Raw genomic sequence first — 54,506 nt, 5'->3', positions numbered from 1 at the left:
GCCGTCGGTGATGCCGCGCAGATCCACGCCGACCACCAGGTGATCGATCTGGACCTGCGGCTGCCACTGCTCGAGCATTTCGGCCATGGATGCGCTCGAGTTGTCCGGGCCGCCGGCGTTCACCAGCAACAGGCGCGTGTAGGGCGCCGGATGCAGCGGCCTGGAGATGCCGATGGTGATGTCACCCTGGCTCGGGTCGGCCCAGTCGACCGGCACCGTGACCAGGGCGCACTGGATCGTGCTGCCGTCGGTGAACAGCGATGGCGGACAGCCGCCCCAGTTCACCGGCTGCTGGTAGTACTTCGCGTAGGCCGGATCGCCGCTGTGGTCGTCGACACCATGGGCGCAGGCCAGCCCCGAGCACGCCACGCAACCGATCAATACCACCAGCTTGCGCGCAGAAAACGTAAAGAGCTTCATCCTGGTGTCTCCTTGGGTCAGTAGTGCATGCCACCGCGTCCCGCCAGGGGCCGCCCGAAAGCCGGCGCACCGGCGCCGCCCGGAGCGTCGGCCGGTATGGGTGGAATGATCGATGGCGATTCCCGTTGCCGGGCTGCCGGAGCGGGCATTCGTGGTGGCAGGGTGCGGGGGATGGGCATCCCATCCGCCGTGGCATGATGATTCTTCAGGACGATCCGGACGGTAAATGACCGGTCGCCGGCTTTTTCGATGTAACCACTTCGATCCGCCGCGGGGGGCAGGGGATGGCGAACAGGCGGCAAAACGACGAACCGATGTATGCCCGCATCGCCGAGTCGATCCGGCGGGATATCGACGGCGGTCGCTTCAAGGTGCGCGCGCGCCTGCCCGGAAGCCGCTCGATGGCCGTCGCGCTGGGGGTCTCCCGTACGGTCGTACTGATGGCGTATGACCAGCTGGAAAGCGAGGGGTACCTGGATTCGCAATCGGGCAGCGGCACCTACGTGAGTGCACGCCCCGCCCGTGCGTCCGCGTGCGCGACGCTCGTGGAGGAACCGGTCGAGGCGCCGGAGGCCCCTCGGCTGTCGCGCCTGGCCCGGCGAGCGGTGCTGCCAGCGGTGCCGGAGGCGGAGCCCCCTGCGGCTGAAGGGGAAGTGATCGATCTTGCGCAGCCTCGCGTGAAGTCCGACCGGCGCAGCCTCAAGGCTTGGATGCAGAACCTGACCGCGCTGTTGCGCCGTCGCGATGCACCCGACTTCCCCGAGCTGCAGGGTGCCCTTGACCTGCGCAAGGCCGTGGCAGGCTATCTCGGGGTCGAGCGTGCGATCGCGGTCGATCCGGACGACATCCTGATCGTCAGCGGCGCCCAGCAGGCCCGCGACCTCATCGCCCGCGTCCTGCTCGACGAAGGCGACGGCGCCGGCGTGGAAGAACCCTGCCACTGGAGCGTGCGCCATACCTACGAGGCGATGGGGGCGCGCCTCGTGCCTTGCCAGGTGGGTCCGCACGGCATGGACATCGACCGCCATGCAGCGGCACTGGACGGTGTGCGGCTGGTCAGCGTGGCCCCATCGTTCCAGTTCCCGACCGGCGTGGTCATGCCGGAGGAGCGGCGCCGGGCCCTCCTGCAATGGGCCTATGCCCACGACGCATGCCTGGTGGAGGACGATTTCGATTGCGAGCATCGCTTCGGCGTACGTGCGTTGCCCTCGTTGTGGTCGCTGGACCGCCACGGACGGGTGATCCACGTGAGCAGCTTTGCGCGCTCGATGTTCCCCGCGCTGCAGCTTGGCTACATGCTGGTGCCGCGCGCGCTGCGCGAGCGGTTCCTGGCGGTCAAGTGGCTGGCCGATCGCGGCAGCATATCGATGCAGCAGCACGTGCTTGCCGCATGCATCAGCAGCGGCCAGTACCTGCGCGACCTGCGGCGTATTGCACACCGCCTGGCGCCCCGCCACCGGGCCCTGCACGACACGCTGCAGGCGCGTCTGGGCGACGCCATGGAGGTGACTGGCTCGGTGGCGGGCGGATCTCTCTTCGTGCGCCTGCCGCGGTTGCCGCTCAGCGCCACCGGGACATTGCTGGCCGAGGCGCTGGCGCGCGGCGTGCGGATCCGTTCGGCCGAGCGCTTCCACCGGGTGCCACCCGATCACGTCACCCTGGTGCTCAGCTACGCCGGCTTATCCGAGACGAGCCTCAAGCGGGCGGGTGCCCGGCTTGCAGAAGCCTGTCTGGCAGTGGCCAATGCTTGAGCCTGCCGCGTTGCGCCGTTGATTCAGCCCGGCTCCTGGTAGAGGCCGAACTCGTTGCCCGCCGGATCGGCGAACACCGCAAAGGCACCCGCGCCGGACGCGATCTCCGTGCGCGGCGTCAGCACCCTGCCGCCTGCCGCCTCGATGTGCCGGAGCGACTGCGCGATGTCGTCCACCATGATGTATATGCGGGTGCGCCCGCCTGGCGCACGGTCGGATTCCTTGACCCACGTTCCGCTCACGCTGCCTGCGTCGTCGAAGGCCAGGTTTCCGTCCCCGCGCTGCCGGACTTCCCAGCCGAAGATGCTGGAGTAGAAGGTGGCTGAGTCTTCAACGCGGTTCGCGGGGATTTCCAGGTAACAGACTTTTCCGTGCGGCATGGTTGACCTCCGGCTTTCATGACGGGTGCTGCCCGGCGGGACCCAGGTTAGTCCACTACGGTGAACGCTGGGACTCTCGCCGCAGATCGGCCAGCTCGGCCTGGAGCGGCGCCCCATCCTGCGCTTGCTGGGGGCAGGCCACGCGGTCGAGGCGCGGTTGTTCACACCTGCGGTTTGCGGCGGGCCTTCTTCCTGCCGGGAGTCGTGCCGGATGCGGCCACGGAGCCCGCGCTACCCAGCTGCTCCAGCCACGCAAGGTCATCGACATACGCCAGGAAAGAGCGCAGGTATGGCGGCGACGAGTCCTGCATCAGCGCAATCGCGCGGCTGGCCAGGGCGATGGAATTGAGCGGGCCGACGTCGGTTGTCGTGTGGGCGATGGATTGCTGCAACTGGCTGTCGGCGCGGAGGGTGGACCACAGCTGGCGGAAACCGGCGAGCGCGGCAACGTCCGGGTAGGCGCTGCGCCCGGGAGGCATTTCACGGGCGAGTTGGGCGAGCAGGCCGCGCAGCGGGTTCGGCTCGGGCCGGGTGGCATCGGCTTCGTCCTGCGCATCGGCATTGCGTGCCCGCAGTTCGGCCAGTCGGGTATCCAGCGTGCGTCGCGCTTCGCCTTCGAGGTTGGCGGCGCGCTGTTCCAGGGCTGCGATCAGTTGCGCGCGGATGGCCGAGCTGGCGTTAGCGCGCATGGCCGGAGGCGGTGTCTTGCGGCGTGGCGTCGGCGGCGGAGGAACGCGGGATCGGCGCGATCTCCACACGGCGGTTCTTCGCGCGCCCGGCTTCGTCGGCGTTGGCGCTGACCGGCTGCTGCGCGCCGAAGGCGGCGGCGAAGACGGCGTCGGCGGGTACGCCGTCGGCGATCAGCGCGCGGGTGACGGTAAGGGCGCGCTGGGCGGACAGTTCCCAGTTGTCGGCGAACTGGCGATGGTCGCCGTGCACGGGCTGGTCGTCGGTGAAGCCGCTGACCATCAGCAGCTCGTCGCGCGACTGCAGGTACTGCGCCAGCGGCGCGGCGAGGCTGCGGATGAGCTGGCGGCCCTCGGGCTGCAACTGGTCCGAATTGAGCGCGAACAGCAGGTTGCCGCGGATGCCGATGCGGCCATTGACCAGGGTCACGCGGCCCTGCGCCAGCGGCGTGGCGAGCGCCTGTTCCAGCGTGGCGCGGCGTTGCTGCTCGGCCAGGCGCTGCTGCTGGGCCACTTCCAGCTTGTGCGAAAGCTGCAGCTGCACACCGATGACGCCGACCAGGATCAGCACGAATACGCCGAGCAGCACCGACATCAGGTCGCCGAAGGCCCAGATCGGCGCGGTCGACTCGCCCTCGAACTCGACCTCGCCGCTCATGCCTTGGTTGCCTTCGACGGCTTGCCGCGGCCGGCGAGTTGCTGCATGTCGGCGATGATCTGCTGCTGCGAGAGCACGCTGAGCTCGACCACTTCCTTCGCCTGCGCCACGTAGTAGGCAAGCTGCTCGTCGCTGCGCGAGAGCGAGGCATCGAGCGCGCCGGCGATCTGCTGCAGGCGTTCCATCAGCGCATCGTTGGCCTGGCCGAACTGCGCGACGCCGGCGCCGAAGGCTTCGCCCAGGCTGGCGACTTCGATGGCACTGGCAGTGACCTGCGCTGCGGCGGTGTCGAGCCTGCCGGTCTCGGTTTCGATCTGCGCGGCAAAGCGGCTGCCGACGCGGTCAAGCAGTTCGGCCGAGGTACTGACCAGGGCGTCGACCGCGCTGCGTTGCTCGGTCGAGGCATGGTTGACGGCGTCGAGCAGGGTCTCCAGCGTGCCCAGCAGGCGGCTGCGCTCCTCCAGCATGGCGGTGTCGCGCACCATGCTGTCGGACAGCTTCTGGCGCAGTTCGCCGACGACCTCGGCGGCCACGCGCGGCGCTTCGGACGCGGCCTCTACCAACCGGGCGATCTCGGCGAGGGTCTGGCCGGCGGCGGCTTCGGTTCGCGTCGCGATGGCGCCAGCGGTCTGCTCCAGCGTGACGCAGATGGCCTGCTGGCGATTCGCGGTAGCTTCGCCTGCTGCTTTCCACTGCGTACCCAGTTCGGTGGTCATGGCGTCGAGCTTCTGCGCCCAGGCGGCCAGGCGTTCCTCGTCGCGTGCCTCGAGCGCCGACTGCAGTTCCGCGTGCGAGCGGTCGACCGCCTTGACCAGCGCGGCCGCGTGCGATTCGAAGGTCGCGCTGGCAGCGGCCAGCGCCTGGCGGTTGCGGTCGGCGAGTTCGGCGTGGGTGGCGTCCTGTTTCGACAGTGCGCTTTGCCAGGCATCGGCGGCACGAGCGGCGCTCGCGTCCAGGCGCGTCGCGACGCCGTCGAGCAGCGCGGACGAGCGCTGCTCGAAGGTGTCGGCGAAGCGGGCCAGGACGCCGCCCAGCGCCTGCGCGTGGGCTTCGTTGGCCTGCCGGTGCTGGGCGAGCGCGTCGCTCCAGATACCGGTGACGGTGCGTGCGGTGGTGTCGAAACCGGCAGAAAGGCCGTCGAGCTGCCGCTGCACGGCTTCGCCCACGCTGGCCTGGATGGCGCTGCTTTCACGGGCGAGGCTGGCCAGGGTGGTTTCGACCACTGGCTGCAGCACGCTGGCGGCAGTGCGCGCGCTGTCGGCCACGCTGGCCTGAAGCGACTGCTCGATCGAGTGGGCGAGGCGCATGTACGCCTCTTCGGTGTGGCGGTGGAAGGCCTCCCGGTCGGCCAACTGGCGTTCGTGGGCGGCGGCGCTTTGCTGCTCCAGCGCCGCGCCCATCGCCTGCAGCCGGTCGACCAGGGCGGGCATCGCCGCGGCCTGCTGTTGCAGCAGGCGAAAGGACTCCTCGCGCTGGTGCGCCTGCGAGTGGACGCGCAGGGTGGTGGCGATGGCCGCGTCCAGCGCGTGCACTGCCTGCAGCCTTTCGCGGCGGACCAGCGCGGAAAGCAGCCCGAGCATTGCCGAGCTGGCGACGCCGGCGATGGAGGTGCCGAAGGCGAAGGCCAGGCCGTTGACCGGCGCGGCCAGCGAGCCGCGGATCGCCTGCAGGTCGCTGGCGCTGCCCAGTGCGGTGCCAGTGCCGCGCAGCGTGGCCATCATGCCGAGCAGGGTGCCGAGCATGCCCAGCAGCACCAGCAGGCCGACCAGGTAGGGCGTCATCGCCGGTGCCGGCAGCGCGGCGCGCTCGCCCTCGACGCGCAGGCGCACGGCGTGGCGCAGGCCCGGATGCAGGCGTTCGAGCCAGCGGCCGAGCCCGTCCGGCGGTTCGCTGAGCCCGTCCACCGCCTGGCGCAGCGTGGCGGTGGCCTGCCGGTAGCCGAACAGCTCGAACGCACCGGCGAGGTAGCACGCGCCGATAAGCAGGGCGACGGCCATGCCGAGCGGATTGGAGCCGGCGTAGCCGACGACGATCCAGCCGATGGCGACCAGGCCCAGGGCGAACACGGAAAGAAGAAGCAGACGTTTGAACATGGACAGCCGCATCAGGAGGTGTGAAGCGCCGCGAGCAGCGCATCGACCGGTTGGAAACGAAGATCCAGCTCCGCCAGCAACACGCTTTGCATGTCGCGGCGGAAGCCATCGAGCCAGGCGGAGGAGGCGTGCCCGGCCACGCGCAGGCGTTCGAAGCGCCGGCCCAGCAGCTCGGGCACCTTGGCGAGCAACAGGTGCTCGCGCGGGGTCAGGGCCGCTTCGAGCACCGCGTCGACCCCGGCCAGTCGCGCCATGGCGGGCGAAGCCTGGGCGAGCGCGTCGCGCAGCTTGCCGCGCAACCGACCGAGGTGGGCCTGCATGGCCCGCTGGCGGGCGAGGCAGGCCTGGCGGAAGGCGGCGTAGTCCGGCTCGCTATCGGCCGGCGCACCGGGATCGAGCAGGGGATCGTCCTTGATCGCGGTCGCCAGCGCCTCGCGAACCCGCGCGCATTCGGCGCCCAGCTCATCCGCTGCGGGCGCTGCGGACTCTGCCGCCGTGGCCTTGCCGTCCAGCGCGTCGGCAAGCGACAGCGCCTGCTTCCAGTCCAGCCACTGGCCCAGCCGGTCAGGCAGCGGCTGCCCGGGGGCGGCCACGTCGGCCTCTGCCAGGCGCGCCAGCAGACGGATGAACGTGGGGCCGCGAACGGCCGGGGGGAGTGCTGCCTGCGCCATCTTTCCGGAGCAAAACCGCAAGTTTAGCGCGACTGGGAGCGCGGTCAGGCGCTGGCCGCTGATGAGTTCGCATGACGTCGGCCGGATTCGGGTATTCCACTGCTGCCGCTTCAGGAAGCACCTGCCTCCTGCCGGCCCGGACCTGCCGTCCGCCGCGTATTCCATCTGCCTTGTAGCACTCATGCTCGCGGCGATCGGCGATCGGCGATCGCCGAATTCGGCCGGTTCCCGGGTGAGGCGGTCCGCGGGAATCACCGCCATCAACATCCCCGTTGCGCTGGTCGGCGCGGCGCTTCTCGTTCCCTCCGGCGCGCGCATCCTATGGATCGGCCAGTACGCTGGGGTAGCTCTCGCACGCTGCGCAGCCTTCCGGCCGCATCTCCCCGACGATCGGCCTCCCGCCGCCCGCACGCTTGACTGCCGCAAGGTTGGCAGGGCGACCGGTCATTTCACGCGTCTTCAACGCCGTGCCTGCAAGGGTCCGCGCGCTGGCGGAGACAGGATGTCGGGATGGCCTCGATGAATGCCTACCGGCGCGATATCGACGGCATGCGCGCAGTCGCCGTTCTGAGCGTGCTGGCATACCACTACGGTCTCTCGGCCCCCGGCGGTTTCGTCGGCGTGGACGTCTTCTTCGTCATTTCCGGGTACCTGATCGGCAGCCTGCTCTACAGGCAGGCAACCGGGGGTACGTTTACCTATCTGGCGTTCTATACCCGGCGCGCGCGGCGCATCCTGCCGGCGCTGCTGGCAGTGCTGGCGCTGACCTATGCGGCGATGCTGCTGGTCGCCACGCCCTCGGACCTGCGCGACTACGGAAAGACGGCGCTGGCTACGCTGCTGTCGCTCTCCAACGTCCAGCTGTGGCGCGCGTTCAATTACTTCCACCCGACGGCAGAACTCAATCCGCTGTTGATGACCTGGTCGCTCGGCGTCGAAGAGCAGTTCTATCTGGTTGCGCCGGTAGTGATGTTGCTGCTGCCGCGCCTGGCGCTGCGCGGGCGTCTGATCGTGCTGTGCAGCCTGATCGCCGTTTCGCTGGCACTGGCGGTTTGGGCCGTCCGGCTCGACCCGGGCGCGGCGTTCTATCTGCTGCCGACGCGGGCGTGGGAACTGGCTGCCGGCGTGCTGGTCGGGGTGCTGGAAATCCATGGAATAGGCCGGTGCATTCGCGGCTGGGCAGGCGAGGCATTGGCGCTGGCTGGCCTGGTGCTGATCCTCGTGCCCGTCATGGCCTATGACAGGCAGACACCGTTTCCCGGATGGACGGCGCTACCGCCGGTGCTTGGGTGTGCATTGCTGTTGAGTACGCCGGCTTCGGCGTTGAACCGGCGCCTGCTGGCGCTGCCGCCGATGCGGGCGGTCGGCCTGGTGTCCTATTCGCTCTATCTTTGGCACTGGCCGCTGATCAGCATCGCGCGTCTGATGGTCGGCCAGGAGCAGCCATCGCTGCCGGTGCGCCTGGCGTTGCTGGCGCTGTCGGGCGTGTTGGCAGCCGCCAGCTACCGCTTCGTGGAAACGCCCTTCCGGCACGCGCGCACCCCGGCGCGCGTATCGCTGCCGCGTTATGCGGCGGCGCTGGCAGTGTCGATGTTGCTGGTCGGATCGGCCGTGGTGGCGCAGGGTTTCCCACAGCGCTGGCCACGGCAGTTCGTGGCCGAGGCACGGCAATTCAACTACCACCGCAATCCCTGCCTGGTTCTGCACCATGGCGCCGAGCCGGATACCTCCGCGCGCTGCTACCCCGTCGGCCCAAGGCTGATCGCATTGGTCGGCGACAGCCACGCCGCGGCGTTCGCCGCGGGGATGCGCGCGGTGGCGGCACGGGAAGGGATGGGGCTGGTCGTGCTGGCCAAGGCCTCGTGCCAGTTCCTGGTCGGCGTCGCGCCCCGGGAGACCATGCATCCGGAGCTGTTGCACGACTGTGCCACGTTCAACCGGCGCGTGATGGTTCTGCTGTTGAACGATCCGCGCGTGCGCGGCGTGATCATCGCCGGTGCCTGGCGCGCGGGGTCCATGCAACCGATCCATTACGTCGCGATGGACGGCTCATCAGGCACGCCCGACGAACTGTTTGCGCAAGGCCTGGCCAGGGCGGTGCGCACGCTCGAAGGCGCGGGCAAACAGGTCATGATCGCGCGCGACGTCCCCTTCCTGCGGATCGAGCCGCGTTCACGCATGGCCTCCTGCGCGAGCCGATGGCGCAACCTTTGGCCGGGAACGGCCGGCGCCGGCGACTGCGGTCGCATCGGTTCGGCCGACACGGTTTCGGACGCCCCCGTCCTTGCCTTGCTCGCAAGGGTGGCGCGGCAGACCGGTGCGTCGCTGGTGGATCCACGCGCTTCCTTCTGCGACCGGTCCGGCTGCCTTATCGCGATGGATGGCCATACCTACTACCGCGATCGACAGCATTTGAGCCCGCTCGGTTCGTCGCGCGCCGCCACGGCATTCGCGCCCTTGCTGCGATCCCTTGCATCGCACAGCAGGCCGCCTGGCGACGCCTCCGGCCTGACCGCATCGAGGCGGTAGCCAAGCCAGGCGACCTTCCGCGGGCGTTCACGACCGTGGCGGCAGTGCTGGATTTTTGTATGACAATCGGACACCCTCGGGAGTGCGCCGGGCAACGGCGCATGGCCAGGCAGAGGGAGTCATCGATGACGGATAGTGCACGGGCGCGCACGCGCGCCATGGCATGGGTCGCGCTGGCGGCCATCATGGCGGCCGCTGCGATGCCGGCCGTGGCGGCATCACCGGACGGGGCAACCACCTGGAGCGGCCTGCGTGCGCCGCTGGCGACATCCTGGACGGCGCAGGTGTCACCGGACAACGCGCTGCCGGAATACCCGCGTCCGCAGCTTGCGCGTCCCTCGTTGGCGCATCCGCGCTGGATGAACCTCAACGGCCTGTGGCAGTACCAGGCGACCGGCGGCGAGGCGAAGCCGGTCTTCGGCAAGGCTCTGGCCGGGCGCATCCTGGTGCCGTTCCCCACCGAATCGGTGCTGTCCGGGGTGCAGAAGCACGCCGACGACATGCTCTACCGCAGGCAGGTCGAGATCCCGGCCGGCTACACCGCTCACGGCGGCCACGTGCGATTGAACTTCGGCGCGGTGGACTACGAAGCGACGGTCTACGTCAACGGCACCAGGGTTGCGCACCACACCGGTGGCTACACGGCATTCGGCGCGGACATCACCCGGGCGCTGCGCAAGAATGGGCCGCAGGAGATCGTCGTGGCCGTGCACGCGCCGGTGGACGGCGCCGACGTGCCGGTCGGCAAGCAGCGCCTGAAGCCCGAGAGCATCTTCTACACCGCCGCATCCGGCATCTGGCAGACGGTATGGCTGGAGCCGGTGCCGGCCACGAGCCTGGCCGCGCTGACCCTGGTGCCGAAGGCGACGCTGGACGGCTTCACGGTCGAGCCGCGCACCGACGGCGATGCACGGGGTGCGACGCTGACCGTCACCGCCTACGCCGACGGCAAGGCGGTCGGCCATGCGAGCGGGCCGGCGGACAAACCGCTGAATCTCGCCATTGCACACCCGCGCACGTGGAGCCCGGACGATCCGTTCCTGTACACCGTGCGCGCGGAACTGCGCCGGGGCGACACCGTCGACCGCGTGGAGAGCTACGCGGGGCTGCGCACCATCGCGGTGAAGAAGGTCGGGGGCCGCAACCGCATCGTGCTCAACGGCAAGCCCACCTTCCTGTTGGCGACGCTGGACCAGGGCTACTGGCCCGATGGCATCTACACCGCGCCCACCGATGCGGCGCTGAAGTTCGACATCCAGAAGACGAAGGACCTGGGCTTCAACACCATCCGCAAGCACATCAAGGTCGAGCCGGCGCGCTGGTACTACTGGACCGATCGCCTCGGCCTGATGGTCTGGCAGGATGCGCCGGCACTGCCCAACGGCCACAACGACAAGCTGAGCGAAGCGGCCCGCGCCAATTTCCGCGCCGAGGTGGCGGCGATGGTCGAACAACTGCGCGGCGTGCCCTCGATCATCGGCTGGATCCCCTTCAACGAAGGCTGGGGCCAGTGGAGCCTGCAGGCCGCGCGCGACGTCGCCGCGCAGGTCAAGCGACTCGATCCCTCGCGCCTGGTCGACGAACGCAGCGGCTACAACTGCTGCGACACCAAGGGCGATCCGGGTGGCGGCGACGTCATCGACGTGCACGACTATCAGGGTCCGGGCACGCCGGAGCCAGACGCCACCCGCGCCGCGATCGACGGCGAGCACGGCGGCCTGACCCTTGGCATTCCCGGGCATGTGTGGCCGGGCACGCCGATCAATCCCTACGGCGCGGTGAAGGATCGTGTCGCGCTCACCGAAGGCTATGTCGCCAACACCGCGGTGTTGCGCGACAAGGGTGTGCCACGCGGGCTGTCCGGCAGCGTCTATACGCAGATCACCGACGTCGAGGGCGAGCACAACGGCCTGTTCACCTACGATCGCAAGATCGAGAAGGCGGACGAGCAGCGCGTGCGCGCGATCAACCGGGCGGTGATCGAGGCCGGTTCCAGGTAGCTCGGACGGGAACGGCGAGCGTCAGCGTGACGCCGTCGTTTTCTGTTCGTCGCGATGTCCTGCCACGCCCGCATCGGCACATGGCCGCGACGGGCGCTTCGCTGCGGCCGTCGCGTGCACGGCCTGAATCGATGCCGCTCGCATGGCGCCTCTCGTCGCGGACCGCATGCGACGGAATACGCGGGACGGACATGGACCAGGGCTCTCCCGGTGAACCCGCCGAGGATTCGTGGTGCGGCATCCGGAACGCTGCCCGACGCGGCAAGCGCGAGCGCGGCGCCGCGAGAGCAGCCGCGCTTCGGCACCATGCGTGCATCGTGGGTCCCGGTCGTCCTCTCCTTCTTTCGGCATCCGTCCTCGCGCCACCAAAACGGGCTCCGCCATACGGCGCCTTTGACGGGCCGTGCACGGGCCAAGCGCGGCAATCCGGCGCTTGGGAAAGCAACCGCGCCCGTCCAAGCGAGGAGACACCATGAGTCTGCGTGGCATCGCGCTGGAGACGCTCAAGCTGCCGACCTTTGCTCCCCTGGCCCGGCATCTCTACGATCGCTTCTTCGAACGCCAGCAAAGGGGCAACCACTACCGCGGCGTGTACGCCAGCCATGCCGAAGCGCTGCGTGCCGTTCCGGCCTGCCTGCGTCACAGCTATGACAACGAAGACGCGGCGGCGCAATACCGCGAGCGTACCTGGCGGCTCACGACGAGCGACTATCCGGTGCTGTACTGGGTGCTCCGGCTCCTGGATGGGGGACAGCGCCGGATCTTCGACCTTGGTGGCCACATCGGCGTGGCGTACTACGCCTTCCAGCGCTTTGGGCCATTCCCTGGCGACCTGCGCTGGAGCGTGAGCGACCTGCCCACGACGATGGCTGCCGGACGGGCCTGGGCCGCCACGCACGATGCATTCGGGCGCCTCGCGTTCGTGGACGACAAGGGCGAAGCCGATGGCCAGGACCTGTTGCTGGTGCTTGGCGCGCTGCAGTATTTCGATTTCGGGTTCGCCGCATGGCTGGCCACCCTGCGGGCGCCGCCGCCCCATCTGATCGTCAGCCTTGCCCCGATGCACCCGTCGCTCGATTTCCATACGCTGCAGAACATGGGTTTCGCCTGCGTGCCTTATCACATCCATGCCCGGCCGGTTTTCCTGCAATCCATGGCTGACCTGGGGTACCGCGCGGTCGATGCATGGTGCAGCGAGGAACGCGAATGCCGCATCCCGTTCGCCCACGACCACGACGTCGAAGGCTACAGCGGCTTCTACCTGCGACGGGATTCCGGGACTTTTCACGAGAGCGCAACTGCGAACGATAAGGCGGGATTCCCGGGGTGACGGCCGGAGCCCGGCCTGTCCATGACCATCGGCGGGCTACACAAACGGCTTGGCTGCGTGCAAAGTCACGCCACCTTTCCATGGCGCCTTTTATGACCCGTCTAGCTTTCCTCCGCGCCACGCTGCTGTCGGCGGCACTGGCCCTGGCCTCCACTGGCGCCATGGCGGCCGATGTGACGCCACCGAAGGACTTCCTCGCCTCGCACATCGACACCTCGGTCGACCCCGGCGTGGATTTCTTCCAGTACGCCAACGGTGCCTGGCTGAAGGCGCACCCGATCCCGGCCTCCGAGGCAGCGTGGGGCATCGGCAACGAGGTGGACGACGAACTGTATGCGCGGCTGCGCGGGATCAGCGAGGCGGCGGCGAAGCGCAAGGCCGCCCCCGGCAGCGACCAGCAGAAGATCGGCGATTTCTGGGTCACCGCCATGGACGTGGCGAAGGCCGATCGTCTGGGGCTGCAGCCGCTGCACTCCGGGCTGGCACGCATCGACGCGATCGCCTCGCCGGCGGGCGTGCTCGACACCGTCTTCGCGCTCAAGCCGATCCGCGTCGGTGCGCTGTTCCGCATCGGCGTCGCGCAGGACGACAAGGACAGCGCGACGATGGCGGTGCAGATCCACCAGGGCGGACTGGGCCTGCCCGAGCGCGACTTCTACTTCAACCCGGAAGCGGGCGTGGCGAAGATCCGCGCCGCCTACGTCGAACACATGGCGCGCACCTTCGTGCTGCTCGGGCGCGACCCGGCCGCGGCCAAGGCGGCGGCCACCCGGGTGATGGCCTTCGAGACGGCACTGGCGAAGGCTTCGCGCAAGCTCGAGGACCTGCGCGATCCGGAGAAGAACTACAACAGGATGGCGCCCGCGGTCTTCACCGCGAAGTACACGCCGTCGATCGACTGGAACGCGCGGCTGGCGGCCTGGGGCCTGCATCCCTCCTACGTGATCGTCGGCCAGCCGGAGTTCTTCGCGGCCGAGGACCGGCTGCTGCGCCAGACGCCGTTGCCGGTGCTCAGGGACTACCTGCGCTACCACCTGGTCGACACCTACGCACCCTTCCTGTCCACCGCGTTCGACCGGGAACACTTCGACTTCCACGGGCGCGTGATGTCCGGCCAGCAGGAACAGCGGCCGCGCTGGAAGCGCGTGATCGACGAGGAAAACGACGCGCTCGGCATGGTGCTCGGCCGCATCTTCGTCAAGGACTATTTCCCGGCCGCTTCCAAGCAGCGCTATGCGGCCATGGTCGAGGCGATCCGCAGCACCTTCCACGACCGCATCGGCCGGGTCGACTGGATGAGCCCCGCGACCCGGGCCAAGGCGCTGGCCAAGCTCGCGGCGGTCACGCCCAAGGTGGGCTATCCGGACAAATGGAAGGACTATTCGGCGCTGGTGATCGGGCGAGACTCGTACGCGGCCAACGGCATGGCGGCCAACCGCTGGTTGTTCCAGGACAACCTGTCCAAGTTCGGCAAGCCGGTCGACCGCACCGAATGGGACATGACCCCGCAGACCTACAACGCCTACTACAACCCCTCGAACAACGAGATCGTGCTGCCGGCGGCGATCTTCATGGTGCCCGGCGTGCCCGACGACCAGGTGGACGACGCGGTCGCCTACGGCTACGTCGCCGCCAGCACGATCGGCCACGAGATCACGCACGGCTTCGACGACCAGGGTCGCCAGTACGACGCGCAGGGCAACCTGTCCAGCTGGTGGACGCCGCAGGATGCCGCCTGCTTCAACACCGCCGCGCAGAAGATGGTCGAGCAGTTCGACGGCTACGAGCCGCTGCCGGGCCTGCACATCAACGGCAAGGCGAGCCTGGGCGAGAACATCGCCGACTACGGTGGCGTACTGCTGGGGCTGGAGGCGTTCGAGAAGACCGCGCAATACAGGAAGGGCGTCAAGATCGGCGGGTTGACGCCGACGCAACGCTACTTCCTCGGCTACGCACTGGGCTGGATGACCCAGCAGCGCCAGCAGCAGTTGCGCCAGCGCCTGCTGTCGGACGTGCATGCCCCGGCGAAGTGGCGCGTACTCGGTCCGATGTCGAACATCCCCGAGTTCTATCAGGCGTTCGGCGTGAAGCAGGGCCAGCCGATGTGGCGTGCGCCGGGCGATCGCGTCCGGATCTGGTAAGGCGGGCGGTAGCGAGTCGGGGTACCAAGGCACGCAATCGGAAGTTGCGCGCCTTTCCCTGCCAAAGCTTTCCGGACTAATGACCCTGGTGATCGTCCCTGTCGTGCCCTGACGGCGGATGGCCGTCGCCGTGATGCGCGTCGGCCCTATGGTCGGTTGGCGCATGGCCGGCGGGCGGGTGGCCGGCGGGGGCGCCGCGCGGCGTCATGGTCGGCGCCGTCGCGGGCGGTCGCTGCGGGTGGGGTTCCAGTGTGCGCGGCATCGGCTGTTCGGTCCGAAGGCGCCGGTCGCCTGGCGCATGGGACGGCGCGTGGCCCGGCGCCGGTCTGGCTTGCCGGTAAGGCTCAGGCGCGGCATGCCGGTCGTCGCGGTCGTGGCCGCCGCGCTCGTCCTCGTGGCGCTGGGGATGCGCCCAGGGGCGGTGGGATGGCGGCGGTGGCGCGTGATGCAGTGGCGGGCGGTGATACCAGCGCTCGCGTTCGCGGTAGAACGGCCGGCTGACGTAGTGGCGATCCCAGTAGGTGACGATCGAGAACGACACGATCGGGATGCCCAGGCGCTCGCCATAGGCAGGGACGAGCACCGGCTGGTCGTCGTACTCGTCCTGGATGAAATTGCCGGCCACCCAGCCGCGCTCGTCGTTGAACACCACGTCGCACCATTCCCAGCCATCCGTGCAACCCTCGATGCCGATGGGTGCGCCCGCCGGAATGATGTCGACCGCCGGATAGTCGATGTCCGGCCCGGCGCGCAGCGTGACGTCGCCGGTGACGTAGCCGTCCGCGGCCAGGGCCTGCGCTGAGATGCCCGCCAGAAGAGCGAGTGCGCCATACCAGGCTGATCGCTTCATGGTTTGTTCTCCTGTGGCAAGTTGGCCGCCCCTGGCTCGGCCAGGCCAGCCTGTTCCCGGTGAGAGGGCGGCGCAAGCGCGTGTGCCGCAGGGGTTTATGCACCATCCAGCGTGGTGGGGCAGGGGTGACGAAAACCCGAAGGCGGGGTCAACCAGGCACGCGGGTGCCCGTCGCACATCACTGGCGCCACAAGCGGGATGGCGAGGGCAGGCACCGGTACCGCACAGCCGGGCATCGCAGGCGCAGCCGGCATGCCTGCGCCAGTGAAACGACAGCATTCGGACGGCCGCGTGCCAGGCATGCAGACCATACTGCCCACTCCCTCACGGAGCCCTCCCATGTTCTTACGCCTTCCGCTTGGCCTTGCGGCGATCTTCGGCTTGATCCTGGGACCGACGGCGACCCGCGCGGCGCAGCCGCCCGGAAAATCCCATGGCATCTCCCGTCAGGAATGGAATGTGCCGCGGAAGCCTTTCCGCATCTACGGCAATACCTGGTACGTGGGTCCGTATGGGCTGTCTTCGCTGGTCGTCGACACAGGCAAGGGGCTGGCGCTCTTCGACGGCGGCCTGCCGGCATCCGCGCCGCTCATCGAGGCGAACATACGCGCGCTCGGGTTCCACGTGCGGGACGTCAAGTGGATCCTCAATTCGCACGCACACGCAGACCATGCCGGCGGTATCGCCGCCTTGCAGCGCGACAGCGGGGCGCAGGTGATCGCGAGCGCCGAGGGCGCGCGTGCGCTGGCGCTTGGCGGAGCCGACCCGGCCGATCCGCAGTACGGCCTGGCCCCTGCCTATCCGCCGGTCGCGCACGTCAGGCCAGTAGGTGACGGCGAAACCCTTCGGCTGGGCGACGTGGCGATCACCGCGCACTACACGCCCGGCCATACGCCCGGCAGCACGTCGTGGACCTGGATCTCGTGCAGTGCAGGGCGCTGCCTGCACATGGTCTATGCGGACAGCCTTACGGCCCTGGGATCGGCCAGCTTCCGCTACAGCGATCATCCGGAGCGCGTGGAGGCTTTCCGCCAGTCGATCGCGACCGTGGCTGCGCTGCCTTGCGACATCCTGCTGACCCCGCATCCCGACGCAAGCGGTTTCTGGGAAAAAGTCGCGCAGCGCAAAGCGGACGCGGGCGGCATGCCGCTGGTCGATGCCGATGGCTGCCGGGCCTATGCCACGGCAGCCACCATCAAGCTGGATGCCACCCTGGCCAGGGAGAAGGCGAAGACGGCCACGCAACCCTAGCTGGCTGGCCCTTCATCGATGACGACCGTTTGCAGGGGTTTATCGGAGGCCCGTGGCCCGGTCCTTTCCGGGAAAAAACGGCCGCCACACGGTCCGCCCGTTCCGGCCATCGATCGCCTCGATCGATGGCCGGAGCGATCTTGATCAACCGCTGGTGGCCTGGCTCGTGAACACCGCCAGTTGCGCAGCGAATGCGCGCTTGTAGGCGGGCCGCGCTTCGCCGCGGGCCAGATAGGCGGCGATGTTCGGATACTCGTTCACGATGCCGGATGCTTTCAGCCGGAGCAATACGCCGATCATCATCAGGTCGCCGGCGCTGAACGCGCCATCGAGCCATTCGGCGTCGCCGAGCCGGATCGAAAGGTCGCCCAGCCGTTGGCGGATGCGCTCCCTGATGAGCGGCAGGCGCTGCTCGGCCCAGGGCTTGTCGCCCTCCTGGAACTTGGCGGTCTGCAGTTCGAGGATCGGAGCCTCGACCGTGTTGAGCGCGGCAAACATCCATGCGATCGCCCGCGCCCGGCCGTTCTCGTCGTCCGGCAACAGGCCGGCATGATGCTGGGCCAGGTGGAGCACGATGGCGCCCGACTCGAACAGCACCAGGTCGCCTTCCTCATAGGTCGGAATCTGCCCGAACGGATGGAGCGCCCGGTGTGCGGGCTCCTTCATGGCCTTGAACGAAACTAGGCGAACCTCGTAGGGCTGGCCCACTTCCTCCAGCGCCCAGCGGACGCGCATGTCGCGCGCGAGTCCCTGGCCGCGATCGGGCGAGTGTTCAAAGGCGGTGATGGTGGGGATCATGGACAAGTCCTGCATGGGAGGGAAAACGGGCGCCAGGTCGCGCGGCGGGCTCGCGGTGCCGCCGCATGGCCGGCGGGCACGGAATCATCCGCGCTGGGCGGCCTCGATCGCGGCGACGTCGATCCTGGTCATGTCCATCATCGCGTCGAACACGCGCTTGGCCGCGGCGCGATCGGCGCCGGTGACGGCGTCCATCAGGACGCGTGGGGTGATCTGCCATGACAGTCCCCACCGGTCCTTGCACCAGCCGCAGGCGCTGGCCTGGCCGCCGCCGTCGATGATCGCGTTCCAGAGCCGGTCGGTTTCGGCCTGGTCGTCCGTCGCCACCTGGAACGAGAACGCCTCGGCATGCTGGACACCGGGGCCGCCGTTCAGGCCCAGGCAGGGGATGCCCATGACCGTGAACTCGACCATCAGGATGTCGCCCTGCTTGCCCGCGGGGTAGTCGCCGGGCGCACGGTGGACGGCGCCCACGGAACTGTCCGGGAAGGTCCTGGCGTAGAATGTCGCGGCGTCCAGGGCGGTGCCGTCGTACCAAAGGCAGACTGTGTTCTTGCTGGTCATGCGGGTTCTCCTGGCTGGGGTGGCGGGGCTGCTTTCATCCTTCGACGGATGGCAGGGGCGCAGATCGACAGGGCGTCGCCGCTGGAGCAGCGCGATCGGGGAGGCGATGAGAGCACACTCTGCTGCTAAGGGCGGGGAGGAGCGGACCGGCACGATCTGGGGGCGTCCAACAGGGTTTATTGCGCACGTAGCGGTACCTCGCGCAAGCATGTGCGGTCGAATCGCCCGGGCGTCTTCGACGCCACGACGGCCGCTCGGCGATCCGCAGGCGTGCCCCCGTCGAAGGATATCCGGCCCCGTCAGCGGCGGGCATGGGTTGCGGCCTATCCGAGCGGCCGCAGTGGGAGGCATTCAGCGCCGCTGTCGCTGATGCATACTCTCAGTACGCCGACGGGGCCCGGCCTCGCGCGGCAACACCCGCCCAACCAGGGGAAGGCAGCATGACCATCCGCCTCGATCACATCATCGTCCCGTCGCGCGACAGGAAGGCCGCGGCCAGGTTGCTCGCGGAGATCCTCGACGTGCCCTGGTCCGAGCAGGCGGGCGCAGGCCCGTTCTGCCCGGTCTACGTGAACGACGAACTCACGCTGGACATGGGCCAGTTCGGCGAACCGTTCGCCGCGCAGCATTACTGCTTCGAGGTCGACGAGGCCAGGTTCGATGCCATCCTTGCCCGTCTGCAGGCCAAGGGCATCGCCTACCGCAGCACGCCGCTCGGATCGGTCGACATGCAGATCAAGTCGCAGATGGGCGGCAGGGGCGTGTACTGGAGCGAGCCGGATGGGCATGTCTGGGAAATGCTGACCGTCAGCTACGCACGCCGGCCCGGGGACTGAGCCTGGCCGCGGAATCGATCGTTCGCGAAGAAAAAAAGGCCGGCGATGCCGGCCTTTTTTCAATCAGCCGGGTGCTACCGGATCGGCGCCATCAGATGCTGGTAGGGCGTGCCTGCCCACATCACGTAGGGCGCGTCGGTCTGCGGGTCGGCGAGCTTGGGGTACTGGTCGTAGAACGCCGTATCGGCGCCGACCACCATCAGATGCGGACCGGTCTTGATCCAGTGCTTGCCCTGCGGTGTTCTGGCGTAGGGATCGGTATTGCTCGCATCGGTGCCGCCTTCGAGCATGTACATCAATCCGACCTGGCCGGAAGGCGGTGTGGCATGGGTAGCCCAGGCGTGTATCCACGCCATGGCCGACTTGTCGGCACACATCGGGTCCTGGCCGGGCGTGGAGGGGGCGTCCGGAATGCAGGTGAAGCCGTTGGTGCCCTGGCGCAGGGTACGCATGCTGCCGTCCGGCTGCATGGCCATGATGGTCGCATGCCGGCCGACGGCGGCGGGGGCGGCGCGCATGGCGCTGGCGATGAGCTTGGCGTCGCTCGCCTTGTTGGGGTGGGCTGCGAGCGCCGTACCGGCGGCGAGCAGCGTGGTGGCAAAGACAAGCGGGGTGATCGAAGTGGGCATGATGGCCTCCCGCAGCGACTGGCGCAGTCACCCCGTCTTCCCGGCGGGAGCCTGCGCTCCGGCCGGTTATCGCAGGATCAAACGCAGGTTAGGGGAAAGCGTTTCCTGCGGGCCTGGAAAATGGCCGGCGCCTCGATCGACTCGCTGACAGGCAGCCGGCCGGCGCAGGTTGCCTCGCAATTTGCGCGCAGCATGGCCGGCGGCGGTAACGAAGTCGGCAGACAATCTGTATAGAGTGCGCTCGCCGGTCTGTCGAAAGCGGGTGCCCGCCAACGTCGGGACCATGGTTCCTCTTCACACCGGGAGGAGCCGGAACCTTCGCCCGATCGAGGAAATGAACATGGGTACCGTCAACCTGCACCGTGTCCTGCGCACGACCCCCGAGCGCCTCTACCGTGCGTTCGTCGATCCGGAAGCCCTGGCCAAGTGGCTGCCGCCGAACGGATTCACCGCCAAGGTCCACCACTTGGATGCGAGGGTGGGCGGCGGTTTCCGGATGTCGTTCACCAACTTCTCGTCGGGCAGGAGCCATGCCTTCGGCGGCAGCTACCTCGAACTGCAACCGGGCGAGCGGCTCCGCTACACCGATACCTTCGACGACCCCAACCTGCCCGGCGAGATGGTCACCACCGTCACGCTGGCGAAGGTCTCCTGCGGCACGGAGTTGACGGTGGTGCAGGAGGGCATCCCCGCCATGATCCCGACCGAGGCCTGCTACCTGGGCTGGCAGGAATCGCTGGTACTGCTGGCCAAGCTGGTCGAAGCGGAGATTCCCGACTGAGGAAGTGGCCCTCGCGCACCGTGGCGACCGATGCCATGCTGCGTCGATGACCCTCGCGAACGACATCCGTGCCAGGCTCGCCCGCTTGGACCGCGACAGCGCACTCGATGCGCCGGAACAATGGCGCGCGCGCGCCGAAGCGCTCGAATGGATCGAGAGCGCCTGGCCGCAACTGGCGGCAGGCGCCGTTGCGCCGGCGCTACGCTCGCGGCTGGAATGTGCCGATGGCAGGCTGCACCGGCGCCTTCGCGCGGTGGTCCGCGCTGGGCAAGGCCAGGTGCTCTTCGAGCGCTGGCGGCAGGAACGGGCCGCGACCGCGCGCGCCATCGAGGGCGAGGGCTACGACGCGCTGGACGAACTGGTCGCCGGCGTTTTGCAACTGGACGACCCCGGCACCGAGCTGCTGCCGCTCGCGCCCGAGATGGTGTTCTACCAGCCGACCCCGGCGCGGCACGTGCTGGACATGCTCGCACGCTCCGCGCTCGGTCCCCGGGACGTGCTGGTCGACCTGGGCTCCGGGCTGGGCCACGTGCCGATGCTGGCGGCGCTCTGTACCGGCGCACGTGCGGTCGGCGTGGAATGGCAGCCGGCCTATGTCGCTTGCGCACGGCGCGCAGCGCGCGCGCTCGGCCTGGACGGCGTGCATTTCGTCGCCGCAGACGCGCGCGATGCCGACCTGTCCGAGGGCACGCTGTTCTTCCTCTACACCCCGTTCGGAGGGAACCTGTTGCGTGGGGTGCTGGACGCATTGCACGCGCAGGCAATTCGGCGGCCGATCCGGCTGTGCACCTTTGGCCCGTGCAGCCGTATCGTTGCCGGCGAAACCTGGCTGCGCGCGGATGGACCGCTGGCGCCCGACCGGGCGGTGGTATTCGACGCAGTGGTCCCATGAAGTCGCGGAGGTTTCGATGAAGAGTCCACGTTGGGCAACGGCGTTCGCATTGCTGCTGGTGCTGCTCGCAGGGCCACCGCACGCGATGGCGGCGACCGATGACGCCGCCGCGATCCGCCAGGCCATGGCCGCGCAACAGGCGGCCTGGAATCGCGGCGAGGTAGGCACGTTCATGCAGACCTACAAGGATGCGCCGGACACCACCTTCGTCGGCAGCACGGTGCGCAAGGGCTACCGGGCGATCCTGGAAAGCTATCGCCGGCACTACGCCACCCGCGCGCAGATGGGGCGGCTGACCTTCTCGGACGTCGAGGTGCGGTTGTTGCCCGGCACGGACGGCAAGGTGCGCTATGCGGTGGTCACCGGGCGCTTCCACCTCGACCGAAGCGCGCACGGCGAGGCCGCGCAGGATGACGGCGTCTATTCACTGCTGTGGGAAAAGACCGCCGCGGGCTGGAAGATCATCCTGGATCACACCAGCTGAGCGTCCGCGCGTGAGGCGCCGTGGCGCGCCTCACGCGCGGCGATCGAGCCGGTACACGTCGGTCGCCAGCGCGCTCAGGCCGCGCGCGGCCAGCCCCGGCTGCTCGGCCAGGATGTCCCGATGCTCCAGTGTCGCGATGCGCCAGCCGGATGCGAACAACCGCTCGACCTCGGCCCGCGGCACCGTGAACGGCGGGCCCTCCATGTCGCCGGCAGGATAGTCGAGCGTGATCAGCAGGCCGCGGCACGCCGCCGGCAGGCGCGCGTAGACGGATCGGACGTATTGCCTGCGCATCGCTGGCGGCAGCGCGATCAGCGCGGCGCGGTCGTAGATGCCCATGCAACCGGCGAGGGTGGCGTCGTCGAGGTCGAACACGTTGCCCTGGATCATTTCGATGTCGCCTGCCACGTAGTGCTCGCCACAGGCCGACACGTGGCGCCTGGGTTCGAGCCCGTGCTCGTCGAAGAACGCCTGCACCGCCAGTGGCGACAGCTCCACGCCGAGCACGCGCAGCCCCTGTGCGGCGAGCCAGGCCATGTCCAGCGTCTTGCCGGCCAATGGCACCAGTACACGGGTGCCGCGGGGCAGGCGCAGTGCCGGCCAGTGCTTCTCCAGCAGCGGCATGACCTCCGCACGATGGAAGCCGGTGCGGCCTTCGCGCCAGCATTCGAGCCAGTAGCTTGCGTCCATGGTGCGGGTCCTCTGGCGGCAGCAACCGGTGCGGCTGCCCAGCTTGCGGTACGCCGAGCGATCAGGCTGGGCCATGGAAGGTACCAGCGTGCCCGTCGCGCGCAAGCGCTGGGGCTGGGGCGGCGCGTGCTTTTTGCTCTTATCCTGCAGATCGACGGCATGGACCGGCATTTCCACCGTGACCGTCGCACTCAACGCAAGCCAAGGAGAGAACTGCAATGAACGAGGAGAAGTATTTCGGTGTCGTCGCCCGTGGCCGGGTGCTGGCTGTGATGGCTGCCGCAGGCCTGTTTGCCGCGCTCGGACCGACGACCGCGCGGGCCCAGGAAACCGGCGGCGCCATCTTCGGCTGGGCACCGGCCGGCCAGACCGTCACCGTCAAGGGAGTGACCTCGGGCACGCACCGGCGTACCACGGTCAAGGACAACGGCCACTACTCCGTCGACCGCCTGCCGCTGGGGACTTATACGGTCACGCTGGAGAAGGACGGCAAGGCGGTCGATACCCGGTCGAACATCGGCCTCAAGGTGGGTCGCGGCGCGGAAGTGGATTTCGGTTGTCCAGACGACCACTGTGAAAAACGCGAAGGTTGAGGTGAAACGCGGAGGCCGCCCATCGGCGGCCTTGCGCATCCTTCGTCCATCGGCCAAGCAAGGCATGGCATGCTGGCCCGCGGCCATCGAGGAACCCTTGCCATGGCGTTACCCAAGCATGCCCTCGTCCTGCTCGCCTGCCTGCTCGCCTGCCTGCTCGCCGCCACGGCTGCCGCCGCCAGGGCAGGGCACTACCGCGTGGTGGGTTACGCCAGCGACTGGAACGCCACCGACGCGCGCACGCTCGATCGGATCGACACACTTATCTTCGCCTTTGCGCACCTGGAGCAGGGACGGGTCGTCGTGGCCGCCAAGGCGGAGCCGCGACTCGAGCGCGTCCTGGCGCTCAAGCGGACCAAGCCGTCGCTCAAGGTGATGATCGCGGTCGGCGGCTGGACCGCGGGCGGCTTCTCCGAGGCGGCCGCGAGCGCCGACGGCCGCGAAGCCTTCGCGCAGAGCGCGGCAGGCCTGGTCGCCTCGCGCGGAGCCGACGGACTGGACGTGGACTGGGAATATCCCGGCCACAGCGAATCGGGCATCGCGTCCAGCCCGGCCGACCGCGCCAACTTCACCCTGCTGCTGAAGGCACTGCGCAAGGCGCTCGACGCCGAGTCGAAGAAGGTCGGCCGGCACTACGCGATCAGCATCGCCGTGGCCGACGGCCCCTTCGTGGATGGCATCGACATCGCCGCGGTGGCGCCGCTGGTGGATTGGTTCAACCTGATGACCTACGACTTCGTCAACCGCATGACGCCCGCCACCGGCCACCATACCGGGCTGTACCGCTCGCGCCTGGCACCGGGCGATGCACGCAGCGGGGATGGCGCGGTCCGCCAGTTCCGCGCCGCCGGCGTGCCGGCGGGCAAGTTGCTGCTCGGCGTCGCGTTCTATGGACGCGAGTTCGACGACGTGCAGGCGGCTCACGACGGTCTCTACCAGCCCTATGGCCTCTACCAGGGCGAGCACCCGTGGCCGCTGCTCAAGCGCGACTACCTCGGCCACGCCGGCTTCGTGCGCCACTGGGACGCGAAGGCCCGCGCGCCCTGGCTGTGGAACCCGGACACGCGTGCCTTCATCACCTACGACGACCCGCGCTCGATCAAGGCGAAGACCGCCTACGTGAAAAAGCACAAGCTCGGTGGCCTGATGTACTGGGAGCAGACCCTCGATCCCGATGGCGAGCTGGTGGATGCCATCTGGGAAGGGCTGCACTGACCGGGCGGGCGCGCCAGGACTCAACGGCCAGGTGCGCTATCGACCGTTCGCTGAGGTTAGGCCACAGGCCGAAGTCGAAGCGTCCCTCAAACCGCAAGACCGAGCCCCCTCCCTTCCGGAGAGGGGTGCGGACAGGCGGGGGAGGGTTCGGGCCGGAGCGAGGCGTAAGGCGACACCGGACCCCCGACCCATCTCCTGCCTCAAGTGAACGGACCTCAGTGGCGCACCGGATTCCCTGGCTCGCCCATGTCCTGCACGATGTCGCGCGCCTTGTCGGTGCCGCTGTGCACCGCCTCCCTGGCCTGGTCGGCGAGCTGATCGCTGGCCTTGCCCATCAGGCGGTTCTCCGGCTCGGTCGCCGGCAACGCGGCGCCGAGCAGGGCGCCGACGGCGATGCCGATGGCACCCAGCGCCAGCGGGTTGTCGTGCAGCAGGTGGTTGTAGCCCTGCACGGCGCGGTCCTTCTGCTGCAGCAGCGAATCGCGGGCTCCGTGCGCGGTGTCGGCCATCCGCGAGGCGGCATCGGCGACACGGGAACTGGCCTGGCTCCACGTGCCCGACGCGGTATCGGAGACCTCCGCGCCCAGCTCGCGTGCACGATCCATCATGCCCTGTCCATCGCCGCTGTCCGCGCCGCTCCAACCGCCGCGGTCGATGCCGGGCGTCGGCGCCGGCTCGTTGCGGCTGGCGTAGAGCCAGAGCAGTCCGACGGAGGCCAGCAGCGCCGGCACCGGATTGGCCTTCACCGCGTTGCCCACGTTCAGCGCGAACTCGCGCCCGTTGCCTTTGCCGAAGTGCACCATGCGGTCGAACAGCTGCCCCGGCGAGAGCTTGTTCTCCAGCGCATCGACGATGTGGTTGATGTCCGCACGCTGCTGGTCGATCTCGCGCTCCAGGCGCGCGGGATCCTTGTGCGATTCGGCCTCGATACGATCGGCGGTGCTCATGGCGTCCTCCCGCGGATGGCGTCGGCATCCTTGTGCAGTGAATGGAGGGTGTGGTCGGGCTTGAGCGACCCGGGCTCGAACTGCTTCTTGCCGGCGCTGACCATGATCCAGCCCACGATCAAGGCGGCCGCGCCGACGATCAGCGCGGACAGCCACGCAGGCAGCACGGTGGCCAGGCCGTACACGCCAGCCATCAGGAGGATCACCAACCCGGCCAGCATCACCGCGCCGCCGGTGGCCACGGCTGCGACGCCGGCCTTGGTGGCACGCAGGTTCTCGCGCATCTCGGCCTTGGCCAGCGCGAGCTCTTTGGTGAACAGCATCGGGATCTCGTGCGCCAGTTGCCGGAGAAGACCGCCGATGGAGTTGTCGTCCTCGCGCGTGGAGGACACGGCCCGCAGAGGCCGGCCGTCGAAGTTTTGCGGTTGTTCGTACGACTTGCTCATGGTTGCTTGCTCCCGCTGAAAGTCTCGGTGGACGAGGGCACGTCGGTTCGGCCGGCAGTCGCGTCGCTCGCGGCGGCCCCGGCGCGAGCGGAAATGGCGTCGGCGGTGGAAGCGGACGGCCCCGGCGAGGCGGCAACGGCACCGGCCAGCCCATCGGGTGCGGTGGTGTCGATGGTCTCATTGCCAGTGGCGGGCCGCGCGGTGGTGCCCGGCACGGCCGAGTCGTCGCCGGTCCAGCGGGTGTGTGCCGCGTGCGTGCTCGTGGGCAAGCGCTCATCGCTGGCTGTTTCCTGCGGCGCCGAGGCGCGCGCGAAACGGGCGATGCCGAAGCCGATCGCAATGCTGCCGGCGATGAACAAGGTCGGGTTCTCGCGCGCCACGCGCCGTACGTCGTGCAGGATCTGGTCGGCGCTCTTTTCGCGCAATCCGTCGGACAGGCGGCGCAGGCTTAGGGCCATGGCGGACACCTGCCCCGACAACTGCGCGACGTCGTCGTCGCGCATCTCTGCTGCCGCCGCCTTCACGCTGTCGGCAAGCGTATCGACCTTGTCGGCGGCCACGTTGCGGTAGTGCTGTACCTGTTCCTGGCCTTCGGCTCGCGCCTTGTCGGCGAGATCGTCGGCGCCGCCGTGCGCGTGCGTGGGGCCCGGCGAGCCCGTGGCCTTGTCGCGGGCGGACGGACGATAGCTGCTGTCCTGGGGTGTGTTCATCTGCGCCTCCTCGGGGTCGGACCGGCCGCTGCCTTGCGTGGGTTGTCCTGGTCATCCGCCGGGCCCGATGCCGGGCAATTTCGTGCGGGCACACCGGCCACCTGGCCGCACGGCGGGCAACGGGGTGTGCGCGTTTGGACGTCTATCCGGCGAGCGCCCGACGGTACGACAGGATCGCTCATTGGCGATGACAGGCCCGTCTAAAAGCGCAAGAGTTTCCGTCACGCCCCGATCCGGACGCGGGTGCGAAAAGGCAGGCGCCTGGCAGGCAGGCAGGCGCTTGCCACCCGCCGCGCGATCGACCCGCTTGTACGTTCCGGCACTTCCAAGCCAGCTCCACTGGAGCCCCCCAGTGGCGTACCGGTCGGGCAGCGTGCCCGCTACTTCTCCACCAGCGCCTTGAGCCGGGCCAGCCGCGCGTCCCACTGGCCGGAAACCCAGTCGATGTAGCGGCGCAGTTCCCCGATGGGCGCCGGTTCCAGTGCGTACAGCCGTTCGCGGCCGGCGCGCTCCTGCCGCACGATGCGTGCGTCTTCGAGGACGCGCAGGTGCTTGGTGATCGCCTGCCGCGTCACCGGATGGCCTGCGCTGAGCTGGGCGATGGAGCGGCGCGAGCCGTCGCTGAGGCGGTTGACCAGCGCGAGCCGCGTTGGATCGCCCAGCGCGGCGAACACTACGGCGGCGCGCGCCGGCGTCGGCGGCGGGCGCGGGCGAGCCCGCGCGATCAAGGCGCGGTCTCCTCGACGTAGCGGCGGATGTTTTCCATCTGCTGGGTCCAGCCACCCTCATTCATGCGGAAGGCCTCGTCCCGGCGGTCGGCCGGAATGCGCTCGAAGCCGGACTCGGTCAGGATCAGCAGCGTGCCCCCGCCGTGCGGTTCGAGGCGGAACTCGATCAGCGTCTGCGGCTCGTCGGAGTAGTCCACGTCCGCCTCCACGGCATACGGGTGCCAGCTCAGCGAGAACAGGCGCTCGGGCACCATCTGCCGTACCACCGCGCGCCAGGTGACGTGTTCGTAGCCGGGGTGGGTGATGCGGCCGACGGCTTCCTCGCCGGGTTCGAACGGTGCTTGCAGCTTCACCTGGAACCAGGCGCCGAACTGCTCGTACTCGGTCAGGGCGCGCCATACGCGCGACACCGGGGCCTTCAACGTGATGCGCTTTTCGATGCGGTCGTTCATATGCCACCTCCTGGTTGCATGTCAGGTTGGGCCGATGGCTGCAAAAAAGCAACCTTTAGGTTACTTTTTGGGGGCGTGTCCCGTAGGCAAGGGTATCGGCGGGGCGCCCGCAGGACATGCCGCATACGAAGGCGCGTTACGGCGGCTTCTTGGTAAAGTCGCGCCGATCGTCTTTTGCGAGGGCAGGGATGAACGCCAGCACCCTTCCGCACCGACGCCGGCCAGCGCATGCTTGGGGCATGGAAGCATGCGCATCGACCACATCACGGCTGCAGTCATGATGGGCAAGGGACGGCTGGAAGCCTTCAGCGACGGCGTGATCGCCATCATCATCACCATCATGGTGCTGGAGTTGAAGGTGCCGCACGGCAGCACGCCGGCGGCGCTCGCACCCCTGCTGCCGGTGCTGCTCAGTTACGTGCTGAGCTTCGTCTACGTGGGGATCTACTGGAACAATCACCACCACATGCTCGCGGCGTGCCGCCGCGTCTCCGGCGCTGCGCTGTGGGCGAATCTGCACCTGCTGTTCTGGCTTTCGCTGTTTCCGTTCGCCACCGCCTGGATGGGCGAAAACCATTTCGCCGCGGCGCCCACCGCCGCCTACGGCGTCGTGCTGCTGATGGCGGCGCTGGCGTATTGGCTGCTGCAGCGGACGCTGATCGGCCTGCAGGGCGGGGCCTCCGTGCTCCGGCGCGCGATCGGCAGCGACTGGAAGGGCAAGCTGTCGCCCGTGGTGTATGCGCTGGGCATCGTGTCCACCCTCTGGGCTGCCTGGATCGCGCAGGCGCTGTACGCGGCGGTCGCCGTGATGTGGCTGGTGCCCGACCGGCGGATCGAGGGCGCGCTCGGCGACCGCGGCGCCACGCCATAGGCGCCGCGGCCCGCGTCGATCACCGGCAGCCGGCTCAGCACCATCGCCTTCCGGGTGTTCTTCTTGGCGGCCATCGCCTTGCCGGCGGCACCGGCGTCCGGGTCGCGGACGCGGAGCTCCCGCGAGCCGGACGGCTAGCGCGCTGGATGAACACCGCGGCGGGGCCAGCTGGCCCGCCGCGGCGAACGCGACCGTCTAGCCGAGCGACACGACCGGGACGAAGCCGCCGAAGATCATCCGCTTGCCGTCGAATGGCATCGGGGTGTCGGGACCAACGCGCGGGTCGTCCATGATCTTCTTCATGCCGGCGTCGCGGGTGGCCTTGTCCGGCCATTCGATCCATGAGAAGGCCACCGTCTCCTCCGCCGTGGCCTGCACGGCGCGTCGGAAGTCGGTGAGCTTGCCCTCGGGCACGTCGTCGCCCCAGCACTCGCAGATGCGGGTCGCGCCGAACTCGAGAAACATCTGGTCGAAATGCTTGGCGTGGTCGATGAACTGCTGCTTGTTGGCCGTGGGCACGGCGATGACGAACCCGTCGATGTAAGCCATGGCGTTCTCCTTCGAAGGCAAACCACAGAAGCCTGACTTGCGCCGCCCGCGATGGCGGGTGCGGCAGGATGCCAGTCTTCCAGGGGCTACCGCATGCACGTGGATGAGGAAGGCGCCGGCCGGCGTCTTCCTGACACCGACGAGCGGCGACGACGGGAATCGACACACGGATCGGTCGCCGTTCTCCGGTGTCCGGAGCTGTGCGTTATTCATCGAAATTCCCGCTCTCGCCCACCAAACGTTGATTGCAAATTCACGACCGTTGCACAACTCGCGTGCAACGGTCCGCCCGCCTGATTGTCTCGAGCCCCCGCACCATCGGGATGCGTTGCAGGTGCAGGGCTCATGGAATGGGGAGCGACCATGGAAGCGCTCAAAGGGTATCGCTGCGATATCGATGGGATCCGCGCGCTGGCCGTGCTGGCGGTCATCGCCTACCACTTCGGCTTCGGGACCTCGGGGGGCTACGTCGGGGTCGACGTCTTCTTCGTCATATCCGGCTTTCTCATCGGCAGCCTGATCTACGAGGACGCGCAGGCCGGCCGGTTTTCCTACCTCAAGTTCTATACGCGCCGCGCGCGCCGCATCCTCCCGGCGCTGCTGGTCGTGCTGGCGGTCAGCTACCTGGTCATGCTGGTCATGGCCACGCCCACGGAGATGCGCAACTTCAGCGCGACGGCCGTGGCGAGCGTGTTCTCCGTATCGAACATCGAACTGTGGCGCAGCATGGGCTACTTCCGCCCGAACGCCCAGCTCAACCCGCTGCTGATGACCTGGTCGCTCGGCGTCGAGGAACAGTTCTACCTGCTGGTGCCGGTGGTGCTGCTGTTCCTGCGGCGCTGGCCGCTGCGCTGGCGCCTGTGGTCGCTCGCCGGTCTCCTCGTCGCTTCGTTCGTCCTGGCATGCGTGGGCATGCTCTTTACGCCCGCGGGCGTGTTCTACATGCTGCCCACCCGTGCGTGGGAGCTGGGCGCCGGGGTGCTGCTCGGGGTGGTGGCGATCCATCGAAACCAGCGCCCCGGCGAAAGCGGTAGCGGTAGCGGCAGCGGCTGGGGCGCCGAGGCGCGCGCGGCCGCCGGCCTGCTGCTGATCCTGGTGCCGACCCTCACCTATCGCTCGGATACCCCGGTGCCCTACATGGCCGTGCCGGTGCTGGGAACGGTGCTGTTGCTGGGCAGCAGTACCTCCTTCATCAACCGGTGCCTGCTGAGCCTGCCCGCGGTGCGTTTCGTGGGGCTGATTTCCTACTCGCTGTACCTGTGGCATTGGCCAGTGATCAGCATGACCAACATGGTGTCCGTGCACGAGCCGTCGCTGGCGCTGCGGCTGGTCCTGCTGGTTGGCGTGTTCTGCCTTTCGTGGTTGAGCTACCGGTATGTCGAGCAGACGTTCCGGCGCAGCCGGACGAGCCCGCGGGTCTCGCTGTTGCGCTATGCCGGGGCGATGGCCGTGCTTGCGGTGTGCGCCACCTCGGCACTGGCCACGGGCGGCCTTCCCCAGCGCTGGTCACGCAGTTTCCTGGTGGAGACGGCGAAGAACCCGAACGACCCGTGCCTGCCCATGGGATCGCACCCCAAGCTCGTCGAGCCGTGCTATCCGAAGACCGACGGTCCCGTGCTGGCCCTGGTGGGCGATAGCCATGCCGCTGCGCTTGGGCCGGGCCTGCGGGTGCTGGCTGCGAAAGCCGGCATGCGCGTGATGCAGATGACCAAGTCGGCGTGCCCGTTCCTGGTCGGGGTCAGCCGGGTGACCTACTCCAAGCCCAGCCACTTCACCGCCTGTGCGTTGTTCGACCAGCGCGTACTGAAACTCGTGGAAAACGACCCGCGCGTCGATACGGTCGTCATCGCCGGCGCCTGGTGGACAGGCACGCTCGATGGCTCCTATACGGCCACCCGCGGCCCGAGCGGCTCTCCCTACGAGCTGTTCGAACGCGGCTTGCTGGCGGCGGTGCGCGCCTTCCAGCAGAAAGGCAAACGGGTGGTGATCGTACGCGACGTGCCTTACATGGACTTTCTCCCGCTCAAGCGCATGGCTGCGTGTTCCAGCCGGCTGCGCGCCTGGATCAACGGACGCCACGACGCGAACGGCTGCGCCTACGCCAATACGACCGAGCTCGTCGACGATGCGCCCGATCTTGCGATCCTGCAGAAGGTCGCCGCGCAGACTGGGGTGGAACTGATCGATCCGCACAAGGCGCTGTGCAGCGGAAAGCACTGCAGCATCGTGTTGAATGGGCATGCGCTCTATCGCGACGAGCAGCACCTCACGGTGACCGGATCGAAACTGGTCAGCAGCGCATTCAGCGATGCGGTGGGCCAACCGGACAGCGCCACGGCGGCTGCTGCCCCGTAAACCGTCGGCTTGCATCGACATCGAGCGACGATTGCCATCGGCCGCTATGGCCTGGCGAGCGGCACGCCGGTGACCGGCGTGCTGGCTAGGCCGCAGCCAGCTTCCACAGCTGCTCCCAGCCCAGCCCGCGAAAGCACGGGCCGGCGGTCGCCTCGGGAAACTTGATGCCGTTGTAGCGGGCGTTCCATTCCAGCAGCCGCGGTCGTTCCTGCTCGTCGATGCACAGGTCCCACCCTATGCACAACATGTGCGGGCAACTGCGGTGCAGCGCCTGGCACAGCTGCAACGCGTCGGCCAGACCCGGGATCGCATGGCCGGAGAAGCGGGCCCCGGTGTCCGGATGGACGTCGGTCTGCCGCCAATCGCTCGTGTAGCCGGTCCCTTCCAGCCTGCCGGTGGCCATGTCGACGGACACGGATACCTGGTTGGCGGACAACACCACGTCATCGCTGGCGCGACCCACCCGCAGGTAGGCGGACCTCACCGACATCGAGCCATCGGGCTCGCGGGCGGTGGTGATGCGCAGGGTCGCCGCGGCGCGCGGGCAGATCGGGTCGAACGACGCGTGCTGGCGGACCGGCGCCTGGAACACACCATCGGGCAGGCCCTGGTGCTGGGCCTCGGACAGGCTTTCGCGTGTCATGAAGATCACGCCGCGCCCGCGGAAGGAACGGTCGGCCTTGAACACCGTACGTGGCCCGTGCGCGAACAGGATCGCGGGCAACTGTTCGCGCAACACCGGGCGATAGTTGCGGTCGTAGTACACGCCATCGATCACGTAGGCCAGGTCCGGCAGGGCCTCGGTATCGAGCACGCAATTGGTGAACGACTTGGTCAGGGCGACCTTCGACACCTCGCCGCCTTTTAGCGGCGCGACCACCAGGCCGTAGTAGTTGTCCGGGATCCAGCCCTCGCGAAAGCCGCCGCTGATGGCGGTGTAGAGCCGCAGCCAGGGTGCGTAGTGGGCACTGCCCAGCACGTCGCGCGCGTACTCGTCGGCACGCCGGATGGCCGCGCGGTCGGTGCGTCCGCGCTGGCTTTCCACCGCGCGCAGTCCGTCGGTCGCCTCGCGGTTGTAATGCTGCTGGCGCAGGTCGGTCTCGAAGCGCCTGGCGGCGGCCATTCCTGCCTTCTTCAGCGATCGGGTCAGCAGCATAGGCGCATCTACCTGGGTGGCGGGAGCAGCCGTCTCGCGGGCCTGCCATGCCCTGCGCGGGGCAGGAGCATGCGCGTCATAGCGGGGTGGGATGCAAGACGCCGTGAACGCTGCAGGAGCCGCCGCGGGGCGGCGAACCCGCCCCCCTCTCGCGCCTCATAGTCTGCGTTTAGCCGTCCGTGCGCCGGGGCAGCTTCCACTCCGGCCGCACGAAATGGCAGGTGTAGCCGCTCGGGTAGTGCTGCAGGTAATCCTGGTGTTCCGGTTCGGCTTCCCAGAAGTCGCCGGCCGGCTCCACCTCGGTCACCGCCTTGCCGGGCCACAGGCCGGAGGCGTTGACGTCGGCAAGGGTGTCCTCGGCCACGCGCTTCTGCTCGTCGGTGGTGTAGTAGATCGCCGAGCGGTAGCTGGTGCCACGGTCGTTGCCCTGGCGGTTGGGCGTGGTCGGGTCGTGGATCTGGAAGAAGAACTCGAGCAGGCGGCGATAGCTGATCTTTTCCGGATCGAACAGGATCTCCACCGCCTCGGCGTGGCTGCCGTGGTTGCGGTAGGTGGCGTCGGACACATCGCCACCTGCATAGCCCACGCGGGTGGCGATCACGCCGTTCTGGTGGCGCAGCAGTTCCTGCACGCCCCAGAAGCAGCCGCCGGCGAGGATGGCGCGTTCGGTGCTCATCGGTGGGCCTCATTCGGCTGATCGGAGCCGGGATGGTCGAACAGCTGGCGGTACTGGCCGTAGCCTTCGCGCTCGAGCGCATCGAGCGGAACGAAGCGCAGCGAGGCCGAGTTGATGCAGTAGCGCAGGCCACCGCTCGCGCGCGGGCCGTCGGGGAAGACGTGGCCCAGGTGGCTGTCGCCGTGGCTGGAGCGCACCTCGGTGCGGACCATGCCGTGGCTGGCGTCGTGCTTCTCCACCACGTGCGCCGGTTCCACCGGCCGGCTGAAGCTCGGCCAGCCGCAATGGCTGTCGAACTTGTCCAGCGAGGTGAACAGCGGCTCGCCGGACACCACGTCCACGTACAGGCCTGGCTCGTGGTGGTCGTTGAAAGCGTTGTCGAACGGCCGCTCGGTGCCGCTGTGCTGGGTTACGCGGAACTGCTCGGGGGTGAGGCGGGCGAGCGCCTCGGGCGTCTTGCTGTAGGTCGGCATGGCTACCTCGTGTGGCTATATGGCATCGCGTGTCGGCGGATGGGCGCGTGTCCGCGAGCGGCTTCCCCCGTCCCGGCGATAATTCCGCCGACGCGGGAATCCGTCTCGATCTTCAGTCCTTCGGCTGGCCTTGAATGGGGCCGGGCCAGCGGGTTCCAAGCAGCGGCCCGCGGTCATCGCCGCTCCAGGGTGCGATCGGACCGGGCCCGACCACGAACAGCGGGTGGCAGGCTGGCGGCTCGTCGCGCCAGCGCTCGGCCAACGGCGGATTGCGCGCGGCCAGCTTGCGCAGCAGGTGCTGCCATTCGTAGGCGAGCTGGCCTTCCGTCGCGGCGATGCCCGGCACGCGCTCGATCACGCCGAGCTTGCTGCGGTCGAAGACGTAGCCGCGCGCAGCGGCCTCTTCCTGCACGTTGGCCAAGTAGGCGTCGATCGCCTGCGCCGGGGCGCGTGGCCACGGAAACGCTCCAGTGGCGGATGCTGCCGGTAGCCGCGCGTCTGTCCGCGCAGCACGGCGCGCGCCAGCAGCCCCTCGCGCCACAGGGCGAGCAGGCCCTGGCGGTCCAGGTGCTTCGGGTGCGGGGTCCACAGGTGCATGTGAAGGCCAGTCAACGCAACGGGTGGCATGATGGATACTCCCCGGCCCGCAGGGCGGGCAGGGACACTTTGATGCTTCGCCGGCCCCCGGGTTCCGGTTACGCATGCCCTCGGGCCGACGCACCCCCACACCGCCGACGCGGTGCCGACCGGAGCGACCCGCATGCAAGCCCAGCCCTCACCCGATGCCATCCTGCAGACCGGCCTGGCGTTCTGGGCCTCCAAGACCCTGCTCAGCGCGATCGAGCTTGGCGTGTTCACCGAGCTTGCCCGCGGACCGCAGGCGCTGGAGAGCCTGCGCGGCACCCTGGGCCTGCATTCGCGCGCCGCGCGCGACTTCCTCGACGCGCTGGTCGCGCTGGGCTTTCTCACGCGCAACGATGGCCGGTACGCCAACAGGCCAGACACCGACCTGTTCCTCGACCGCGGCAAGCCATCCTACGTCGGCGGCATCCTGGAGATGGCCAACGCGCGGCTGTATCCGTTCTGGGCCGGCCTGACCGAGGGGCTGCGTACCGGCCTGCCGCAGAACGAAGTCGCCCACGGCGGTCCGAACCTGTTCGACACGCTTTATGCCGTCCCGGCGCGGCTGAAGCAATTCCTCGCCGCGATGACCGGCATCAGCCGCGGCGCCAACCTGGCGATCGCACGCCAGTTTCCGTGGAAGGACTATCGCAGCTTCGTGGACGTTGGCACCGCGCAGGGCGACCTCGCCGCGCAGATCGCGCTGGCCCATCCGCACCTGCACGGCATGGGCTTCGACCTGCCGCCGGTGCGCCCGATCTTCGAAGAGCACGTGCACGCCCTCGGCGTCGCCGACCGTGTCACCTTCGCGCCCGGCAGCTTCTTCGACCAGGCGCTGCCCCAGGCGGACGTCGTGCTGATGGGCCACATCCTGCACGACTGGGACCTGCCGACCAAACGCATGCTGATCGGCAAGGCCTACGACGCGCTGCCCGACGGCGGCGCGCTGGTGGTGTACGAGTCGATCATCGACGACGAGCGCAAGGAAAACGCCTTCGGCCTGCTGATGAGCCTCAACATGCTGATCGAAACGCCCGGCGGCTTCGACTACACCGGCGCCGATTGCGCCGGATGGATGAAGGATGCCGGCTTCCGGCAGACGCGCGCCGAGCACCTGGTGGGGCCGGATTCGATGGTGGTGGGCATCCGGTAGCTGCGTCGCGGGGGATAAGGGTGGGCGGCGGTTCCTATGGTCTGGCGGGAAGCTCTTCAGGCGGCTTCCTGACTTGCGCCACCATGATCGCGCCCTTGACCGTCGTGCCCGCCGTGGGCGACAACTTCGACGAATGGTTTTCGCAATGGCTGCGCAAGAAGCAGTCGCTAATCAGTGCGGCTGCTCGCCGAGCGCCTTGCGAATCTTCTGTTCCCCATCGGGCGCATCAGCGGGATAGGCCCAATATTTTTCTCCGTCATGCGATACCACAACCCTCTCGCCGGCTCTGATAGGCAAAGCACACGGAGAAATGGCTTCCACCACTCTCGGGGCAGTGCCTTTAAGTTGCTCCGTCTGTACGACACGGAAAAGAAGGACCGGATAGCCGAGCGCCTCGGTGGTTAAGCCCGTCTTTGCTATGGGATTGTACTTTTCTTCTAAATCGGGCCAGCGTTCTCCAGTGACATAGCCCAGAAAGATGGCGTCCGATTTCTCAACACTAGGCGGGAAGGGTATGCAGCCTATGGCTTTCGGCGTTAAACACAGGGCCGATATGGCAAAAGAGAAGATCAGGGTACGGTTCATATCGCTGGAGTTAAAGCGGCGGCAAAGCCGTCCGCCTTGAACGAGTAAAAAAAGACTTCCTCCCCTTTCGGCCTTGAGGGCCATGATGGTGTTGCGACACAACCGTCAGCAGAGGAGGAAGTCTCCATGGGCACTATAACCTGAGTGTGGACCTGGCGAAGCACGTGTTTTCGGTGCGCGAGATGGATGCCGCCGGGCATGTGCTGCGGCGGCAGGAAGGTTGAACAGCACCAACGACCAGATGAGGGAGTAGAGCAAAAACCAGACGACTGCAAGCGAGCCCCTGGTGATCTCTTCGTGCATGCGGCGGCCTAACGCTGGAATTGAGCGGCGGCGAAGCCGTCCGCCTCGAATGACTGGTTAGCGCCCACGATGTGCGTTGGACTGCGCTGCCATATCTTTGAGCCTTTGTGAGCCAAGTGCAAGATCACTTTCCCGGATGAGCAACGCATTTAGATGGGCGCCTTCGTACGCATCATTGAAGTGTCGTACGAGCGAGATGGCATGTGCTCCAACTACCGCGGATCCAGAGAGGCTGAAATTGCCTGGGGAGTTTTCGGCTGGGGATACCGCGAAGGAAAGCTTGGAGGCATAGCGATCTTTTTTGATCGTTACGTTGTAGGAGGAAAGCACAGCGGGTGAGCCACGCTCACTAACTTGAAGTCTCCCGGTACCGCGACCATCAAGTTCAAGACGCAAAACCGCACCCGACTCGTCCGGGCCGATCCAGACGCCCGCTAGCTGAGCGATTGTTGGAGGTGGAGGCAGCTTGATAGCGCGCGCGTCGAAGTTCAGAACGCTGAGTGACAGAAAGGCAAAAAATGGCAGGAACCGAGCAATTTTCATGTCACCGTGCCTGGGCGCTAACTAAAAGTAGATTGAAAATTGCAACCTAATCCCGCAGCGTAAGCCGGTTGCGACTCGGTCGCATTTCTCGTCACTGTAGCCCCATCAAAGGTTTGCGTCATTCTCGCAGCCTAATCCGACCGCCTATCCCGGAGGCAAAAGGGTTTGGGCGGTAGACGGCTGAGAGTTTCCCCGAGGTCCTTCGATGAAACCGCAGGGCTCGCAGGCGCGTGCGGCCAAAAGCCCCGCGCGCAACGCTTCTGAGCCTTGCGGTTGGAGGTGGTGAGCACCGCGTTTGGGCCCTTTTGCCTTGCGTGCAAGGTTCCGGGCCTTGCGCGTGGGGCATGGACGCTGGCGGGATGCCTGCCACGATGCGCTATCCACGACCGGTCAGCGCGAGGTTTCCGCCCCGCCTTGCTTGTAGATCACCCCATCCTTCATCACGAACGGCACGTGCTGCAGGGCGCCGATGTCGGTGGTGGGGTCGCCCTGGACGGCGATGATGTCGGCCTCCAGGCCGGGCTTGAGCTGGCCGAACCGGTCCTGCTGGCGCAGGATCTCTGCGTCCACCGCGGTGGCGGCGAGCAGGGCCTGGGTGGGGCGCATGCCGTCGCGCACCATCCACTCCAGTTCCTTGTAGTTGTCGCCGTGGCTGAACACGCCTACGTCGCTGCCGTTGCCGATGGTGACGCCGGCGTCCATCGCCAGCTTGAAGGCGTGGGCTGCCTGTTGCATCGCTTCATTGGGCGGCTGGCCGGGTTTCCAGCCGCTGAAGTACTGGGCGTAGGCCGCTTCGGCTTCCAGCGTGGGCAGGAAGGCCACGCCGTGCTTCTTCATCAGCGCGAACACTTCGGCGGTGCCGCCGTAGCCGTGCTCGATGGTGTCGACGCCGGCCAGCACGGCGCGGCGCATGCCTTCGGGCGTGGTCGAGTGCACCGAGACCGGCAGGCCCAGCGAGTGCGCGGTCTCGACGCCGGCCTTCAGCTCCTCCTCGCTGAAGGTGGGCACCGAGCCGTGGCTCTTGCCGCAGTGGTAGTCGGCGTAGATCTTGATCCAGTCGGCGCCGTGGCCGGCCTGGTCGCGCACCGCGTCGATCATCTGCGGCACGCCGCTGACCGGGATGCCGCCCTGCGGCAGGTCCAGGTCGCTGCGGAAGCCCATCGGGCCGGGGCCGTAGCAGTGGCTGGCGATGGTGGCGCGGGTGGCGGCGAACAGGTGCGGACCGGGGATCAGGCCCTGGTCGATGGCGTGCTGCACATCGACGTCGCCGTAGCCGGCGCCTTCGGTGCCAAGGTCGCGCAGCGCGGTGAAGCCGGCCATCAGCGTGTCGTGCGCGTGCTGCACGGCTTCGATGGTGCGGTAGGGCAGGCTTTCCTTGAGCACCTGGTCGTTCCACAGCGTCTCGTTGTACGGGTGCAGGAAGATGTGCGAATGCGCGTCGATCAGGCCGGGCAGCAGGGTGGTGCCGGGCAGGTCGATGGTCTGCGTGCCGGGCGGCAGCTGTACCTGGCCGGCCGGTCCGACCGCAGCGATCCTGTCGCCCTGCACCAGCACCACCCAGCCCGGGTGCGCCTGCTCGCTGCGCGCGTCGAACACGCGGTCGGCCTTCAGCAGCAGCGGATGGTCGGCGGGCTTGGCAGGCGCGGCGCCCAGCGCACTTCCGGTGAGCAGGGTGCCGAGCAGGGCGGCCAGGAGACGGCGGGGGCGGTGCAGGGGCATGGGCGTGTTCCTTTCCGTTGGGCCTGGTCCGTCTTTGTATCACCGGCGCGAAGGCCCCGGGACCTTTTCGGGTATAAGGGCCGGATCGATTCGGTGGAACGGAACCATGTGTGGATTGGCGGGCCTGCTGCTGCCTTCGCCGGGGCGGCAGGAGGAACAACTCGCGGCGCTGGCCGCTGCGATGGGCACGGCGATCGCGCACCGTGGGCCGGACGACAGCGGCACCTGGGTGGATGCGCCGGCCGGTGTCGCGCTGGCGCACCAGCGGCTGAGCATCCTCGACCTGTCGCCGCTGGGGCACCAGCCGATGGCATCGGTCGACGGCCGCTACGTGCTGGCCTACAACGGCGAGATCTACAACTTCAGCCAGTTGCGCGGGCAACTGGAAGCACTGGGCGCGCGCTTCCGCGGCCACTCCGACACCGAGGTGCTGCTCGCCGCGTTCTCCGCCTGGGGCGTGGAGGAAAGCCTGCGCCGCTGCAACGGCATGTTCGCGCTGGCACTGTGGGACCGCAGCGAGCGTTGCCTGTGGCTGGCGCGCGACCGCGTCGGCAAGAAGCCGCTGTACTACGGCTGGGCCGGCGACACGCTGGTGTTCGGCTCCGAACTGAAGGCGCTGTGGCGCCATCCGCAGTTCGACAACGGCATCGACCGCGACGCGCTCACCCTGCTGCTGCGGCTGGACTACATCCCGGCGCCGCATTGCATCCACGAGCGCACGTTCAAGCTCATGCCCGGGCGCCTGCTGCGCCTGGATGCGGCGGCGGTCGCCGCGGGTGCGTCGTCCCACCAGCCCGAGCTGGCGCAGCGACCGTTCTGGGATGCGCGCGAACGCATGCGTGCGGCCTTGGCGGCGCCGTTCGCCGGTGGCGACGCCGAGGCGGAACAGCGGCTCGACGAGCTGCTGCGCGACGCCGTCGGCCTGCGCATGGTGGCGGACGTGCCGGTGGGCGTGTTCCTCTCCGGCGGCGCCGACTCGTCCATCGTCACCTCGATGATGCAGGCACAGAGCACGCGCCCGGTGCACAGCTTCAGCATCGGCTTCGAAGGCTCGCACCACGACGAGGCGCCGCTGGCGCGCGAGGTCGCGGGATACCTGCATACCGACCACACCGAGCTTTACGTCAACGGCGCCGATGCGCTGGCGGTGGTGCCGCAGTTGCCGGCGATGTTCGACGAGCCGTTCGCCGATGCTTCGCAGGTGCCGACCGCGCTGGTGGCCAGGCTCGCGCGCCGCGGCGTCACGGTCGCGCTGTCCGGTGATGGCGGTGATGAATTGTTCTTCGGCTACAGCCGCTACCAGCGTGCGCTGCGCAACTGGCGAATGCTCTCGCGCGTGCCTTTGACACTGCGCCGGTCGCTGGCGCGGCTCGCCGATGGGCAGGGCGAGGCCTCGCGCAGCGGTGGCCTGGCGGCGCTGCTGGCGGAGATGGGGGCGCGCGGCATCGGCGACGTCTATCGCAACCGCGTGGCGCGCTGGCGCGACCCGGCCGCGGTGGTGCCGGGTGCGCGGGCGGTGGAGTCGTTCTATCACCTGGCCGATCCGCTCGAGGGCGCCGGCACGCCGGCCGACGCGATGATGCTGGCCGACTTCGTCACCTACCTGCCCGACGACCTGCTGTGCAAGGTCGACCGCACCAGCATGGCGGTGAGCCTGGAGGCGCGCGCGCCGCTGCTGGACTGGCGCGTTGCCGAGTTCGCCTGGTCGCTGCCGCTGGACATGAAGCTGCGCGCCGGGGTGAGCAAGTTTCTGCTCAAGAAGGTGCTGCTGCGCTACCTGCCGGCCTCGATGGTCCATCGCGGCAAGCGCGGCTTCGGCGCGCCGGTGACGGCGTGGCTGCGCGGCGACCTGAAGTCGTGGGCTGGCGACCTGCTCTCGCCGCAGCGGCTGGCCGCCGAGGGTGTGCTGGATGCGGCGGCGGTCGCGCAGGTGTGGCAGCGTTTCGGCCAGGGTGAGCGCAAGTGGCACACGCACCTGTGGAACGTGCTGATGTTCCAGGCCTGGCAGGACTACTGGCGGCAGAGCCGCGCCGCGGTGCGCGGCGACGGATAGCGCGTGGCCGCCGGTGGGCGGCCACCCCTCAGTCGGGTGCGCCCACCGTGAGCTTCTGCCCGATGCGGATGGCGTTGCCCTCCAGGTGGTTCCAGCGCTTGAGCTGCGCCACCTTCACGCCGTAGTGTCGGGCCAGTTCGAACAGCGTGTCGCCACGGCGCACGACATGGGTCTGTGGCTGGGCGGGCGCATCGACCGTCGGCGTGGCGGGAATATGTTCGGCCTTGCGCGTGGCCGGCGGATCGTCGTCGCCCAGGTCGGGAAGCGACGGCTTCGCGCTGACGCTGGCGACCCGGTCGCCCGGCCCGCCGACCGCCTGTGCCAGCAGCGCCGTGCGCAGCTGCTCGGCCTGCTGGCGCGGCAGCAGCAGGCGGCCACCGTGGCGGGTGTCGACGATGCCGTTGCGGTAGCCCGCGTTGAGGTCGGCCAGCGCGGCCCGGGGCAAGCCGGCCTGTCGCGCGGCCTGGTGCAGCGACAGGCGCCGGTCCAGTTGAACGGTAACCAGGTGCCGGCTTTGCTCCAGCGTCGGCAGCGTGACGTGGAAGCGCGCGGGATCGCGCACCACGCAGGCGATAGCCATCAGCTTGACCAGGTGCTGGCGGGTGCTGGCGCGCACCGGCAGCGTGGGTACCGCCGGCTCGGCCGGTGGCGCGCCTTCCCGGTTCACCAGGCGGTCGACGCCCCAGCGGCCGGCGTTGTACGCGTAGTCCGCCAGGCGCCAGTCCTGGAAGTAGTCGTGGTAGTCCTTGAGCAGGGTCATCACCTTGTCGGTGGCGGCCGGCACGTCGAGGCGGCCGTCGTAGTCACGCCCGACATCCAGGCCCATGTGCCGGGCGGTACCCGGCATGATCTGCCACATGCCCGCAGCACGGCGCTTGTGCGGCGCGACCGGGTTGAAGTGGCTCTCCACCCAGGGCAGCAGCGCGAACTCGCCGGCGACGCCATGGCGCTGCGCACTTTCCTGGACGTAGACCAGCCGCGGCAGGATGCGGCGCATCTGCGCTTCGAAGCGTTTGGGCGAGCGGGTATAGCGGCGGGCCCAGGTGTCGATCGCCGGATCGGCGGCGCAATCGGCCATCGCAAAGCTGCCGCGCAGCTGGTCCCACACGTTGGTGGCGGCTGGCGCCTGCGGGCTGGCCGGGGCGCCGGCGGTGACATCCGGGACCTGGGCCACGGGCGCCTCGGCGCGCGGCGGTGGTGCCTCGGGAATCGGTGCGGTGGCGCAGGCGGCGACCAGCAGCGACAAGGCGAGCGGCAGGGGGCGCAGTACGTGTTTCATCCGTGGAAGGCATCCTTGGCGGCGCGCAGGGCGGCGAAGCGTTCGACGCGGCCGTCGGCGGCATGCTGGCGACGGGCCCAGTCGGCCAGCGACGAGCTGTCGGTGCGCAGGAAGGGATTGCACGCCAGCTCGCTGGCCAACGGCACGGGGACGGTGGGACGGCCGTGGGCGCGGGCCTCGGCAGCTTCGTTGCAGCGGAGGGCCAGCGCGGCATTGGCCGGGTCGACCTGCCGCGCGAAGCGGCCATTGGCCTCGGTGTATTCATGGCCGCAGCAGACCATGAGATCGCCCGGCAGCGCGGCCAGCCGCTCCAGCGAGGCGAGCATCTGCGCCGGGGTGCCTTCGAACAGGCGCCCGCAGCCGAGGCTGAACAGCGTGTCACCGCAGAACAGCAGGCCTTCGCCGGCGTAGGCGATGTGGCTGCGGGTGTGGCCGGATACCTGGAGCACCTCGAAGCGCGCCTGAGGTTGCTCCAGCGCGACGACGTCGCCGTCGCCCACGCGGTGGTCGGCCGTGATGCGCTCGTCGTGCGGCGCGAAGACGTTCGCGCCGTGGCGGTCGCGCAGGGTGGCGGCACCGGCGATGTGGTCGCTGTGGTGGTGAGTCAGGAGGATCGCCCGCAGGCGCAGCGAACGAGCGGCCAGGGCGGCTTCGACGGGAGCGGCTTCGCCCGGATCGACCACGATGGCCTGGCCGGCGTCATCGTGCATCAACCAGATGTAATTGTCGGCAAGCGCCGGTAACGGTACGACGTGCAAGAACGGTCTCCGCAGCCTTTCGTATCGACTGGCGCAGGCGTCCTGGCGTGCGCGAACCGTTCGACTATAGGTGCGCCATTGGGGGTGCTCGTTAGTGGGCTGTTAAATGTGTGATTCGTGTTCAGGCTGGAAACACGTTCCGCGACCTGTGACGCGCTTCCAGCCATCAGCGGCTACACTTCCGTTTTGCAGCAAGAACGGGCGCGACATGGCTCAGCGCGATCTAGACCTCTACGACAGCAAGCCGATGCGCGGCCTGCTTGCCGCAGAAGCGCAGGCGCTCGCTCCGGAGCTGCAACGCTGCGCAGGCACCTATGCGCTGCAGGTGTCCGCCATTGCGCGCGACCTGCCGGCCTCGCCGATGCTCGACCGCTGGGTGCACCTGCACCTGGACGGCAGCCATTGCAGGGGCGACCTGCACACGCGGCTGGACGAGCCGCTGCCATTCCTCGACGACGCCTTCGGCCTGGTGCTGCTGAGCCACGCCCTGGAAGTGGCGCCTGATGCCCAGTCCCTGCTGTGCGAAGCGGCGCGCGTGCTTGCGCCCGGTGGCATGCTGGCACTGACCGGCATGCATCCGGCCAGTGGCTGGCTGCCGTGGTTGCTGTGGCGCGGCCAGGGTGGCATGAACCTGGAATCCCCGCTGCGCATCGGCCGCTGGCTGCGCGGTGCGGAACTCAATGTCGAACGCGTGCAGCGGGTGGGGCCGATGTGGCCGAGCTCGGCAGGTGTGCCGCATCATGGTGGCCCGCTGGGCGGCGGCTACCTGCTGATCGCGCGCAAGCGCCGCCAGGCGGCCGCGCCGATCCGGTTGCGCCCACGTGCGATCGCTGCCGCGCCGGTGGCCGGCCTGGCGCCCGGCGCGCGCCGCAGCGCCGCTGCCTGATTCTTCGCGAGGAACGATGATCGAAGTCGAAGCGTTTACCGACGGCGCGTGCCTGGGCAATCCCGGGCCCGGCGGCTGGGCGGCCCTGCTGCGCGCAAAGGGCGTCGAGCGGGTGTTCTCCGGCGGCGAGCCGGACACCACCAACAACCGCATGGAACTGATGGCCGCGATCGGAGCATTGGAAGCGCTGACGCGTCCGTGCAAGGTGGTGCTCACCACCGACTCGCGCTACGTGATGCAGGGCATCGAGCAGTGGTTGCCCAGATGGGTTGCCAACGGTTGGCGCACGTCCGACAAGAAGCCGGTGAAGAACCAGGATCTGTGGGAGCGGTTGGCAGCGGCCAAGGCGCCGCATCAGGTACGCTGGTCATGGGTGCGCGGCCACACCGGGCATGTCGAAAACGAGCGCGTCGACACTGCCGCGCGCGAGCAGGCCGAGCGCTACAGGGGCAGGGCATGAGACAGATCGTTCTGGATACCGAGACCACCGGCCTGGAAGTACGCCAGGGGCATCGGTTGATCGAAATCGCCTGCGTCGAGCTGGTCGAACGGCGGCCGACCGGCCGCCATTGGCAGACCTACCTCAACCCCGAGCGCGCGATCGACGAGGGCGCGCGGCAGGTTACCGGCATCGAGGACGAGTTCCTGCTCGACAAGCCGTTTTTTGCCGAGGTGGTGGGCGACTTCCTGGCCTTCATCGGCGATGCGGAACTGATCATCCACAACGCCAGCTTCGACGTCGGCTTCCTGGACGCGGAACTGGCGCGCGTGGGCGCGCACCTGGGCTGCATCGCCGACCGCTGCCGCGTGATCGACACCTTGGCGATGGCGCGCGAGCGCTATCCCGGCCAGCGCAACAGCCTGGATGCGCTGTGCAAGCGCCTGGGCGTGGACAACTCCGCCCGCGACCTGCACGGCGGCCTGATCGACGCCCAACTGCTGGCCGACGTGTACCTCGCGATGACCTCGGGCCAGGTGGTACTGGACCTGGCCTTCGAGGGTGCCGGCGAAGACGCCGGCGGGGCGGTGCTGGCGCCGGTCACGCTGCTGCGCCGCCCGCGTGTCCTGCGCGCCAATGCCGGTGAACTTGCCGCGCACGAGCAGCGGCTGGATGCACTGGACAAGGCCGCCCAGGGCGGCAGTGTCTGGCGCCGGCTGGAGCTGCCCGAAGCGGCGTTGGCCGAGGCCTGAGCGCTCAGCTCACGCGTGCCAGGATCACCGTGATGTTGTCGTCCGCGCTGCCGTCGAGCGCGGCCAGCAGCAGATGATCCACGCATTCTTGCGCGGCCAGGTCGGCGCGGCCGACGATGCGCGCGATGGTGGCGTCGGTCAGGCTCTCGGTCAGGCCATCGCTGCACAGCACGAACCGGCTGCCCGGTTCGGCTCGCCCGCGCGCCATGCCGATATGCAACTGCTCGGTCGCGGTGACGCCCAGCGCCTGCGTCAACACGTTGCGCTGCGGATGGCGCTCGGCCAGCGCCGGATCGAGTTGGCCCGCGGCAACCAGTTCCTGCACCAGCGAATGGTCGTGGCTGACCTGGCGCAGCGCGCCGCCCTGCCACAGATAGATGCGGCTGTCGCCGACCCAGGCGACCTCGTAGCGGTCGCCGGCCAGCCGCAGCGCGGCGACCGTGGTGCCCATCGGCAGCTGGTCGACCGCGGCGCTGGAATGCTTGAACAAGCGCTCAGCCGCGCCACGCACCGCTTCGACCAGGCCGCGTCCCCGCGTGATCTCCTCGACGATCGCATCGCGCACCAGCGCCGAAGCCACTTCCCCATGCTGGTGCCCGCCCATGCCGTCGGCCACGAGAAACAGGCCCAACGCCGGATCGGCGTAGTAGGTGTCCTCGTTGCGCGTGCGGCGCAGGCCGACGTGGGTGCCGTGTCCGAACTCGATCATGGGGTGCCTGGGGGTGCGAGCGGCATGCAGCATGCCGCATGGCTACGTGCTTCGCAAAGAAGGCCGGAAAAAACAAAACGCCGCACGAGGGGGCCGTCCTTCTGGTGGAGAGGAGGGAATTGTTCGGCCCATCTATGGGTCTCACCCTCGAAGCCGGCGGGTCCGTCCCCACCATCGTCTCGTCAAAAAAGCAAAAGGCCCCGCGTGGGGGCCTTTGCGTTTCTGGCGGAGAGGGTGGGATTCGAACCCACGGTACGCTTACACGTACGCCTGATTTCGAGTCAGGTACATTCGACCACTCTGCCACCTCTCCGAAAAGGTTCGCGGGTCGACGCGAGCCGCCGATTTTACGGGGAGCCGGGAGTTCTGACAAGCGCTCCCGGCGTGTCGTGGGACCTCAGCCGGCCTTCTTCTTGGCCAGCCTCAGCCAGGTATCCACCACCGTGTCGGGGTTGAGCGACACCGATTCGATGCCTTGGTCCATCAGCCATTCGGCCAGGTCCGGATGGTCGCTCGGGCCCTGGCCGCAGATGCCAACGTACTTGCCCTTCTCGCGCGCCGTCTTGATCGCCATGGCGAGCAGCTTCTTGACCGCCGGGTCGCGCTCGTCGAACAGGCTGGCGACGATGCCGGAGTCGCGGTCCAGGCCCAGGGTGAGCTGGGTGAGATCGTTGGAGCCGATCGAGAAGCCGTCGAAGATTTCCAGGAATTCCTCGGCGAGCAGGGCGTTGGAGGGCACCTCGCACATCATGATGACCTTGAGGTCGCCTTCGCCCTTCTTCAGGCCGTTCTTCTCCAGCACCTCGATCACCTTGCGACCTTCGCCCAGGGTGCGCACGAACGGGATCATCACCCACACGTTGGACAGCCCCATCGTCTCGCGCACCTTCTTGACCGCCTTGCACTCCAGCGCGAAGGACTCGGCGAAGCCCGCATCGACGTAGCGGCTGGCGCCGCGGTAGCCGATCATCGGGTTTTCCTCGTGGGGCTCGTAGCGCGCGCCGCCGATCAGGCCGGCGTATTCGTTCGACTTGAAGTCGGACAGGCGCACGATCACCGGCTTCGGGTACACCGAGGCGGCAATGGTGGCGATGCCTTCGGCCAGGCGGTCGACATAGAAGCTCACCGGGTCGGCGTAGCCGGCCATGCGCTCGTCGATCTTCGCCTTGGTCTCCGCGTCCTGGCGATTGTATTCGAGCAGCGCCTTAGGGTGCACGCCGATGTGGCTGGCGATGATCATCTCCAGTCGCGCCAGGCCGATGCCGGCGTTGGGCAGCATGCCGAAGTCGAACGCGCGCTCGGGGTTGGCGACGTTCATCATGATCTTGAGCGGTGCTTCCGGCATGGCGCCGAGGTCGGCGGTGATGCGGTCGAAGGCGAGCTTGCCCTCATAGATGGTGCCCGTGTCGCCCTCCGCGCAGGACACGGTGACTTCCGCCCCATCCGGGATCAGCTGCAGCGCGTTGCCGGTGCCCACCACGGCAGGCACGCCCAGCTCGCGCGCGATGATCGCGGCGTGGCAGGTGCGGCCGCCGCGGTTGGTCACGATGGCGGCGGCGCGCTTCATGATCGGCTCCCAGTCGGGATCGGTCATGTCGGCGACCAGCACGTCGCCGTTCTGGAACTCGTGCATCTGGCTGATCGACTTGACCACGCGCGCCTTGCCCGAGCCGATCTTCTGGCCGATGGCGCGGCCTTCGGCCAGCACCTTGCCCTTTTCGTTGAGCTGGAAGCGCTCCAGCTGCGTGGCATGGGCGCGCGACTTCACTGTCTCCGGGCGCGCCTGCACGATGTAGAGCTTGCCGGTATGGCCGTCCTTCGCCCACTCGATGTCCATCGGCCGGCCGTAGTGCTGCTCGATGACGAGGGCCTGCTTGGCCAGTTCCTGCACGTCCTCGTCGGAGATGCAGAACTTGTTGCGCAGGTCTGCCGGCGTCTCTTCGATGCGCACGCGTTCGCCGGGCTTGTCCGAATAGACCATACGCTGCTGCTTGGCGCCGAGGCTGCGGCGGAGCAGGGCGGGCTTGCCGGCCTTCAGCGTCGGCTTGAAAACGTAGAACTCGTCCGGATTGACCGCGCCCTGCACGACCATTTCGCCCAGGCCGTAGGAGCCGGTGACGAACACCACGTCGCGGAAGCCCGACTCGGTGTCCAGCGTGAACAGCACGCCCGAGGCGCCGATGTCCGAGCGCACCATCAGCTGCACGCCGGCGGAGAGGAACACCTCCTCGTGCTTAAACCCCTGGTGCACGCGGTAGGCGATGGCGCGGTCGTTGTAGAGCGAGGCGAAGACTTCCTTGACCTTGTGCAGCACGTCGTCGATGCCGACCACGTTGAGGAAGGTTTCCTGCTGGCCGGCGAAGGAGGCGTCCGGCAGGTCCTCAGCGGTGGCGGAGGAGCGCACGGCGACGGCGATGTCGTCGGCGCCGGCGTCCCTGCACAGTTTGGTGTAGGCGTCGCGGATCGCCTCGTCCAGCTCCTGCGGCAGCGGCGTCTCGGTGACCCAGTTGCGGATCTCCTTGCCGGCGGCGGTCAGCGCTTCGACATCTTCCACGTCCAGGCCGTCCAGCCGCGCCCGGATGCGTTTGGCCACGCCGCTCTTGTCCAGGTATTGCTGGAAAGCATCGGCGGTGGTCGCGAAGCCGCCCGGCACCGAGACGCCGAGCTTGGCCAGGTTGCCGATCATCTCGCCGAGCGAGGCGTTCTTGCCGCCGACCTTGCCCAGGTCGGTCATGCGCAGGTTGTCCAGCCAAAGCACCAGGTCGTTCAAGAGACTCTCCTTAGTAAAGCTTGGGGTAATGCGCTGCGCCGCGCCGAATCCGGCCGCAAAGGACTGGTATTGTCCGCTGTCGATGGTGCACGGCACAAGAAGACCATTTGTTCGCGATGCCGTTCCAACTGCATACCAGTCAGCGCCGAGTCAAGCACGCACGGGCTTCGGCGCATGCGCTAAGGTTCTACGCAAACCTCCTACGGGCGAACGGGCATCCGCATGCAACGCACGGTTTTTTTCATCTCCGACTCCACTGGTATTACGGCGGAGACGATCGGCAATTCGATCCTCGCGCAGTTCGAGGGCATCCAGTTCGACAAGCATCGCCTGCCGTTCGTGGACGATGCGCATAAGGCCGAGGCCGCTGCGTTGCGCATCAAGACCCGCTACGCGCAGACCGGCGAGCGGCCGATCGTGGTCAACACGATGGCCGACCGCGGGCTGTGCGAGATCGTGGCGGCCAGCGGCGCGCTGATGCTGGACGTGTTCGCCCCCTTCATCGGGCCGCTGGAGGAGGAGCTGGCGGCCAAGCGCTCAGGCATGGTCAACCGCTCGCATGGTCTGGTCGACTTCGACAAGTACGAGGCTCGCATCGAAGCTACCAACTATGCGCTGGCCCACGACGACGGCGTGGACGTGGACTACGCCAAGGCCGACCTGATCCTGGTCGGCGTGTCGCGCTCGGGCAAGACCCCGACCTGCCTCTACATGGCCTTGCATTACGGCGTCAAAGCCGCCAACTATCCCCTGACCGACGACGACCTGGACAAGCTGGAACTGCCCAAACGGCTCAGGCCGTACAAGGACCGCCTGTTCGGCCTCACCATCGACCCGCAGCGGCTGGCGCAGATCCGCGAACAACGCCGGCCCGGCAGCCGCTACGCCACCGTGCAGCAATGTCGCTGGGAGCTGGAACAGGCCGACCGGCTGATGCGCCAGGCGGGCATTTCCTCGCTCAACACCACCCACGTTTCGATCGAGGAGATCGCCAGCAAGATCTTCGAGCGCTTCGGTATCGAGCGCACCATGTTTTGAGGTATATCCGAGCCTGATGAGTGCCGTATTGGACAGCCGATCCGCCTTGCTCCCGGGACGCTTCGAGTTCCTGATGGGGCTGTATGCGGAGAACTACCACCGCCTGGCGCACCTGTTCGCGCCGCAGACGCTTGCGCCGGGACGCTACCGCTCGAGCGTGGACGATGGCCTGGATGTGCACATGCACGTGCAGGAGCGCCATCCGTACACGCTGGAACTGGAGTTGACCTACGGATTCGTCGATGCGCACACCGGGCATCCAACGCCGTCGGCACAGTTGCGCATGTACACCGATGCGCATGTGGCCGAGGCGCTGCATTGCCATCCGGGGAGGCACCTGTGGCAGGTGCTCGGGCCGTTCCCGGAAGCGCACACGGTGCTGCAGCACCGGTTGCGCATGAACGGCTTTCTTTCGCGCTGGCTGGAATATCTGGCCGCGCAGGGGCACTCGGCGGGAACACTCGAGCGGCTGGACGAGACCGACGACGTCACCAGCCGTTCGCCCTGAGCGCGGGCCGAAGCCAGTGGAGCGGTTGTCCGCGAGTGCCAAGGCTCTGCTCGCCGCGAACGGTGTATGGCGACAGGCGAAAAAGCCAGGCAACAAAAAACCCGCACTCGGCGGGTTTCTCGTTAGTGGCGGAGCGGACGGGACTCGAACCCGCGACCTCCGGCGTGACAGGCCAGCATTCTAACCGACTGAACTACCGCTCCGCATTTTCTTCCAGCTGACTTGCCTGAATCGGACCGCGAGCAGTCGAATCAACTTCTGCGCGATACCAACCTTGGCGTCCCCACGGGGATTCGAACCCCGGTCGCCACCGTGAAAGGGTGATGTCCTAGGCCTCTAGACGATGGGGACGGATCAGGTTGGTGGAGCCAGGCGGGATCGAACCGCCGACCTCCTGCATGCCATGCAGGCGCTCTCCCAGCTGAGCTATGGCCCCGCCGCTGGAAGCCCGAAAGAATAGGCAGGGTTCGCGAATCCGTCAAGCATTTTCTCGAAAATTTTGCGCGCCTGGTCACGCGCGCTTGCACCGCATCGACACGCGAGCATGGTGACGTAAGCTGGACGACCATACACGCCGGAGCACGCATGCACGAGATCGGTTTCATCCGTGACCTCGCCGTCGTGATGATCGTGGCCGGCGCGACCACGGTGCTGTTCCAGCGGCTTCGCCAACCTGTGCTGCTCGGCTACATCCTGGCCGGCGTGCTGATTGGTCCGCACACGCCGGGCATGCTGGTGGGCGATCCCCGCGCCATCGACGACATCTCCAATCTCGGCGTGGTGCTGTTGATGTTCACGCTGGGACTGGAGTTCAGCGTGCGCAAGTTGCGCGAAGTCGGCATGGGCGTGCTGATGGTCGCGGTGATCGAGGTGGGCCTGATGCTGTGGATCGGCACGGGCCTGGGCGAATTGATGGGCTGGAACAGTATCGATGCGCTGTTCCTCGGCGCGCTGATCTCGCTCTCCTCCACCATGGTGGCAACCCGCACGCTGGCCGAGGGCGGGCTGCGCCATCTGCCGTTCGCGCAGCGGGTAGTAGGCATCCTGGTGGCCGAGGACGTGCTGGCCATCGTGATCCTGACCGTATTGAGCGCGGTGGCGATCGGCGGTGCGATGGAGGCTGGTACGGCGCTGGCGGTGGTGGGGCAGGTCGGCCTGTTCGTGGTGGCCGGCATGATCCTGGGCCTGCTGCTGCTGCCGCGTTTGATCGATTACGTGGCGGGCTTCGGCCGCGATGAAACGCTGCTGGTAAGCGCACTGGGCATTTGCTTTGGCGCGAGCCTGTTCGCCGCATCGCTGGGTTTCAGCGTGGCGCTGGGCGCGTTCCTGGCCGGTGCGGTGATCGCCGAGGCGCGCAACGCACATCGCGTGATGCGGCTGGTCGAGCCGTTGCGCGACATGTTCGCGGCGCTGTTCTTCGTGGCGATCGGCCTGAAGATCGACCCGCTCCTGCTGTGGCAGTACGCGCTGCCGGCGCTCGGTATCGCGGCGGTGGTAATGGTCGGCAAGACGCTGGCGGTCGGCATGGGCATGGTCGCCGTCGGGCAGGAGGTGCGCTCGTCGATCCGCACGGGCTTGAGCATGGCGCAGATCGGCGAGTTCTCGTTCGTGATCGCCGCGCTGGGCGCCTCGCTTGGCGTGGTGAGCGAATTCATCTATCCGATCGCGGTTGCAGTATCGGTGGTGTGCATGGCCGCCTCGCCCTACCTGGTCGGCCACGCCAACGGCATCGTCGATGGCATGCGCCGGGCCGCGCCCGGGCCGTTGCGGGTGCTGCTGACCAGCTACTCGGCATGGCTGGGCAGCCTCAAGCCGGTCGAGCAGAACGCGATGATCGCGGCCATGTTGCGCCGCCTGCTCTGGCACATCGGGGTCAACGTGGTGCTGGTGGTGACGCTGTTCGTGATCGGCGCCTACGTCAACACGCACAACTGGGCGTGGTTCTCGGCTTTCGGCGCCAACCGCGAAACGCGGCACTCGCTGATCTTCGCGGGGGCGCTGTTCTGTTCGCTGCCGATGCTCATCGCCATCTACCGCAAGGCCGAGGCGCTGGGCATGCTGCTGGCGGAGCTGGGCATCCGCGAGCATTTTGCCGGCGGTTATACCCACGCCATCCGCAGCGTGCTGGCGCGGTTGATCCCGCTGGGCACGCTGTTGGCGCTGGGGCTGCTGGTCAGCGTGCTCGGCTCGACGATCCTTCCGCCGCGAGGCGTGGCGATCGTGCTGCTGGTCGCCGGGGTCCTGCTGTCGGCGATCCTCTGGCGTGCGTTGGTGAAGATGCACGCGAGGTTGCAGGCGGCCCTGCGCGACACGCTGGAGCGGCCTGCACCCGACGAATAGCTTGTGAAGACGCGCGGGAACCTTTCCCGACCCTAACGGTCGACTGGCGGTGTCGTTGCCAAGACCGCTCGACGCGCCCCACAATGCCCCGCCTGCCTCCATCGGGGAGGCCCGGTCGCATTGCCGGCACATTCATACACGAGGGAGTTTCGAATGAAGCATTTTCTCCGTCCCACGCTGACGGCGGCTGCGCTGGCCGTTGCGCTGGGCATGACCGCGGGCGCCCACGCCCAGGCCGCCAAGTCTGGCGCCGCCGGCACGGTCGACAAGACCAAGGCCAGCTATGTGGTCGGCTGGGACCTGGCCGGCCAGCTGCCGCCGCTGGTGCGTGAGGAAGTCGACCCGGCAACGGTCGCCCGCGCCGTGCAGTCCGCGCTGTCGGGCCAGAAGCCGACCATGAGCGAGGCCGAGGCCAAGAGCGTGCGCGATGCCTTCGTCGCCAAGCTGCAGGCCAAGGCCAAGGCCCAGTACGAGAAGGTCGCGTCCGAGAACAAGACCAAGGGCGAAGCCTTCCTGGCCAAGAACAAGTCGGCACCGGGTGTGAAGACCACCGCTTCGGGCCTGCAATACAAGGTGATCAGCGAAGGTACCGGCGCGCGTCCGGGCCCGAACGACACCGTGCAGGTGAACTATGTGGGCACCTTCGTCAGCGGCGAGAAGTTCGACGCCTCGGCCGACCACGGCAACAAGCCGGCCGATATTCCGCTGCAGGGCGTGATCCCGGGCTTCCGCGAGGGCCTGGAGCTGATGAAGACCGGCGCGCACTACATGCTCTACATTCCGTCGAACCTGGCCTACGGCGCGCAGCCGCAGAACGGCTTTCCGCCGAACGCCACGATCATCTTCGACGTGACCTTGGTCAAGACCGGCCCGACGCCGGCCGGTGGCCAGGGCGAGGCGGGCAAGTAAGCAGCAACGCTGCAGGTCTCGGAGAAAGGCGCGGAGTGATCCGCGCCTTTTTTTATGGAGATGTCGCACGGGAGATCCGGATCGGCTGCCCGTCGGCGGGCAATCGGGCAACAGGCGTGTGGGCAAGTCCTGCGGCAGCCGCGCCCGACTCCTGCTCCTCTCCGTGCCCCTGCTAGAATCGGCGGTTCTCTTCGGTTGGAATGCGCGAATGAACGTCACCCTGTTCGGCACCGGCTACGTTGGCCTGGTCACCGGTACCTGCCTGGCGGAGATGGGCAACCACGTGCTGTGCGTGGACGTGGATGGAGCCAAGGTCGCGCGCCTGAGGCAGGGCGAGGTGCCGATCTACGAGCCGGGCCTGGCGCCGATGGTCCGGCGCAACCACGAGAGCGGCCGGCTGGACTTCACCACCGAGGCGGAGCCTGCGGTGCACCACGGCGAGGTGATCTTCATCGCCGTGGGCACGCCGCCGGACGAGGACGGCAGCGCCGACCTGCGCTACGTGCTGGAGGTGGCGCGCAGCATCGGTGCGCACCTGAGCCGCTACGCGGTGGTGGTCAACAAGTCGACGGTGCCGGTGGGCACCGCCGACAAGGTGCGCGCGACGATCGCCCAGGCGCTGGCCGAGCGCGGCGCGGTGATCCCGTTCGACGTGGTCTCCAACCCCGAGTTCCTGAAGGAAGGCGACGCGGTGGAGGACTGCCTGCGGCCGGACCGCATCGTGATCGGCAGCTCCAGCGAGCGGGCGATCGGCGTGCTGCGCAAGCTGTATGCGCCGTTCAACCGCAACCACGACCGCACGGTGGTGATGGACGAGCGTTCGGCGGAGCTGACCAAGTACGCGGCCAACGCGATGCTGGCGACCAAGATCAGCTTCATGAACGAGATCGCCAACATCGCCGAGCGGGTCGGCGCGGACATCGAGCAGGTGCGCCGCGGCATCGGCGCGGACCCGCGCATCGGCTATCACTTCATCTATCCGGGCGCCGGCTACGGCGGCTCGTGCTTCCCCAAGGACGTGCAGGCGCTGGAGCGCACCGCACGTACGGTGGACTACGACGCGAAGCTGCTGGGCGCGGTCGAGGCGGTCAACCACGCACAGAAGGGCAAGCTGTTCGAGCTGATCGAGCGGCACTACGGCGGGGCGCTGAAGGGCAAGACGGTGGCGCTGTGGGGGCTGGCGTTCAAGCCCAACACGGACGACATGCGCGAGGCGTCCAGCCGGCGGCTGATGGAGCAGTTGTGGGCGGCCGGCGCGAAGGTGCGGGCGTTCGATCCGGAGGCGCGCGCGGAGACGACGCGCATCTACGGCGAGCGGGCCGACCTCGCGCTGTGCGAGGACGCCTACGCGGCGCTGGAAGGGGCCGACGTGCTGGCGATCGTGACCGAGTGGAAGGCATTCCGTGCGCCGGACTTCGCGCAGATCCGCGACACGCTGAAGGACCCGGCGATCTTCGACGGACGCAACCTGTACGACCCGGCGCAGGTGGAGGAGGCGGGGCTGGCCTATTACGGCATCGGGCGCGGGCGTTCGCT

General features: G+C 68.2%; 53 protein-coding genes and 4 tRNA genes (1 of these 57 running past the window's edge). 24 read left to right on the top strand and 33 right to left on the bottom strand.

Annotated features, from left to right (window positions below; genetic code table 11):
- On the bottom strand, positions 1–420 hold the 5' portion of the coding sequence (locus tag BMZ38_RS16615; RefSeq protein ID WP_091340373.1) for an alpha/beta fold hydrolase. It extends 1,224 nt beyond the left edge of the window; the window shows 420 of its 1,644 coding nt (coding positions 1–420); it begins with the start codon at positions 418–420; its stop codon lies off the left edge, out of view.
- A 314-nt stretch (positions 421–734) separates the two neighbouring features.
- Here BMZ38_RS16615 and pdxR point away from each other — a divergent pair, with 314 nt between their 5' ends.
- Positions 735–2,171: a MocR-like pyridoxine biosynthesis transcription factor PdxR gene (gene pdxR / locus BMZ38_RS16610; protein ID WP_245747341.1), complete on the top strand. Its 1,437-nt coding sequence runs from the start codon at positions 735–737 to the stop codon at positions 2,169–2,171.
- Between the two features lie 23 nt (positions 2,172–2,194).
- On the opposite strand, the gene BMZ38_RS16605 is transcribed toward pdxR, so the two are convergent.
- The 5 genes from BMZ38_RS16605 to BMZ38_RS16585 all read right to left on the bottom strand — a co-directional run bounded on the left by BMZ38_RS16605 (position 2,195) and on the right by BMZ38_RS16585 (position 6,659).
- Positions 2,195–2,551 (bottom strand): VOC family protein, encoded by a 357-nt coding sequence (locus BMZ38_RS16605; protein ID WP_091340370.1) that lies wholly within the window; start codon positions 2,549–2,551, stop codon positions 2,195–2,197.
- Between the two features lie 161 nt (positions 2,552–2,712).
- A complete protein-coding gene (locus tag BMZ38_RS16600) occupies positions 2,713–3,240 on the bottom strand; it encodes a DUF2894 domain-containing protein (RefSeq protein ID WP_091340367.1) in 528 nt (175 codons plus the stop codon).
- On the bottom strand, positions 3,230–3,895 hold the full coding sequence (locus BMZ38_RS16595; RefSeq protein WP_091340364.1) for an OmpA family protein: 666 nt from the start codon (positions 3,893–3,895) through the stop codon (positions 3,230–3,232). Before BMZ38_RS16595 ends, BMZ38_RS16600 begins: the two co-directional genes overlap by 11 nt.
- On the bottom strand, positions 3,892–5,988 hold the full coding sequence (locus BMZ38_RS16590) for a DUF802 domain-containing protein (RefSeq protein WP_091340479.1): 2,097 nt from the start codon (positions 5,986–5,988) through the stop codon (positions 3,892–3,894). The genes BMZ38_RS16595 and BMZ38_RS16590 overlap by 4 nt, the downstream gene beginning before the upstream one ends.
- A gap of 11 nt (positions 5,989–5,999) precedes the next feature.
- Positions 6,000–6,659 (bottom strand): DUF3348 domain-containing protein, encoded by a 660-nt coding sequence (locus tag BMZ38_RS16585; RefSeq protein ID WP_091340361.1) that lies wholly within the window; start codon positions 6,657–6,659, stop codon positions 6,000–6,002.
- A 510-nt stretch (positions 6,660–7,169) separates the two neighbouring features.
- On the opposite strand from BMZ38_RS16585, the gene BMZ38_RS16580 reads away from it, so the two are divergent.
- From BMZ38_RS16580 to BMZ38_RS16565, 4 genes are all read left to right on the top strand, one after another.
- A complete protein-coding gene (locus tag BMZ38_RS16580; protein ID WP_091340358.1) occupies positions 7,170–9,188 on the top strand; it encodes an acyltransferase family protein in 2,019 nt (672 codons plus the stop codon).
- Between the two features lie 125 nt (positions 9,189–9,313).
- Complete coding sequence (locus BMZ38_RS16575; protein ID WP_175483818.1) at positions 9,314–11,188, top strand: glycoside hydrolase family 2 protein; 1,875 nt, start codon at positions 9,314–9,316, stop codon at positions 11,186–11,188.
- 472 nt (positions 11,189–11,660) lie between these two features.
- Positions 11,661–12,518, top strand: a complete 858-nt coding sequence (locus BMZ38_RS16570) for a methyltransferase, TIGR04325 family (RefSeq protein ID WP_091340353.1) — start codon at positions 11,661–11,663, stop codon at positions 12,516–12,518.
- A 92-nt stretch (positions 12,519–12,610) separates the two neighbouring features.
- Positions 12,611–14,659, top strand: coding sequence for a M13 family metallopeptidase (locus tag BMZ38_RS16565; protein ID WP_245747340.1), 2,049 nt, complete (start codon positions 12,611–12,613; stop codon positions 14,657–14,659).
- Positions 14,660–14,735: 76 nt separating this feature from the next.
- Here BMZ38_RS16565 and BMZ38_RS16560 read toward each other — a convergent pair whose 3' ends face one another.
- Positions 14,736–15,509: an SH3 domain-containing protein gene (locus tag BMZ38_RS16560; RefSeq protein ID WP_175483817.1), complete on the bottom strand. Its 774-nt coding sequence runs from the start codon at positions 15,507–15,509 to the stop codon at positions 14,736–14,738.
- A 339-nt stretch (positions 15,510–15,848) separates the two neighbouring features.
- On the opposite strand from BMZ38_RS16560, the gene bla reads away from it, so the two are divergent.
- On the top strand, positions 15,849–16,760 hold the full coding sequence (gene bla / locus BMZ38_RS16555; protein ID WP_091340344.1) for a subclass B3 metallo-beta-lactamase: 912 nt from the start codon (positions 15,849–15,851) through the stop codon (positions 16,758–16,760).
- Positions 16,761–16,904: 144 nt separating this feature from the next.
- Here the strand turns inward: bla and BMZ38_RS16550 are convergent, their stop codons facing one another.
- Complete coding sequence (locus BMZ38_RS16550) at positions 16,905–17,558, bottom strand: glutathione S-transferase family protein (protein WP_091340342.1); 654 nt, start codon at positions 17,556–17,558, stop codon at positions 16,905–16,907.
- 84 nt (positions 17,559–17,642) lie between these two features.
- Positions 17,643–18,122, bottom strand: a complete 480-nt coding sequence (locus BMZ38_RS16545; RefSeq protein ID WP_091340339.1) for a VOC family protein — start codon at positions 18,120–18,122, stop codon at positions 17,643–17,645.
- Between the two features lie 440 nt (positions 18,123–18,562).
- On the opposite strand from BMZ38_RS16545, the gene BMZ38_RS16540 reads away from it, so the two are divergent.
- Positions 18,563–18,958 carry a VOC family protein gene (locus BMZ38_RS16540; protein WP_091340336.1) on the top strand — a complete coding sequence of 132 codons (396 nt, stop codon included), beginning with the start codon at positions 18,563–18,565 and terminating at the stop codon, positions 18,956–18,958.
- A gap of 74 nt (positions 18,959–19,032) precedes the next feature.
- Here BMZ38_RS16540 and BMZ38_RS16535 read toward each other — a convergent pair whose 3' ends face one another.
- Positions 19,033–19,587, bottom strand: a complete 555-nt coding sequence (locus BMZ38_RS16535) for a hypothetical protein (protein WP_245747339.1) — start codon at positions 19,585–19,587, stop codon at positions 19,033–19,035.
- A 334-nt stretch (positions 19,588–19,921) separates the two neighbouring features.
- On the opposite strand from BMZ38_RS16535, the gene BMZ38_RS16530 reads away from it, so the two are divergent.
- Genes BMZ38_RS16530 through BMZ38_RS16520 form a run of 3 tightly spaced genes read left to right on the top strand, consistent with a single transcriptional unit; the run spans position 19,922 to position 21,744 of the window.
- Positions 19,922–20,368, top strand: a complete 447-nt coding sequence (locus BMZ38_RS16530) for an SRPBCC family protein (protein ID WP_091340334.1) — start codon at positions 19,922–19,924, stop codon at positions 20,366–20,368.
- Between the two features lie 46 nt (positions 20,369–20,414).
- Positions 20,415–21,260: a hypothetical protein gene (locus tag BMZ38_RS16525; RefSeq protein ID WP_091340331.1), complete on the top strand. Its 846-nt coding sequence runs from the start codon at positions 20,415–20,417 to the stop codon at positions 21,258–21,260.
- Positions 21,261–21,276: 16 nt separating this feature from the next.
- Positions 21,277–21,744 carry a YybH family protein gene (locus BMZ38_RS16520; RefSeq protein WP_091340327.1) on the top strand — a complete coding sequence of 156 codons (468 nt, stop codon included), beginning with the start codon at positions 21,277–21,279 and terminating at the stop codon, positions 21,742–21,744.
- Between the two features lie 30 nt (positions 21,745–21,774).
- On the opposite strand, the gene BMZ38_RS16515 is transcribed toward BMZ38_RS16520, so the two are convergent.
- The gene (locus tag BMZ38_RS16515) at positions 21,775–22,434 is read right to left on the bottom strand and encodes a thiopurine S-methyltransferase (RefSeq protein WP_091340472.1); all 660 of its coding nucleotides are present in this window, start codon (positions 22,432–22,434) and stop codon (positions 21,775–21,777) included.
- Positions 22,435–22,652: 218 nt separating this feature from the next.
- On the opposite strand from BMZ38_RS16515, the gene BMZ38_RS16510 reads away from it, so the two are divergent.
- Both BMZ38_RS16510 and BMZ38_RS16505 read left to right on the top strand, forming a co-directional pair.
- Positions 22,653–23,027, top strand: coding sequence for a carboxypeptidase-like regulatory domain-containing protein (locus BMZ38_RS16510; RefSeq protein WP_245747338.1), 375 nt, complete (start codon positions 22,653–22,655; stop codon positions 23,025–23,027).
- A gap of 102 nt (positions 23,028–23,129) precedes the next feature.
- A complete protein-coding gene (locus BMZ38_RS16505; RefSeq protein ID WP_245747337.1) occupies positions 23,130–24,242 on the top strand; it encodes a glycoside hydrolase family 18 protein in 1,113 nt (370 codons plus the stop codon).
- Positions 24,243–24,457: 215 nt separating this feature from the next.
- Here BMZ38_RS16505 and BMZ38_RS16500 read toward each other — a convergent pair whose 3' ends face one another.
- The 5 genes from BMZ38_RS16500 to BMZ38_RS16480 form a co-directional block, all read right to left on the bottom strand.
- A complete protein-coding gene (locus tag BMZ38_RS16500; RefSeq protein ID WP_091340317.1) occupies positions 24,458–25,189 on the bottom strand; it encodes a DUF3618 domain-containing protein in 732 nt (243 codons plus the stop codon).
- Positions 25,186–25,635: a phage holin family protein gene (locus BMZ38_RS16495; protein ID WP_091340313.1), complete on the bottom strand. Its 450-nt coding sequence runs from the start codon at positions 25,633–25,635 to the stop codon at positions 25,186–25,188. Before BMZ38_RS16495 ends, BMZ38_RS16500 begins: the two co-directional genes overlap by 4 nt.
- Positions 25,632–26,345, bottom strand: a complete 714-nt coding sequence (locus tag BMZ38_RS16490) for a hypothetical protein (protein WP_091340309.1) — start codon at positions 26,343–26,345, stop codon at positions 25,632–25,634. Before BMZ38_RS16490 ends, BMZ38_RS16495 begins: the two co-directional genes overlap by 4 nt.
- A gap of 380 nt (positions 26,346–26,725) precedes the next feature.
- Complete coding sequence (locus BMZ38_RS16485; RefSeq protein WP_091340306.1) at positions 26,726–27,073, bottom strand: ArsR/SmtB family transcription factor; 348 nt, start codon at positions 27,071–27,073, stop codon at positions 26,726–26,728.
- Positions 27,070–27,525, bottom strand: coding sequence for an SRPBCC family protein (locus tag BMZ38_RS16480; RefSeq protein ID WP_091340304.1), 456 nt, complete (start codon positions 27,523–27,525; stop codon positions 27,070–27,072). Before BMZ38_RS16480 ends, BMZ38_RS16485 begins: the two co-directional genes overlap by 4 nt.
- Positions 27,526–27,772: 247 nt before the next feature.
- On the opposite strand from BMZ38_RS16480, the gene BMZ38_RS16475 reads away from it, so the two are divergent.
- On the top strand, positions 27,773–28,396 hold the full coding sequence (locus BMZ38_RS16475) for a TMEM175 family protein (RefSeq protein ID WP_245747336.1): 624 nt from the start codon (positions 27,773–27,775) through the stop codon (positions 28,394–28,396).
- Between the two features lie 195 nt (positions 28,397–28,591).
- Here the strand turns inward: BMZ38_RS16475 and BMZ38_RS16470 are convergent, their stop codons facing one another.
- A complete protein-coding gene (locus BMZ38_RS16470; protein ID WP_091340301.1) occupies positions 28,592–28,945 on the bottom strand; it encodes a DUF1428 domain-containing protein in 354 nt (117 codons plus the stop codon).
- Positions 28,946–29,308: 363 nt separating this feature from the next.
- Here BMZ38_RS16470 and BMZ38_RS16465 point away from each other — a divergent pair, with 363 nt between their 5' ends.
- The gene (locus BMZ38_RS16465; RefSeq protein WP_175483816.1) at positions 29,309–31,300 is read left to right on the top strand and encodes an acyltransferase family protein; all 1,992 of its coding nucleotides are present in this window, start codon (positions 29,309–29,311) and stop codon (positions 31,298–31,300) included.
- 85 nt (positions 31,301–31,385) lie between these two features.
- Here the strand turns inward: BMZ38_RS16465 and BMZ38_RS16460 are convergent, their stop codons facing one another.
- The 5 genes from BMZ38_RS16460 to BMZ38_RS18035 all read right to left on the bottom strand — a co-directional run bounded on the left by BMZ38_RS16460 (position 31,386) and on the right by BMZ38_RS18035 (position 34,202).
- Positions 31,386–32,456, bottom strand: coding sequence for a sugar-transfer associated ATP-grasp domain-containing protein (locus tag BMZ38_RS16460; protein ID WP_091340294.1), 1,071 nt, complete (start codon positions 32,454–32,456; stop codon positions 31,386–31,388).
- Between the two features lie 169 nt (positions 32,457–32,625).
- Complete coding sequence (gene msrA, locus BMZ38_RS16455) at positions 32,626–33,132, bottom strand: peptide-methionine (S)-S-oxide reductase MsrA (protein WP_091340290.1); 507 nt, start codon at positions 33,130–33,132, stop codon at positions 32,626–32,628.
- Positions 33,129–33,605 (bottom strand): peptide-methionine (R)-S-oxide reductase MsrB, encoded by a 477-nt coding sequence (msrB, locus tag BMZ38_RS16450; RefSeq protein WP_091340285.1) that lies wholly within the window; start codon positions 33,603–33,605, stop codon positions 33,129–33,131. Before msrB ends, msrA begins: the two co-directional genes overlap by 4 nt.
- Positions 33,606–33,717: 112 nt before the next feature.
- On the bottom strand, positions 33,718–34,026 hold the full coding sequence (locus tag BMZ38_RS18040; protein WP_245747335.1) for a hypothetical protein: 309 nt from the start codon (positions 34,024–34,026) through the stop codon (positions 33,718–33,720).
- Positions 33,960–34,202, bottom strand: a complete 243-nt coding sequence (locus tag BMZ38_RS18035; protein ID WP_245747334.1) for a pyrimidine dimer DNA glycosylase/endonuclease V — start codon at positions 34,200–34,202, stop codon at positions 33,960–33,962. Before BMZ38_RS18035 ends, BMZ38_RS18040 begins: the two co-directional genes overlap by 67 nt.
- Before the next feature lie 163 nt (positions 34,203–34,365).
- On the opposite strand from BMZ38_RS18035, the gene BMZ38_RS16440 reads away from it, so the two are divergent.
- Complete coding sequence (locus BMZ38_RS16440) at positions 34,366–35,379, top strand: methyltransferase (RefSeq protein ID WP_091340283.1); 1,014 nt, start codon at positions 34,366–34,368, stop codon at positions 35,377–35,379.
- A 171-nt stretch (positions 35,380–35,550) separates the two neighbouring features.
- Here BMZ38_RS16440 and BMZ38_RS17670 read toward each other — a convergent pair whose 3' ends face one another.
- From BMZ38_RS17670 to BMZ38_RS16435, 3 genes are all read right to left on the bottom strand, one after another.
- Positions 35,551–36,048 (bottom strand): hypothetical protein, encoded by a 498-nt coding sequence (locus BMZ38_RS17670; protein WP_139202465.1) that lies wholly within the window; start codon positions 36,046–36,048, stop codon positions 35,551–35,553.
- Positions 36,049–36,324: 276 nt separating this feature from the next.
- Entirely contained in the window at positions 36,325–36,810 is a 486-nt protein-coding gene (locus tag BMZ38_RS17665; protein WP_139202464.1) for a hypothetical protein, read from the bottom strand.
- Positions 36,811–37,200: 390 nt separating this feature from the next.
- A complete protein-coding gene (locus BMZ38_RS16435; RefSeq protein WP_091340280.1) occupies positions 37,201–38,529 on the bottom strand; it encodes an amidohydrolase family protein in 1,329 nt (442 codons plus the stop codon).
- A gap of 106 nt (positions 38,530–38,635) precedes the next feature.
- Here BMZ38_RS16435 and asnB point away from each other — a divergent pair, with 106 nt between their 5' ends.
- On the top strand, positions 38,636–40,582 hold the full coding sequence (asnB, locus tag BMZ38_RS16430) for an asparagine synthase (glutamine-hydrolyzing) (RefSeq protein WP_091340278.1): 1,947 nt from the start codon (positions 38,636–38,638) through the stop codon (positions 40,580–40,582).
- Positions 40,583–40,610: 28 nt separating this feature from the next.
- Here the strand turns inward: asnB and BMZ38_RS16425 are convergent, their stop codons facing one another.
- Together BMZ38_RS16425 and gloB are read right to left on the bottom strand one after the other, a co-directional pair.
- Entirely contained in the window at positions 40,611–41,861 is a 1,251-nt protein-coding gene (locus BMZ38_RS16425; protein ID WP_245747333.1) for a transglycosylase SLT domain-containing protein, read from the bottom strand.
- Positions 41,858–42,619, bottom strand: coding sequence for a hydroxyacylglutathione hydrolase (gene gloB / locus BMZ38_RS16420; protein ID WP_091340275.1), 762 nt, complete (start codon positions 42,617–42,619; stop codon positions 41,858–41,860). Before gloB ends, BMZ38_RS16425 begins: the two co-directional genes overlap by 4 nt.
- A 208-nt stretch (positions 42,620–42,827) precedes the next feature.
- Between gloB and BMZ38_RS16415 the strand changes: the two genes are divergently transcribed.
- From BMZ38_RS16415 to dnaQ, 3 genes are read left to right on the top strand one after another with little or no spacing between them, the layout of a single operon-like run.
- Complete coding sequence (locus BMZ38_RS16415) at positions 42,828–43,505, top strand: methyltransferase domain-containing protein (RefSeq protein ID WP_091340272.1); 678 nt, start codon at positions 42,828–42,830, stop codon at positions 43,503–43,505.
- A 16-nt stretch (positions 43,506–43,521) separates the two neighbouring features.
- Positions 43,522–43,965, top strand: a complete 444-nt coding sequence (rnhA, locus tag BMZ38_RS16410; protein WP_091340269.1) for a ribonuclease HI — start codon at positions 43,522–43,524, stop codon at positions 43,963–43,965.
- Positions 43,962–44,696: a DNA polymerase III subunit epsilon gene (gene dnaQ / locus BMZ38_RS16405; protein ID WP_091340267.1), complete on the top strand. Its 735-nt coding sequence runs from the start codon at positions 43,962–43,964 to the stop codon at positions 44,694–44,696. The genes rnhA and dnaQ overlap by 4 nt, the downstream gene beginning before the upstream one ends.
- A 4-nt stretch (positions 44,697–44,700) precedes the next feature.
- Here dnaQ and BMZ38_RS16400 read toward each other — a convergent pair whose 3' ends face one another.
- From BMZ38_RS16400 to ppsA, 3 genes are all read right to left on the bottom strand, one after another.
- A complete protein-coding gene (locus BMZ38_RS16400) occupies positions 44,701–45,405 on the bottom strand; it encodes a PP2C family protein-serine/threonine phosphatase (protein WP_091340264.1) in 705 nt (234 codons plus the stop codon).
- Between the two features lie 223 nt (positions 45,406–45,628).
- Positions 45,629–45,718 (bottom strand) — tRNA-Ser (locus BMZ38_RS16395).
- Positions 45,719–45,802: 84 nt separating this feature from the next.
- A complete protein-coding gene (ppsA, locus tag BMZ38_RS16390) occupies positions 45,803–48,175 on the bottom strand; it encodes a phosphoenolpyruvate synthase (protein ID WP_091340261.1) in 2,373 nt (790 codons plus the stop codon).
- A gap of 222 nt (positions 48,176–48,397) precedes the next feature.
- On the opposite strand from ppsA, the gene ppsR reads away from it, so the two are divergent.
- A complete protein-coding gene (ppsR, locus tag BMZ38_RS16385) occupies positions 48,398–49,213 on the top strand; it encodes a posphoenolpyruvate synthetase regulatory kinase/phosphorylase PpsR (protein ID WP_091340258.1) in 816 nt (271 codons plus the stop codon).
- Positions 49,214–49,229: 16 nt separating this feature from the next.
- Positions 49,230–49,721, top strand: coding sequence for a DUF1249 domain-containing protein (locus BMZ38_RS16380; RefSeq protein ID WP_091340255.1), 492 nt, complete (start codon positions 49,230–49,232; stop codon positions 49,719–49,721).
- Between the two features lie 126 nt (positions 49,722–49,847).
- Here the strand turns inward: BMZ38_RS16380 and BMZ38_RS16375 are convergent.
- The 3 genes from BMZ38_RS16375 to BMZ38_RS16365 all read right to left on the bottom strand — a co-directional run bounded on the left by BMZ38_RS16375 (position 49,848) and on the right by BMZ38_RS16365 (position 50,157).
- Positions 49,848–49,924: transfer RNA gene (locus BMZ38_RS16375), tRNA-Asp, on the bottom strand.
- A 72-nt stretch (positions 49,925–49,996) separates the two neighbouring features.
- Positions 49,997–50,072 (bottom strand) — tRNA-Glu (locus tag BMZ38_RS16370).
- A gap of 9 nt (positions 50,073–50,081) precedes the next feature.
- Positions 50,082–50,157 (bottom strand) — tRNA-Ala (locus tag BMZ38_RS16365).
- 149 nt (positions 50,158–50,306) lie between these two features.
- Between BMZ38_RS16365 and BMZ38_RS16360 the strand changes: the two genes are divergently transcribed.
- From BMZ38_RS16360 to BMZ38_RS16350, 3 genes are all read left to right on the top strand, one after another.
- Complete coding sequence (locus BMZ38_RS16360; protein WP_091340253.1) at positions 50,307–52,061, top strand: cation:proton antiporter; 1,755 nt, start codon at positions 50,307–50,309, stop codon at positions 52,059–52,061.
- A gap of 153 nt (positions 52,062–52,214) precedes the next feature.
- Positions 52,215–52,970, top strand: coding sequence for an FKBP-type peptidyl-prolyl cis-trans isomerase (locus tag BMZ38_RS16355; protein ID WP_091340250.1), 756 nt, complete (start codon positions 52,215–52,217; stop codon positions 52,968–52,970).
- Positions 52,971–53,178: 208 nt separating this feature from the next.
- Positions 53,179–54,506 (top strand): UDP-glucose dehydrogenase family protein (locus BMZ38_RS16350; RefSeq protein WP_091340248.1); only part of this gene is annotated, 1,328 nt, incomplete at its 3' end.

The organism is Frateuria terrea (genome assembly GCF_900115705.1).
GTDB lineage: Bacteria > Pseudomonadota > Gammaproteobacteria > Xanthomonadales > Rhodanobacteraceae > Frateuria_A > Frateuria_A terrea.
This window is presented reverse-complemented; position numbering and strand designations above follow the sequence as displayed.

Coding starts and splice junctions, on each gene's coding strand:
- BMZ38_RS16435 (WP_091340280.1), bottom strand. CDS start 38,529: ATGCCCCTGCACCGCCCCCGCCGTCTCCTGGCCGCCCTGCTCGGCACC.
- asnB (WP_091340278.1), top strand. CDS start 38,636: ATGTGTGGATTGGCGGGCCTGCTGCTGCCTTCGCCGGGGCGGCAGGAG.
- dnaQ (WP_091340267.1), top strand. CDS start 43,962: ATGAGACAGATCGTTCTGGATACCGAGACCACCGGCCTGGAAGTACGC.
- BMZ38_RS16575 (WP_175483818.1), top strand. CDS start 9,314: ATGACGGATAGTGCACGGGCGCGCACGCGCGCCATGGCATGGGTCGCG.
- BMZ38_RS16510 (WP_245747338.1), top strand. CDS start 22,653: ATGAACGAGGAGAAGTATTTCGGTGTCGTCGCCCGTGGCCGGGTGCTG.
- BMZ38_RS16480 (WP_091340304.1), bottom strand. CDS start 27,525: ATGAACGACCGCATCGAAAAGCGCATCACGTTGAAGGCCCCGGTGTCG.
- BMZ38_RS16460 (WP_091340294.1), bottom strand. CDS start 32,456: ATGCTGCTGACCCGATCGCTGAAGAAGGCAGGAATGGCCGCCGCCAGG.
- msrA (WP_091340290.1), bottom strand. CDS start 33,132: ATGAGCACCGAACGCGCCATCCTCGCCGGCGGCTGCTTCTGGGGCGTG.
- BMZ38_RS16490 (WP_091340309.1), bottom strand. CDS start 26,345: ATGAACACACCCCAGGACAGCAGCTATCGTCCGTCCGCCCGCGACAAG.
- BMZ38_RS16570 (WP_091340353.1), top strand. CDS start 11,661: ATGAGTCTGCGTGGCATCGCGCTGGAGACGCTCAAGCTGCCGACCTTT.
- bla (WP_091340344.1), top strand. CDS start 15,849: ATGTTCTTACGCCTTCCGCTTGGCCTTGCGGCGATCTTCGGCTTGATC.
- pdxR (WP_245747341.1), top strand. CDS start 735: ATGTATGCCCGCATCGCCGAGTCGATCCGGCGGGATATCGACGGCGGT.
- BMZ38_RS16470 (WP_091340301.1), bottom strand. CDS start 28,945: ATGGCTTACATCGACGGGTTCGTCATCGCCGTGCCCACGGCCAACAAG.
- BMZ38_RS17670 (WP_139202465.1), bottom strand. CDS start 36,048: ATGGCCCTCAAGGCCGAAAGGGGAGGAAGTCTTTTTTTACTCGTTCAA.
- BMZ38_RS16560 (WP_175483817.1), bottom strand. CDS start 15,509: ATGAAGCGATCAGCCTGGTATGGCGCACTCGCTCTTCTGGCGGGCATC.
- BMZ38_RS16495 (WP_091340313.1), bottom strand. CDS start 25,635: ATGAGCAAGTCGTACGAACAACCGCAAAACTTCGACGGCCGGCCTCTG.
- BMZ38_RS16425 (WP_245747333.1), bottom strand. CDS start 41,861: ATGAAACACGTACTGCGCCCCCTGCCGCTCGCCTTGTCGCTGCTGGTC.
- BMZ38_RS16550 (WP_091340342.1), bottom strand. CDS start 17,558: ATGATCCCCACCATCACCGCCTTTGAACACTCGCCCGATCGCGGCCAG.
- BMZ38_RS16355 (WP_091340250.1), top strand. CDS start 52,215: ATGAAGCATTTTCTCCGTCCCACGCTGACGGCGGCTGCGCTGGCCGTT.
- BMZ38_RS16565 (WP_245747340.1), top strand. CDS start 12,611: ATGACCCGTCTAGCTTTCCTCCGCGCCACGCTGCTGTCGGCGGCACTG.
- BMZ38_RS16415 (WP_091340272.1), top strand. CDS start 42,828: ATGGCTCAGCGCGATCTAGACCTCTACGACAGCAAGCCGATGCGCGGC.
- BMZ38_RS16545 (WP_091340339.1), bottom strand. CDS start 18,122: ATGACCAGCAAGAACACAGTCTGCCTTTGGTACGACGGCACCGCCCTG.
- BMZ38_RS16530 (WP_091340334.1), top strand. CDS start 19,922: ATGAACATGGGTACCGTCAACCTGCACCGTGTCCTGCGCACGACCCCC.
- BMZ38_RS16580 (WP_091340358.1), top strand. CDS start 7,170: ATGGCCTCGATGAATGCCTACCGGCGCGATATCGACGGCATGCGCGCA.
- BMZ38_RS16465 (WP_175483816.1), top strand. CDS start 29,309: ATGGAAGCGCTCAAAGGGTATCGCTGCGATATCGATGGGATCCGCGCG.
- ppsR (WP_091340258.1), top strand. CDS start 48,398: ATGCAACGCACGGTTTTTTTCATCTCCGACTCCACTGGTATTACGGCG.
- BMZ38_RS17665 (WP_139202464.1), bottom strand. CDS start 36,810: ATGAAAATTGCTCGGTTCCTGCCATTTTTTGCCTTTCTGTCACTCAGC.
- BMZ38_RS16520 (WP_091340327.1), top strand. CDS start 21,277: ATGAAGAGTCCACGTTGGGCAACGGCGTTCGCATTGCTGCTGGTGCTG.
- BMZ38_RS16585 (WP_091340361.1), bottom strand. CDS start 6,659: ATGGCGCAGGCAGCACTCCCCCCGGCCGTTCGCGGCCCCACGTTCATC.
- BMZ38_RS16595 (WP_091340364.1), bottom strand. CDS start 3,895: ATGAGCGGCGAGGTCGAGTTCGAGGGCGAGTCGACCGCGCCGATCTGG.
- BMZ38_RS16600 (WP_091340367.1), bottom strand. CDS start 3,240: ATGCGCGCTAACGCCAGCTCGGCCATCCGCGCGCAACTGATCGCAGCC.
- rnhA (WP_091340269.1), top strand. CDS start 43,522: ATGATCGAAGTCGAAGCGTTTACCGACGGCGCGTGCCTGGGCAATCCC.
- BMZ38_RS16505 (WP_245747337.1), top strand. CDS start 23,130: ATGGCGTTACCCAAGCATGCCCTCGTCCTGCTCGCCTGCCTGCTCGCC.
- BMZ38_RS16360 (WP_091340253.1), top strand. CDS start 50,307: ATGCACGAGATCGGTTTCATCCGTGACCTCGCCGTCGTGATGATCGTG.
- BMZ38_RS16500 (WP_091340317.1), bottom strand. CDS start 25,189: ATGAGCACCGCCGATCGTATCGAGGCCGAATCGCACAAGGATCCCGCG.
- msrB (WP_091340285.1), bottom strand. CDS start 33,605: ATGCCGACCTACAGCAAGACGCCCGAGGCGCTCGCCCGCCTCACCCCC.
- BMZ38_RS16605 (WP_091340370.1), bottom strand. CDS start 2,551: ATGCCGCACGGAAAAGTCTGTTACCTGGAAATCCCCGCGAACCGCGTT.
- BMZ38_RS18035 (WP_245747334.1), bottom strand. CDS start 34,202: ATGCACCTGTGGACCCCGCACCCGAAGCACCTGGACCGCCAGGGCCTG.
- BMZ38_RS16540 (WP_091340336.1), top strand. CDS start 18,563: ATGACCATCCGCCTCGATCACATCATCGTCCCGTCGCGCGACAGGAAG.
- BMZ38_RS16440 (WP_091340283.1), top strand. CDS start 34,366: ATGCAAGCCCAGCCCTCACCCGATGCCATCCTGCAGACCGGCCTGGCG.
- BMZ38_RS16475 (WP_245747336.1), top strand. CDS start 27,773: ATGCGCATCGACCACATCACGGCTGCAGTCATGATGGGCAAGGGACGG.
- BMZ38_RS16590 (WP_091340479.1), bottom strand. CDS start 5,988: ATGTTCAAACGTCTGCTTCTTCTTTCCGTGTTCGCCCTGGGCCTGGTC.
- BMZ38_RS16515 (WP_091340472.1), bottom strand. CDS start 22,434: ATGGACGCAAGCTACTGGCTCGAATGCTGGCGCGAAGGCCGCACCGGC.
- BMZ38_RS16400 (WP_091340264.1), bottom strand. CDS start 45,405: ATGATCGAGTTCGGACACGGCACCCACGTCGGCCTGCGCCGCACGCGC.
- BMZ38_RS16525 (WP_091340331.1), top strand. CDS start 20,415: ATGACCCTCGCGAACGACATCCGTGCCAGGCTCGCCCGCTTGGACCGC.
- BMZ38_RS16380 (WP_091340255.1), top strand. CDS start 49,230: ATGAGTGCCGTATTGGACAGCCGATCCGCCTTGCTCCCGGGACGCTTC.
- BMZ38_RS16535 (WP_245747339.1), bottom strand. CDS start 19,587: ATGCCCACTTCGATCACCCCGCTTGTCTTTGCCACCACGCTGCTCGCC.